We start from the raw sequence: 40,732 nt of genomic DNA, 5'->3' as shown, positions 1-40,732 counted from the left end.
TGTAGTCTCCTTGGTTTGTATTTGGATCCGGTCGCTGGCGAGCATCTGGGACCCTCATACATCATACCAAGGAGTCTTTTTGTTTCTCAAACCTCGTATTTCTTCATTATAGGAATGCTGCCCTTTAGTTGAGAAAACGGCAGCTCATCATTTCTTGAAGTTGTCTAGATGTGGCGTCTTTTGTAAATTTACATACCATTGTGTAATTCATTTCCAAGTGACCACTCTTTAGTACATTTAAGTTATAGGCTATATTTCAATAAAGCAAAGCCCCGCATAATTTCCCAAGCGCTTGGGAAATTATGCGGGGCTTACTTTTGCTTCAATTAGCTAATACTACAAGGGAAATCGACCACACGGGCAAAGAATAAGTACAACGCGGCTAATTATAATTCTTATTTGCTCAGCGTTCAATAGGGCGGAGCGGCACAAATTGATGTGGCTGCTGAGCAAGCGGACATGAGTCGGAATACTTTCATCCTCGAAGCTATCAGAGAGAAATTAGAACACGATATTCCTTAGGAGTCAATAAACAAACTTATCTAAAAGGCACGGAAAGGCCCGCTTGATCTTTGTCAGCGGACCTTTTTGCATGGTTTTTCCGGTGCTGCATCTTCAAATTATTGCAATGCAACTTCACCAAGATGCTATGCTATGCCAAGGAGATTCTTAAGCCAACTCCCAAAACTGAATGCCTCAAACATACCTCCACCTCCTTTTTTATGTACTAGAAATCATTTTTAAGAAAGAGAAGTTTTTAGCAACTAACTCTTTATATAAGATATCAAAGAGATTTATTCTTGCAAACAACTGTAATATTTTTTTTGTAAAAGTTTTTTATGGTTACAATAATAATTGTTAAAAAAATATAATATTTTTTTAACATATGTTTCATAAATTGCGTGGGGAATAGAGCTTCGTCAAATTTCAGCAAATGTATGGGTATTGGGCCAATTGCTCCGAGCTGGGACAGATCAAAAATGGACGTGCGCTAGTCCATAGTGCACCTTCCAGACGCCTCCTTTCGCCGCCGCATACCCAACCATCGGAGGAACATCAGGATACGATGTCCCTCTTGCATGTAGTTTCGCGCTTTCCTCACCGCATCATGTCCTCGCCTTTGCGGGCGAAATCCATAGCTTTGTTCGGAGAACGTGGGGTCAAATACAGGTGTTAGTACTTGCGTAATCGCCTGCTGAATGAGACGGTCTGTCACGGTAGGTATCCCTAAAGACCTCGTTCCACCGTTCGGTTTCGGGATTTCGACCCGACGTACTGGACTCGGTTTGTAGGTTCCGTTTCGTATGCTTTCTCGAATAGTTGGCCAGTTTTGTACGATGTGTCTGCGTAAGTCTTTTACCGACATGCCATCTACGCCATGACTTCCCTTATTCGCTTCGACCCTTGCTAGCGCCGAGAGCATATTGTCTCGTGACAGCACTTCCTCGATCATCCTTCGATACACTCCCTTACGTGAACGTCTCTTCTCTTTGTGCCGATGATGAACTCTGCCCTTCTGAGTGCCCTCGCGTATTCACCGCTACTTTCCTCAGATAAGTCCCTTCAAAAAAAATTTGGGATTGTCTGCTTTCCATGCCCATCCTCGAACGCCAAGTCGTTTACGTTCCTATTTCATGTTCAGCCCTTCCGCAAGCTGTTGCAACAGCTTGCGTACTATGGCTTCTGATGACTTCTGTACATTCAACAAGCCCTTTCGGATTTGCTTACGACTTTCGGTCGCCTATTGTACAGATCTCCCCAGGTAAGAACGCTATCTTCCTCTCCATCTATCTGCTCCATTTACTCTCGTACGCCTTTGGCAGTACGGGTTTTGGTTTGTTGTGCAACCTCACCCAACGTACGTTAGCCTTATATGAAGTTCGTGTTCCTCAGACCGGAGATTTGCCGCCGGCTTCCTTCAGATTCCACCTCGCGGTGGACACCCTTGCCTTAAGCTATGGCTACTACTGCCTTCGCCATTCGGGACTTGAACCCTAGAGATAGCGCCCATGCTGGGCGCACACAAAAACAGCAACCGGCAATTAACCGGCTGCTGTCGAGTTCTTTAAACTTTATATACCTTCTTCGTCCCCCAGTCGGACTTAATCATCTCAACTGCTTCCCTAAACCTCAACGAATGAACGATCTCTCGCTCACGAAGAAACTTTAGTCCATCCTGTAAATCCACATCATCTGTCATATCAATTAGCCATTGGTACGTCGCTCTTGCCTTCTCTTCTGCTGCAATATCCTCATACAAATCTGCTATTGGATCGCCCTTGGCTCCAATGTATGCGGCCGTCCACGGTACACCTGAGGCATTTACATACATCATTCCGTTATCATGGTTCACAAAGTTTTCGCCAAGCCCTGCCTCCTGGAGTTGTCTAGGCGTAGCATCTTTTGTCAATTTATAGACCATAGTAGCAATCATTTCCAAATGAGCAAATTCTTCCGTACACTATAGTTGTAGGTAATGGATCCGCTTTGATTGCAAAACTGCGAGCTCTGCAGCTTATGTTATATCAACGTTCACCGTTATTTTAATAACTCATGCATTCCCGGAGATTACGGGATTTTACAGAAGTTCTTGTCCTAATAGGGCTTTGCATAGAAATTCTTGTCTTGAACCAATGACAAGAATTTCTATACAAAAGAACAAAATCTTCTAAACGATATATTATAATTCATCAAATGTAGTCATCTTTGCAATAAATTATCCAAGATTTAACCTCCTTTTTAACACAATCCCCTGCTCTTCTAACGGTTATCCTAATGTTCAATTTTTTCAAAATAGCCATTTAGCTAACTGTTATTACAGTCGACCACTGTTTGGAGGTTTTCCCCCCACAATTACCCAACATAAAATAAAAAAGCTTGATTTCTCAAGCTTTGATTTTTGCTCAAAGTTATGTCCTTACTTTTGTGTCCAAGATAATTGTGCAACTAGAAGAGAATTACCATAATGGTCTTAAGAGAACGAGCCAATTGCGAACATGGAACAAGATCTGATCTGTTAAACAGTAAAAGGTTCTAGAGTTTTCATATTTACGTAATTCGCATACAGTTTAGCGCTGTTCTGTAACTCAGCATCGCTTTTTCTGTCGGTGGAATAGAGAGTAAATGGCTCTAAAAAAATAGTTTCAATTAAATTGCTTGTTGCATGAAAAGGACTGAGCAGCTCATTAATTGTATACATTTCATCTTCACTTTGACTATAATCCCTTTCGGATCCCCCGATTGATATCGCAAGTGCGAGTTCCTTCCCCCTCAATTTGCTGCCTTTTGAAGTAAAGGCCCAGCCGTACGTCAGAACATCATCCATCCACTTTTTTAGTAGCGGCGGTGAGCTATACCAGTAAAATGGAAATTGAAAAATTATACGATCATGCTGCTCTACCAGTTGTTGCTCTCTCATAACATTGATTTGAAAATCGGGATAATTGGCATACAAATCATTTATTGTTATAAGATCAGGATACTGAGTTAGTTCATTTAACCAAATTTTATTAACTCGTGAGTTGTCTAAATTTGGATGAGCGACAATAACGAGTGATTTTCTCATAAGAAGTTAGTCTACTTCCTTTCCTTTCTATATAATTACATGTATTTTTTGCTAAACCTTTAACTAATTTTTTAAATGAATATTACTGATAAAAAAATATGCTGTTGAGGGGCGAGCAGCAACGGAATCTGTTACTGCTCATCTATTACTTTAAGCTTCTGTATATTCGAACGTTTTCACAACCTCATACATGCCTGAATCGAATGTTGCTATTGTCAAAGCTTCTTTGAAGAATGGCAATGGCCTTGGATCGTCACGCATCGCTTGGTAATGATCGAAATCTTTCCATTGTGCGTACATCGTTACTTTAGTTCCATCAGTGCTTTTGTGTAAAGCACAAGAAATAAATCCAGGAGCGTATTTAACAGAACTATCTGTTGCCTCAGTCAGCAATTCGACGACACGCTGTTGGTTTTCTGGTTCTACTTTAAATACATTAATAAATGTCAGAATCGATTCATTTGCATTAATTTTTGTCACGGTTTTCACTCCTCAATTGAAAAAGATAATATAGGTTGATCCCAAATAACTCAAAACATTCATGGAAAAGCTTATAACTACCCCTGAAGTCAAAAAAGACCGGTGTGCACGAATACGCACAACGGCCACTTCATTAAACCAGTATTGCTTTCCATGATGCTTCGATTATTTGTTGAATTTGCAATTCGTTTAAAGGGTATTTATTTACAAAATAACCTTTCAAAATCGAAGAAATGATACCGTGAAGCAACTGGTGGCAAAGATGTGAATCCATCTCTTTGATTATCCCATTCCTTTGGCCATCAATGATCAAATCCAGAACAATTCTACTGGAATTATATTCATCATCCAGATTACGCAGCTCAGGAGATATATATGGCGAAAAAGAATAACTGTCGATAAATAAAAACTTTTTCGGAAAATGCATGCCGAATTGCAACCGATTCATCTGAAGGCACTTAAATCGTTCGTAAAGGCTTGCATTTGCGTCGTAACCTTGTATAAGGTACTCCCCCATTTTTGAGCGCGAATCTCTGTATACCTCATTCACTAAATCCTCTTTGTTTGAGAAGTAGTTATAGATCGTGCCTGATCCGACATTCGCACGCTTGAATAATTTGGAAAATGTAACAGACTGCAGGCCCTCTTCGTGAATTAAGTCAAGTGTGGCCGTCATAATGTCTTGTTTTTTACTCATATATCCCCCCACCTCTTAACTTTATTGTAAACTCAACTCCTCGATTTCGTACAGTGTCGATTCACGATTACGGATCATTCGATGCTAGGAAAATACTGAGCTCTATTAAGATTTGCAGCAGCATTTGCAGTGTCTCATCCAAAACATCTCACACTTGCTTGAGCCAAAGAAAATAGCCAGTTACCGCTGCTGCCATGGAATATTTAAAAGCGACGAGACTGGAAGCGTCATTCATCAACGCCTCCCCTTCAAGTATGTTTTTAAGGCTGTTTGGTAAATTAATACGTCTGGATAATGAGGCAACTGCTAATGTATCATAATGGCACAGGTACAACCGGAACGAACCGATGTACGACGTTGGAAACGCCAATTAAAATTAACAACAGCAAGATTAAGATGGCAATGTCCAAAGCGGCTTCCCAACTTTCGATTTTTTATGTTGTATAAATTCATTTTATTATGAGTCAGGTTCTACTTCTTGATGATAAAAACTCAAAATTCTATTCTCATCTCGCCTCGACCTTTCTTTGTAAGCCATAAGCCATAAAAATATCCCCTCCAAGACTCACTCGAACCCCCATAGTAACATGACAGTTTGAATGAGTTTATTCTTGAAGGGGATCATACATAGCAAGTGCTAATTAGCTAATTGATATTACATCGGCAAGTCAAATCCAGTTATTGTCTTTGTCTCTAGGCAATCTTTTATGCCGTGTACGCCATATTCACGACCGATACCGGAATGCTTGAATCCGCCGAATGGAGCTTTCATTTCGAAGCCTGCGCCGTTAATAAGCACCACGCCTGCTTGGATGAGGGAAGCTAATTCGTTAGCTCTCTCCAGGTTTCCCGAGCTAATATAAGCACCGAGACCGTAGTCTGTGTTATTTGCCATTTCAATTGCTTCTTCTTCGGTTTTGAACGTCAGAATCGACAGTACTGGTCCAAAAATCTCTTCTTTCGCGATCGTCATATCAGGGGTAACGTTAGCGAAGATCGTCGGTTTAACGAAATTCCCCTGCTCTAGACCTGCTGGATGGCCTTCACCGCCAGTTACCAGCTCAGCACCTTCTTGAATGCCGGTTTTAATGAAGTACTGGACTTGGTTGTATTGCTTCTCTGTCACGATTGGTCCAAGCACAGTGTCGGCTTCGGATGGCAAACCGACTTTCATCGATTCGGCGGTTTCGCGAGCGAGCTGCTTCACTTCTTCCAGACGATGCTCCGGAACGAACAATCTTGTACCTGCTACGCAAGCTTGACCGTTATTCGAGTAACTCGATCTAACTGCAGCTGGAATTGCTTTGGAAAAATCTGCGTCATCCAGAATAATGTTAGGTGATTTACCGCCCAGTTCTAACGTTACGCGTTTCATTGAATCTACAGTTGCTCTGCGAATTTCTTTACCTACGCGAGTCGAGCCGGTGAAGTTGATCATTGCGACGTCTGGATTGCGAGTCAATTCTCCCCCTACTGTCGAACCAAGCCCATTAACGACATTAATTACACCTGCCGGAATATCGGCTGCATCGAAGCATTCCGTTAGCAGTTGCGTTTGCAAACCACTAAGTTCACTTGGTTTGATTACAACTGTACAGCCAGCAGCGATCGCGGCACCAAGCTTGGCCGTTATTTGTGAATAACTAGCATTCCATGGCGTGATGATACCCATAACGCCTACAGGCTCGGAGACGACTTTGGCTTTCCCGATATAGTGAACAAATTCGTATTGCTCAAGTGCTTCCTTGCTTATCATTAAATTCATTGCTGCCAATTGAACACGTCCGGTAGCTGCCATTCGAGGCGCGCCATATTCAAGGATATTAGCTTCTGCAAGCTCGTCGATATTGGCCAAAATGGCATCGTTTAGACGTTGAAGCATATCAGCTCTTTCTTGTACCGACGTCTTCGAGAAAGCTGGAAACGCCGCTTTCGCTGCAGCAATAGCCAGTTTGGTGTCTTCTTCATTACCAAGCACTACACTTCCGATGATTTCCCGTGTTGTAGGGTTAATCAGCTCTTGACGCTGTGTACCTTGAGGAGTTACAAACTTACCGTTAATATAAATTTGATTAATGTTTCTCATGTTGTTAGACCGCCTTTGATAAGATTATTTTTATGAGACAGATGGCATCGATTGACGCATACTGTTTCGAGAAAAAAATATGAATCCGACAGCGACAACGAATAAGCCAACAGCCACGGCCATGAACATGTCTCGTGTGGAACCCGAGTGGATGAGCAATTCGACTCCTCTAACGAACAGCGGGCTTAGGAACTGGCATGTGTAGACACATGCTAGCAACAAGGAGATCCCTGTTGTCAAAATCATTTTCGGCACAATTTCCGACGTTTTAATGAAGGAAAGCGGGAATAGCGCACCTTCGGACAAGCCAATCATGAATACCGCCAAGGCGACTGTCCATACCGCATGCGCCGAAGAGATAATCAGGAAACCACCAGCCATCAATCCCAGTTCAATCGGAACGAGTCTTTTCTTCAATACTTTTGTTAACCGCGTTACAGATAATCCACCAATAAATACTCCGACTAATGAGAATGCTATCAAGTAGCCGGCAGATGAGACACTACCGATACCGTTATTAGCAATAAATAACGAAAGGTTCGTCGGAAGCAGTGCAAACATCATCGTATGCAATCCGCCTGCTATCGCTACAGCGTAGAAAAATCTCGGTACCTTTATGGAAGACTTAACGGATTGCTCCACCTGAAGTGGCGGGAATTTAGGAAGGAATGCAATGACCAGTATTAATAGGATGACCGCATAGAAATAAGTCATGAAGACGTCTCTCCATCCAAGAGTCGCAATGAATCCGCCTATAGTCAGGAAAATAGCCCCACCTATCCCATTGATGGACGTTTGAATGCCGTTCATGCGAGAACGCGCTTCCCCTTGAAAATTCTCCGCGATCAAAGAATTGAATGTCGGCGATATCAGACCTATACTAAGGCCCAAGAGCGCCCTGCACGCCAATATAAATGAGAATGAATGCATGAATGCTGGTCCGACGCCGCCGATTAAATACAAGATAAGACCCATAATCAAGATTGATTTTCGATTAAACTTTCTGTTAAGCGTACCTGACAAAAATAATGTCGGTAAAATGAATAAGGAAGATAACGTAACGACCCACTGTATTAATAGCGCGTCTATATTAGGAAATGCCACGGCAAGTGGTTTTAAAGCCGGTGCGGCCATCATCGTTCCGAAGGTAGTCGTTACAACCATTGATAATAATGCGATTCTAGCACTTGCTTTCAATGTAACACCTACTTTCTGATATGCACGACTGGTCGGAGAGCGGCATGGATAGCGCCTCCGAGAGCCGATACAATCCATTTTTTAGACGTAATTCAATCTAGAAATCTGTCGAGCGACTAAGTTTTCCCCAACGCTTCGTTTCTTCTAATTTACCGTTGTCCATCGCGTTTGCGAGCTCAACTGCATCGCTTCCGAGCAGCAAGCGAAGCGGCGGTGTTTGTTTCATTGGCGATGGTGAGGATTGCCTGTGCAGCCTGAAATCGGCACAATAAAGTGCCGGTTTGAAAACAATGGATGTTGGATTTTAGTTTGAGCTAAATCAAAAAACCTCCATCGACAACTACATGCGTTCCTGTCATGTAAGAAGCATCGTCGGAAAGCAACATAGCTATTACTTTAGCCACTTCCCCTGGCTTACTCATTCTTCCAAGGGGGATAGACCTCGCGATGTGTACAGCTTCCTCACCGCCAGCATCAGCCATTGGTGTTTCAGTAACACCTGGGGCTAGTACATTTATGCGTATATTTTGATCTGCATAATCATGAGCAGCTGTTTTTGAAAGCCCGATTACTCCGTGCTTGCTCGCTGTATAGGCGGCACGCTGAGGAAGCGCCTTAGACGAGAAGACCGAAGCCACGTTGACAATCGCACCTCCACCGGCGCGCAAAATAGCCTGAATTTCGTATTTCATACTAAAGAATACAGAATTTAAATTTATATTCATCACATTGTTCCAGGCCTCAAGAGTGATGTCAGCCAACTTATGGTTTTCCCCAGACACTCACGCGTTATTTATCGCATAATGCAATGCGCCAAAATGCTGGACAGCTTGCTGCACCATATTTTCACAAGAATCCGGTTGGGCCACATCCCCTGTAACCACTAATGCATTGCCACCGATCGACCGGACTTGCGCCGCTACTTCTTCGAGCGGAGCGACTCTTCGGCCAACCAGAACAACGTTTAAACCGCGGGTAGCCATTTCGATTGCTGCAGCGGCACCATTGCCGGTACCAGCACCTGTAATCAATACAGTTTTAGATTCATTTGGACTGTTCTCACACTCCAATTCAATAATCAGTCGATATGCTTAGTTGTTCCCACTGTTTGGTTTCATCAAGTTTAGCTTGGTCTACCATATTTGCGATTTTCACGGCGTCACTGCCCATCAGCAGTCGGAGAGGTGGGTTTTCGGCGTTAGCAATTGTAATGATTGCTCGTGCACCTTTTACTGGATCTCCCGGTTGCTTGCCGCTTGATTCTCTCGTTCTTTGAAGCATCAGACCTACCGTGGATTTATAGTTTTCTCCTGGTTCAACGTGCTGCATGGAAGCGCCGGCCCAATCCGTACGGAATCCGCCAGGCTCAACGATGGATACTTTTATTCCAAGCGGAGCGACTTCTTTGGACAATACTTCGGAAAATCCTTCTACAGCCCATTTAGCAGTCTGATAAGCCCCAAGGCCTGGTGCACCCGTCCGACCGCCGACGGACGAGATCTGGATAATATGTCCGGAACCTTGTGTGATCATATAAGGAAGAACGGCTTTGCTTACGTGAATGACGCCCCACAAGTTTGTTTCGATTTGTGCCCTAAAATCTTCTTCGGTGGTTTCTTCGATAGCAGCGATATTTCCGTATCCTGCATTATTAACGACTACATCCAATCTTCCGAAAACGTCGAATGCAGTAGAGATTGCTTTTTTCACTTCTTCAGTCTTGGTTACATCCAATGATACGGGATGAACTTGTGAGCCGTAACGCTCAACAAGGTCCTGTAACTGATCTGCTTTGCGTGCCGTTGCAATTAATTTATCCCCGGAAGCCAGTACTTCTTCGGCCAATGAACGCCCCAAACCCCGAGAGCTACCTGTAATAAGCCATACCTTAGTCATTATTTATCACTTCTCCTTCTACAGGAGTACCTTAAAGATCTGTTTTGTATCGGAATCCCGATTCCAATGTGATAATTGGTGCTTTATTTTTGGAATAACTCCATTGAAGTATTCATTAATATTCAAAAGGAGTATTCACATTGTTCATTACTTGGTTAAAGGAGTGGGAGTAGGAGAGTCCCATTCATGCTTTCGTAACGGTCCGCCTGAGACGATCTCCATTAGCAAGTACCGCTTCCGCAAGACTTCGGCCAAACCCTCGGGAACTACCTGTAATCAGCTAGGCTTTATACATATTAAATGTCTCCTTCACGATGCAGGTTTGTGTTCGTTTGGAATGTTTATTCCATAGCTAGTATAGCTCTTTGCTCTAGATTGGTCAAGGAATTTCGGAATGAATATTCCGAGAATCCAACCTATAAATAACAAAACCCACCCTGATAGGCACCATGAAATGAAAAAATACTTCTATATCATTAATTCCATTAAAAAAAAGGAATATTAATTCCAAATAATTAGAATCTATTTCTATAAAAACACCTTGTCTTTTATCCTTCGACAACACATCACTATATAAAATGTTACTGCCCTTCATCACCTAATAGAAAAATGATTAAGGGCAGTAAACTGGTTCAATTGATCAGTAAATAATTAGATATTGATTGCTTTATGCTCAACATAAGCACCAAGACCGACAACGCCAAATTCACGACCGACGCCGCTCGCTTTGTACCCGCCAAACGGTCCTTCGTAGGATGCCGCTGCACCGTTCACAACGAAGACGCCCGTACGGATTTGACGTGCGATTTCGAGACCGTGCTCTTGTTTACCAGACCAAACCCCTCCACCTAAACCGAAAGGCGAGTCGTTTGCAATGCGTACGGCATCAGCTTCGTCTTCATATGGAATAACAACGAGTACCGGTCCAAATATCTCTTCCTGAGCAATACGCATGCTGTTGTCGACATCAGCGAAAATCGTAGGTTTTACATAAAAGCCGCTTTCTAATCCTTCAGGTACATCCGTTCCGCCAGTAACGAGACGTGCGCCTTCTTGGATACCCAATTCGATATAGGATTTTACGCGTTTTTGTTGGTCTTCTCTTACCATAGGACCGATGAAAGTTGCCGGATCTGCAGGGTTACCTACCACGAGACTTTCAGTCATGGTTTTAATTAACGAAATCGCTTCTTCATAACGTTTTTTGGAAACAAGGACGCGAGTATGTGCAATACAGCTTTCCCCATTGTTTACGAAGGACGTATATTTCAAGCCTTGTACCGCAGCTTCTAGATCCGCATCATCCAAAATGATTGTTGCGGATTTGCCTCCGAGCTCCAAGCTTACGCGCTTAAGTTGTTCCCCTGCAATCGAAGCGATGCGGCGACCTGCACCTGTCGAACCAGTAAATGCGATTTTGTCAACACCAGGATGCGAAACGAGATATTCGCTTGTTTCGCGTCCAGCTGGCACGATGCTAACGACGCCATCAGGGAATCCTACTTCAGCGAAAATTTCCCCCATTAGCAAAGCGTTAAGAGACGTTTCAGGCGATGCTTTCAGGATAACCGGATTACCTGCAAGCAAGGCAGGAATCATTTTTGCAAGAGCGGATTGGTGCGGTGCGTTCCAAGGAATAATTGCAGCGACAACGCCAACTGCTTCTCGGCGAATAATAGGTCCTTTGCCATTGTTCAATGTTTCTTCCCAGCCATACGATTTTGCTGCACGAAGGTAAGCATTCGTTTGCTCCGCTAAAGAATGTTGCAAACCGTTCGTGAACCAATAAGGTGTGCCATTTTCAGAAGTAATTAGGGCAGCAATCTCATCTGCACGCGCGGCATGCAATTCATTGAAGCGAGCGACATAATCTTGGCGTTCGCTTGGCGTCATTTTAGGCCAAGGACCGTTATCGAATGCGTTTCGAGCTGCGGCAACAGCCAAATCGATATCTGCCGGTGAAGCTTGTGCTGCTTTGCCAACTAAGGATTGGTCGTGTGGGGAACGAATTTCAATTACTTCTTGGTTAACTGGAGCTTTCCATTGTCCACCGATAAAGAGCTTGTCATATATTTTCATTTTCGTTTCTCCTCTTTGATTGTATTTAATTTATAATTGGATCTATGCGACATTGATATTCATTCATCGACTTGGTTTTTGAACAATGCACCTCTTTCTTAACGCGTTGGAACAACCGTTCCATGTGACTTATAATACTCCTCGAGATAGATAGAAGTCAACAGCATTTCGGAATCTTTATTCCATACAAATTTTGCAAAACAACAGAATTATATTATATTGAAAGCTAATTTCATCACTTTTTGATCATATTTCATGTTTTCAATAAACAATTTGGAATGAATATTCCTATTCATTGACATTTGCTACAGTAACACATCACGAAGTTACAAGGCGAATTATACTCATCCATTAATGATATGCCGATCCCCGAATCTGACCGAAAATCAGAACTCGGTTTATGAGGATTCAACGTAACCCAGCAATAATTTCGTAGTTACGAATTCGATCTTCTTAACTATACATTTGCGTCGTGAAGATGATTTCGTCGGCTGATGTATCCTGCAACAATTTACTCATGCGGCTATTTATCATGTCTCTGTCCCCGGTAACGAGTGTGCCGTTGATGAGGGCGACATTGAGGCGGCACGCAAGATCGTGACGTCGGCCGATCGAGATAACCGATCGAGGTATACGTGTAGTCAGTGAACTTCCTCGAGAGATCGTCTACGCTTTGAAGCCGATCTCATTGACATAAGTCATGCCATCCTCGGTAGTGGTAAACAAATGACCTTCGAAAAGGTCAGGAACATGAATAGTGTTCCCCACTTCTCTGAGCTTGTCGGCGAAAGTATTAATCCCCTTTGTCAGTCCCAATGAGTGGTGCAGTAACAGAATCTCTGCCATTTCTTTTCTCCCTCAAGAACCAAAATGATGGAAATTGTTCTTCTTACTCATCATAGATTTCGCTTCCTTACTGTCGTTATCTTGCACATCACCGTAACCCTTTAGTTCAAAAACAGCAGCTAAACGTAATACGTTAGCTGCTGGTATAAAAACCCTATACATGCTCATAAAAAAATTTTCATCCCCAATCCGTCCCAATTACTGAAAAAGGTACTTAACTCCAAAAATAAAGAAAAACCCTTGATGCACAAGGGTTTCGAGTGATTTTATTATGGTGGACCCAAGGGGGATCGAACCCCTGACCTCATCCTTAGTACAATTGATTGGCCTCTCATAGTTGATTTACCAACAACAAAAAAAGGATTATTTCCAAGTGTTAGTCATACTTGTCTGAGCCTCTTTAACAATGTATTTATTGAACTGTATACCGTTGGGGAGCATTTTACTATTTAACGAACTCTGTCCATTTGGTTGTATTAGACCTTAAATACTTTTTTCGTGCCCCAATCAGACTTAATCATCTCAACCGCTTCCCTGAACCTCAATGAATGCACGATTTCTCGCTCACGAAGAAATTTTAAGCTATCCTGCAAATCCACGTCATCCGTCATGTCGATAAGCCACTGGTAGGTCGCTCTTGCTTTCTCTTCTGCAGCAATATCCTCGTACAAATCCGCTATTGGGTCGCCCTTGGTACCAATGTAAGCTGCCGTCCACGGTACACCTGAGGCATTTACATACATCATTCCGTTATCATGGTTCACAAAGTTTTCGCCAAGCCCTGCCTCCTGGAGTTGTCTAGGCGTAGCATCTTTTGTCAATTTATAGACCATAGTAGCAATCATTTCCAAATGAGCAAATTCTTCCGTGCCTATATCCGTGAGCAGGCCAATAACCTGATCCGGAATGGAGTACCGCTGATTCAAGTAACGCAATGCAGCAGAGAGCTCGCCATCCGCCCCCCCGTACTGCTCAATTAAGTATCTGGCCATCCTCGGGTCACACTTGCCTACCCTTACCGGGTATTGCAGCTTCTTCTCATATAACCACATGCGAATGATACATCCCCTTTCCCTATGGGAATTCGACAGTGCTTAGACCCGGCTACACCTGCCAGGGCCATGGACTCTCCGACCATTGCCACGGATATTTTGAGTAGCTGTTGCCATATTGAAGCGTAGGACCATACAGGCTCTCAAACGACTGCCGACATTGATGCTGCTGCATGGCAAGCTGATTAAACTGCTGGATCGCCTGCGCGTCGTAAGGATGGGTATCCAAATATAAAGTTAACTCTACAAGCGCAAATCCGATGGCCTGGAGCTCCTCCAGCTTGCTGTAATATTGTTCGTCTAGAACAATGCTCACAGGATATCAACCTCCTTAAAAGAATTGCGACACAAGTGGCCTTACAAATAATACCTGGATTGATACGAGCTGTACAAAGCCGGCCAAAGCGTTCCGCGTCTTAGCGCCTCATGAATGGAGTATTGAGGCAGACCCTGCGGCTGAAAGGTAATGAACTGATTGGGTGGTACGACATAGGTTTTCAGCTTCATTGGCGGACATGGATCACATGGTCCAATAAAAGGCTCAAATACATGAATTTGATTAAGCGGGTTCAGATTGTTCGCTGTCTTGTACTCCTTATTTTCCTTGCCGATTGCTGCGTTCTCAACAGCTGCCGTATTGGCGGCGGGAGCGTTATTTGCATTACTGGCGGCGTTAACAACGTTCTCCGCTTGTACCGCCGCATTGGCATTATTCTCGGCACGGGCGTTCCTCTCGGTGATCATCCAGCTTTCCCTCCCTGTCATTTGGGCATCTCCTATTCAATTTATGCCGGGCAGGGCTTATCTCATATTACAAAATGACAAAAAAATCCGGCAGCGGAAAAATCCACTGCCGGACAACTTATTACAATTTAATATTAAACTTGAACAGTCCTGCCTTGCGAATAGCCATGTAGATAATGACTACGAGTGGTCCGAGGAATACCCCAATTACGCCGACCAGCTTAAAGCCGACATAGAGACTGATCAAGGCAGACAAGGATCCGATGCCAACCGCATCGCCCAGTATTTTGGGTTCTACAATACGGCGGAATACCGTCATGAACAAGAATAGGACGTAGAGCCCTATTCCGGCGTACAAGTCACCGGTAACAATCAGGTATGTTCCCCATGGTACAAGCACAGTCCCTGTTCCCAGAATCGGCAATATATCCACGATTACGATTAGCAGAGCAATCGCAAGCGGATACTTGATATCCAGAATGATCAGACCGATCAGCGAAATGATATAGGTCAGGGCACTCAGAATAATTTGCGAACGCAGGAAGCCAAAGATCGATTTTTTCAAATTATCCAGCACTTCATTCACTTGCGGCCGGGACTTCTCTTCGAACAAGGTCAGGAACGTCGACTTCATCGTATTCAGGCTAAATCCGAACATATAGACAGCCACCAGGAAGACGATAAAGAAGATGAACATTCCGGGGATCCCGGAGGCAAAAGAAATGACGGACGAGGATAACGAACCAACCATGCCGGTGAGCGATTTGCTCATGTCAGTCAGCCAGTTCTCAATCTGTCCGACGGTGTCCGGAGAGAAGTTAGCGTACAGAGACCGGGCATTCTCGACGAGGTCAGTCACGTAACTGCTGGCATCGCCAACATAATTCGGAACCTTCTGCGCGAAAGCGATAAGCTCCGCAACAACTTTTACCCCAAGCAGAGCCATCAGACCAATCAGCACAATCGAAAACAAACTGCTTGAGATTGTAGAAGCGACCAGACGATTCGTCTTAAGCCGCTTGCTAAGAAACTGGGTAAGCGGTTCTAGGAAAATCGCTACAACCAGCGCAAGAAGAAACGGCGCCCCTACCGTAAAGAGCAGATACAGCAGAAATAGTGCTAGTCCTACCATGACTATTGTTTTGATTGACACCTTAATGACTTCCTCCTTTCCCTCTAAAATGTTTATGAGCACCTATGTATGCGGGGCCATGACTTTCGTATGAATAAGCGTCCACTATCAGCATACGCAAAGGCACGAAAGTAATGTCCCATTTTCCACCGGAAAGCCTAAAGAATTGCCTTCTTCTGATGGAAGTCTACATCATTGTAATACATGTCTTTCACCAGCAGATTTGGACCGCAGCAGGAAGCAGCCGGGCAATGGCAGTTCACGCTGCCAGCCAGCTCATGATTCAGCCAGCGGTCGAACAATTGATCCAGCTGTTCATCCTTCATATTGCCAAATGCCGGCACATCGGAGAAGTCGGTTACGAATACCTCGCCGGTAAACAAATTCACGTTCAGCCGGTTACGTCCGTCAGGGTCGTTGCGGACTGTCACATTAGGCTCCGATGCCAATCTGGACAAGAGCTTCCGCTCCTCCGCATTATCGCTGCAATGATAGAACGGCAGCGTGCCAAACAGCATCCATACATTCTTGTCTCTCACATCCAGCAGTCTGCTGATCGCCCGCTGCATATCTTCCTTCGACAGGACCGGTAGATCTTTCGCGAACGAGCTTGGATACATCGGATGCACTTCGTGGCGCTGACAGCCCATCTCGATAATCAGCCGGTGAATCTCTTCAATCTGATGATGGGTCCGGTAGTTAATCATGGACTCGGCGGAGACAAGCACGCCCGCATCGCTAAGCCGCTTCGCATTGTCGATCATCCGGTCATACAGCTTGGCTGCCGCATCCCGTGATACGGCATGACCGGCTTTCGCAAACCCGATCTGGTGGAAATCATCCGCATTCGTGTAGTTAAACGATATATGCATAACATCCAGATACGGAGCCAGCTTCTCATACCTGCTGTAAGGCAGCGTAACGTTGGAGTTAATCTGCGAGCGGATGCCGCGGCTTCTTGCATATTGGAGAAGCGGAACCATGTATTCCTTCACCGTACGGTCTGAGAAGGACGGCTCGCCGCCCGTAATACTGATCGTCTTCAGATTCTTTACTTCATCCAGACGTTTAATCATAAGCTCCAGAGGCAGCTTCGCCGGCTCCGACATCACAAGCGTATCGCCCACGGCGCAATGCTCGCAGCGCATGTTACAAAGGTTCGATACGGTCATCTCGACACTTGTCAACGTATGACGCCCATATTGCTGCAAGGAACGGATCGGGTCCCAAGGATCATTCAGAGGGGATAATGGCGGAAGGGTATTTGTCTTCAAAGCGTAATCTATCGTATTCATTGATATCAGCACCTGACTTACATGGTTAGAATGGGTATAGCTTATACCATTGTAATGTTCGAAGGGGAATGAAGCAAATGAAATAGGTATAAAAAACGAAAAAGGAGGCAAAAGCGGCCTCCTTTTCTCCTATTATATACCCGAAGCCAGCCCAACATTCGACTGTTGGCCGTTTACGTTGACAATCATGGTAGTCAGCTGCTTCGACAAATCAATTTCGTAAGGAGCGGCGAGCTCTTCCCCCGCTTCGTTATACAACAGCCGAACGATCGGACGATGCGGATACGAATGGTTGAAATCAACCACAACCCCGGTCTCACCCGTATGGATCTGTACCGTTATCCCGATCGGATAAATCGCTACTTTATCGCGGAATAGCTGCACCATATGCTGCTCATACAAGGTGCCGGTACCGGCATACAGCAGCTCTATGGCTTGATGCGGAAGCATGGGCGAACGGTACACGCGGTTTGTCGTCATCGCATCGTAGGAATCAACCAGTCCGATCCACTTGGCGAAATCATGAATCTCGTTGCCCGTAATGCCTCGCGGATAACCGCTGCCGTCTATTCGTTCATGATGCTGGAAAGCGCAATGGGCCACAACAAGCGGCATATTCGGCTCATCCTTCAAGAGTTCAAAGCCGATCTTGGCGTGATTCCTCATCATCTGGAATTCATGGTCGGTTAAAGCCCCCGGCTTCTTCAGCACATCCATCGGAATTTGCGTCTTCCCTATATCATGAAGCAATGCTCCCATGCCCAGCTTCATTAATTCATCTCTTGTATAACCATAAGCAGAACCGAGCAGTGTCGTGTAGACACACACGTTCAGCGAATGCTGGTAGAGATAGTCATCGACAATCCCCATATTCATCAGCATAATCATAGCGTCCTTATGATTGGACAGATCATCGATTATCATGTTCATTACCTGTTTAAAAGGCTGCGCAATGTAAGGATACGGAGCACCCTTCTTCAGCTTCGGCAGATCCATCATCGCGCGGAAGTTCGATTTGATCTCCTTCAAGGCAAGACTGATCGTATTCTCGCTAATGATCTCCGGCAAGACGATATCATCGGTCCTCGGATCCTTAATAAACACGTAATGAATACCATATTGCTCCAAACGGAAAATATGGCGGCTTGTTAATTCGATGTTTTCTCCTAAGAGGACTAAACCGTCGCCCGAGAAAATTTTTTTGGCAAGTTTCATGCCAGGCTGGCATTGCGATATAGGTACCAAGCGCATGTTCTCGATTCCTTCCCCTTATTACGGTGTCTATAACTAACATATAAGCCCGGTATAAAGAAAAAGACTTATACATTCTTATTTTCGGACAAAACTAGCCGTATTGTTAATGTAAGGGATAAATTAACGCTTGGCAACCATTTTATACTAAAAATTCGACAATATTCTCCATCTTTCTTGGTGACAAGCATGAATTCCGCGTCCATCTCTTAGTTCCGTCGCAAGCAAATCCCGGATAAATTCAGGCAAATAGTAGGAGACCTCCGTCGCTTGCCCCAGCGATAAATACCCGATATGGAACGTAAACATATCGATGCAGCCAACGACATATTCCCTGTCATCGGAGAGCGGCTGCCCGTTCACAAGAATCGACACGATTCGATGAAATTCCGGGCGTGCCGGATCATATTCGACTTCCATGCCGTCAATGGCAAGCGTGCCAAGCACTTCTCCCCGGAAGCCGTAGCCTTTGATCGGCATGCCGGTAAAGGACGGAAGCAGCGCCTCTTCCAGCGCTGCCCGGATGTTCGCGCCGCTGAGCAGCATGCGGCACGGGTTAACCGGCGACGGACAGAGGGCATGAAGCTGCCCCTCTGTCACGTCGCCCTGCTGCAGGCCGCCAAGCAGCTGCCCCGTATTCACGATGCCGATCTCGGCATCGGTATGGCGGCGCAGGCCGGCGGCCAGCAGGTTCCCGAGCGGCGATTCCCGCTCGGGGAGGGCGGGCAGCGGCGCTTCCAGCCGGGCGATTACCCGGCTGAGGCGCTGCTGGCCCGCCTCGCGGTAGCCGCCGATAATCGCGGCGGCTGCGGGATGCTCCGCATAAGCGGCCATCGGCACGCATGCTGCGCGGATAACGGGTCGCTTCGCGCTCTCGTCCATCTCGATCTCGACGCGACCGATCTGCTCGCCGTATTTCCCGGCGGCGCAAATCGATGTGCCGCCGATAACCAGCGGCTCCTCCAGCAAATGATGCGTATGCCCGCCCATGATCAGATCGATGCCGGGAACCTTTTCCGCCATTTGCTTATCGATGTTTATCCCGAGATGCGACATGACGGCAATAACGTCAACCTGTTCCCTAAGCTTCTCTACTTCCACGCCGATGGCCTCAAGGGGATCGGTCAGATCCCAGCCCAGCAGCTCGTAGAAATCCGTAAACCGGGCAGTAGCGGCAATCAGTCCGATCTTAATGCCGCCCTTCTCCACGACGATGCTTGGCAGCAGCCACTCCGGCTGTCTCCCGGTCTCCATCTCGCGCATGTTCGCGCATAGCAAGGCAAACTTTGCTTCGCCGTACACCTGTTCAAGGGTTTCCTTCGAATAAGTAAGTCCTTCATTATTGCCAAGCGTAACCGCATCGTAGCCGGCGGCATTAAGCAGCTCGACATTTACCATGCCGTCGCTGCCTTCCGTCTCCAACCGGATACGGTCCATATGATCGCCGATATCCAGGCAGAGCAGATGATCGCTGCCGACGGCAGCACGCTGCTCTTCAATATAAGTCGCAATTCTCGCTGCATTCTCGAGACGGCTGTGAATATCATTGCTGTGCAAAATAAGGATGGGTCTGTTTGAGAATGTCATGCCTGCCTCCTCGGGGTTATCCGCCAATTTGGGACATACGGCGATCGGTCGGTGTATGCGACAACGCCTCATTGGCCAGCTTGGCCGCCATTTCATGATTTTCCGGCTTCAGATCCATCGCCCGGTAGAAAATATCCCGCATCGCTTCCGGATCGCCAAGCGCCGCTTTCACATTCAGCTCATCCACCCAATAGAGGCATGGCTTCATCGAACCGTCTGCCGTCAAGCGAAGCCGGTTGCAGCTCTTGCAGAAATGATCGCTGACCGGATGAATCAGTCCAAAAGAGCCTTGGCCGCCATCCATCTGCCAATCATCCGAAGGGCCGTTGCCTTTCACATTCGTCCGCCTTGTAATCGTATATCCTTCATTCTTAGCCGTATCCAGCACATGCGACAGCGGCAAATAATGCTTTCGCCAGTTATCGTCCGCATGGCCGATAGGCATATATTCAATAAACCTGACATGCATGGGCTGTTCGTAAGCAAGCTTCAGGAACGCGGCGATTTCATCCTCGTTAATTCCTTTCAGCAGCACGCAGTTTAGCTTAATCGGAGCAAGCCCGGCCCGGCCGGCTGCTTCTATTCCCTCAATAACGCGTTTCAGCTCGCCTCTGCGGGCGATAAATTTGAACCTCGCGGGATCCAGAGTATCCAGGCTGATATTCACGCGGTTCAACCCCGCATCTTTTAAAGCCTCGGCATATTTGCCGAGCAGCATGCCGTTAGTCGTCAACGCAATATCTTCAATGCCCGGAATCGCCTTCAGTCTGCGGATCAGACCGTCCAGCCCTGGACGTACCAGCGGCTCGCCGCCCGTAATCCGAAGCTTGGTAATGCCAAGCCCCGCGGCTGACTGAACGACTTCGACGATATCATCGTAACTAAGCAGATGACTCGCATCAGCGAACTCCATGCCTTCCTCGGGCATGCAATATAAACAACGCAAATTGCATCTATCTGTAACCGAAATACGCAAATAATCGTGTTCTCTCCCGAACCGGTCTAACAATGGGGGCATGCCTCTCACTCCTTTTCTCTACTACTAGAATAACATTTTTCGCATGATTATGGTATGCTAATACGGAGTTCATCCTTAATTATGAGAGGTTATATGACATGACATTTCCTTGGAAAATACAGCTATTTGCGGGGCTTTCGGACCGATTCGGCAGCCCGGTTATCCATATAGAGACCGAAACATCTTCCATGACGGTTGCCGATCTCAAGCAGCTGCTGGCTGACCGTTTTCCGGAGCAGGCTGATCTTGTGCGAATATCCTTTGTTGCCTGCAACCAAACTTATGCTTCCGACGATACCGTTATTCAAGCATCGGACGAGCTTGCGGTCCTCCCCCCGGTATCCGGCGGCGAACCCGAAGACAGCGACAGCGAAGCTGCAACACCGGAACATGCCTCTGCGGACGGCCGCTACGTAATTACGAAGCACCCCATCACCTCGGATGAAGTGCTTGCCAAGGTCATCGTTCCGGAGCATGGCGCGACAATCGCGTTTGTTGGAACCACGCGCGAATGGACGATGGGACAACGGACGGTCCGCCTCGAATACGAAGCTTACGCACCCATGGCCGTCCGCACGATGGAGCAGATTGGCGCGGAGCTTAACGAGCGCTGGCCGGGGACTCATACCGCCATTTCCCACCGGATCGGCGTTGTTGCTATTGCGGAGACCAGTGTCGTGATCGCCGTCTCCTCTCCGCATAGAGATGCTTGCTATGAAGCAAGCCGGTACGCCATTGAAAGACTGAAGCAGATTGTTCCGATCTGGAAAAAGGAAATATGGGAAGACGGCTCCGAATGGAAAGGGCATCAGCTCGGCAGTCCTTGGAACCCCATTGATTCTTTATCCAATTAATGGATGTCACCCCGTGGAGTGGTTCTGAAAGTATAGGACAATAGTCATGATTTCACGACCCTCTTATTGCCATAACAATCATTCATTGTTACTATTATTGTATACATACCGTTTACAATTAACTATTGAGGTGCAACGATGAGGCTGCATATTTCAGATTTAAAAGAAGGAGATATCCTGCTCAAGGACACCTTTAACGGATACGGCCTGCACGTTCTGTCCCAGGGTACCATTCTTCAGCAGAAGGATATCGCGAAGCTGTTTCAGCATCAAGTTGACTATGTTGACATTGAGGACCGGAGAACTACAGAACAACCCGTTCATCGTACATTGGAAACGACCGTAAATCCCAAATGGCTTCCGAACGTGCGGCCTGATTATGAGAATGCCGTAAAGGGCTTCCAGGATTTGTTCCAGAAAGCTACTGGCGGCGGAGTCCTTAAGCAGGATGAAGTCGCAGCTGCCTTCCAGCCTCTTCTTAAAAATTTCCAAATGGAGCGCGATGTCGTCTCCATGCTGCTGCTGCTTAATACAGCGGATGATTACACGTATCAGCATTCCGTACAAGTTGGCATGTTGTCTTACTATTTGGCTTCCTGGTTGGGTTATACAGAATTGGAAGCGCTTGAAATTTCAAAAGCCGGATATCTTCACGATATCGGCAAGAGCAGAATTCCATCCAGCATCTTAAACAAGCCGGCTAAATTAACCGATCAAGAGTTCGAGGAAGTTAAGAAGCATACGATTTACGGCCATGAAATTATTCTACAATCCTTCGAGGACATGCCCGACATTGTGGCGGTTAGCGCTCTTCAGCATCATGAGCGGAATGACGGCAGCGGTTATCCGCATGGTCTGCGAGGCGATGAGATTCATCCCGTGGCCAAGCTTATTGCCGTCGTTGATATTTACAGCGCTATGATCTCCGAGCGCGTATACAAGAAGAAACGCGATTTGTTCTTTGTGTTGAAGGAACTGTACAAGATGAGCTTTAATGAACTGGATGCGCAGACTACCCATACTTTTATCAAGCATATGATTCCTAACTTTATCGGTAAAAAAGCCGTCCTGGAATCGGGCGAGGTTGGAAACATCGTGATGACTCATCCAACCGAATTCTTCCGCCCGCTCATTCAAGTCGGAGAACGGTTTATCGACCTGACCATTGACCGGGAGTACGAAATCAAGGAAATCATCTTCTAACTTACATGTCGGCATTGCCAAAAGCCCGTCCTTCAAGGAATCCTTCAAGGACGGGCTTTTTATTTATGCACAAAGACCAAATGCTCCATATCAATGCCATTATAGCGCTTCACGAATACGCATAAATCTCGGGAACATGCAGCTTTGTCCCCGCATGCTCTATCATCGCTTTAGCCCTCTCCAAAGCGTAGCCTCGGCCTGTGAAAGCATGCTTCAGCATATAACAGACCTCCAGCACCCGGCGGCCCTTATAATCGCTCCAGTGAGCGCCGATCTGTCCGACCAGCTCTCCGGTACTCTTCTCAATCGCCGCAAAGTAACCGATGCCGTCGTTTCGGTAATCGTCCAGCTGCCGGTCAATCCATTCACGGACCTGCTGATCCGTGAACGTATGCTCCCAGGCATACATCACCTTGGGATCCTGCAGCATGACAGCTAATTGGGCAAGATCGTCAGAGACAAGGCGGCGGAAACGCAATAGCTCCGAATCAAGCGGCATGCTCTGTTTGTCAATCATCTTGGCCCTCCCCGCTCGAAAATAAAATACGTGCCCGAGAATCTCGGACACGTATCACAAATCTTATTAACCGATCGAGCCTTCCATCTCAAACTTGATGAGACGGTTCATCTCAACCGCATATTCCATTGGGAGCTCTTTCGTGAACGGCTCAATGAAGCCCATTACGATCATTTGCGTTGCTTCCGCTTCGGACAATCCGCGGCTCATCAGATAGAACAGCTGATCCTCGGATACCTTCGATACGGTTGCTTCATGCTCAAGCGTAATGTTGTCGTTCATGATCTCGTTGTAAGGAATCGTATCGGATGTCGATTCGTTATCGAGAATGAGCGTATCGCATTTAATGTTTGATTTCGCGCCTTCGGAGTTGCGTCCGAAAGATGCGAGACCACGATAAGTTACTTTACCGCCATGCTTACTGATCGACTTCGATACGATGGTCGAAGTTGTGTCAGGAGCCAGGTGAAGCATCTTAGCGCCTGCGTCCTGGTGCTGGCCTTTGCCTGCAACGGCGATGGAAAGCACCATGCCTTTTGCGCCGCGGCCTTTCAGAATAACCGCAGGGTATTTCATGGTCAGCTTGGAGCCGATGTTGCCGTCAACCCATTCCATCGTCGCGTTTTCTTCCGCAACCGCGCGTTTTGTAACGAGGTTGTAGATGTTTGGCGCCCAGTTCTGGATGGTTGTATAACGGCAGCGAGCATTCTTCTTAACGAGAATCTCTACAACCGCGCTATGCAGCGAGTTCGTGCTGTAGATAGGCGCTGTACAGCCCTCTACGTAGTGTACGAAGCTGTCTTCGTCGGCGATAATCAACGTACGCTCGAATTGGCCCATGTTCTCGGAATTGATACGGAAGTACGCTTGCAGCGGAACTTCGCATTTCACGCCTTTTGGAACATAGATAAAGCTTCCGCCGGACCATACCGCGCTGTTCAGGGCAGCAAATTTGTTGTCCGTACGGGGAATGATTGTGCTGAAATATTCTTTAACAAGATCCGGATATTCGCGAAGCGCCGTATCCATGTCCGTAAAGATAACGCCTTGCTTCTCCAGATCTTCCTGCATGCTGTGGTAGACGACCTCGGACTCGTATTGAGCCGATACGCCCGCGAGGAACTTTTGCTCCGCTTCGGGAATACCCAGCTTATCGAAGGTTTCTTTGATCTCTTGCGGTACTTCTTCCCATGTCTTGCCTTGTTTCTCGGATGGCTTAACATAATATTGAATATCGCTGAAATCAAGATCAGCCATATCGCCGCCCCAGTTAGGCATAGGCATTTTGTTGAATTGCTCCAGCGATTTCAGACGGAATTCGAGCATCCATTGCGGCTCGCCCTTCATCTCGGAGATGGTGCGCACTACTTCCTCCGTCAATCCTTTACCGGATTGGAAGACCGCTTTATGCTCATCACGGAAACCATACTTATAATCTTCCATTTCAGGCATCGTTCCTGCCATGGTATTCACACTCCTCAATTATTCGTTTGTATTAAACGTGCTGCTGCTCGATTCCTTTGCGCAAGGCGTTCCACGCCAGCGTCGCGCATTTGATCCGCGCAGGGAACTTGTTAACCCCCGACAAGGCTTCAATATCTTCATTCTCTTCGAAGTCGACATCTTCGCCCTTCATCAAACCGGAGAATCGTTCAGCAAGCCCAAGTGCCTCTTCGTACGTTTTGCCTTTAACAGCTTCCGTCATCATTGACGCGGAGCTGAGACTGATGGAACAGCCTTCCCCGCTGAACTTTGCATCGATTACTTTGCCGTCCTCAACTTGCAGCTGAAGGGAAATGCGGTCGCCGCAAGTCGGATTGTTCAAGTTGATGGTGACAGCATCGGTATTCAATGTTCCGCGGTTGCGTGGATTTTTATAATGATCCATGATGACTCGACGATATAAATCATCCAATTGCATGACCGAAGAACTCCTTTGTCCGGATGAGACCTTCCACCAAGCGGTCAATCTCTTCCTCGTTATTGTATAGATAAAAGCTTGCTCTCGCCGTTGCCGAAACATTCAGCCAGCGCATCAGCGGCTGGCAGCAATGATGGCCCGCGCGAATCGCAATGCCATAAGAATCAAGGACTGTCGATACGTCATGAGGATGAATGTCGCCAAGATTAAAGGTAACCAGACCAACGCGGTTCGCTTTTGGCCCATAGATCGTAATATCATCGATCGTGGACAATTTATCATACGCGTAGGCTGCCATTCTTCTCTCATGCTTATCAATCTCATCGATGCCAATCTGCTCGAGGAAATCAATTGCAGCGCCAAGTCCCACGGCGCCCGCAATAATCGGCGTACCGCCCTCAAAGCGATACGGTGCCTCTTTCCACGTTGATTCATACAAATCAACAAAGTCAATCATCTCGCCGCCATACTCGATCGGCTCCATGTTCGACAAGAGCTCCTTTTTGCCGTACAAAGCGCCAATACCCGTAGGTCCGCACATCTTATGACCGGATAATGCGTAGAAATCGCAGTCCAGATCTTGCACGTCTACCTTCATGTGCGGCGTGCTTTGCGCACCGTCTACGACCATTACCGCACCGTTGCGATGGGCGATAGCCGTAATTTCCTTAATCGGATTTACAACACCAAGCACGTTGGATACGTAGGTCATCGCGACAACCTTCGTATTTGGCGTAATGGTCTGCTCCGCATCCGCCAGCGAAATCGTGCCGTCCGGTTGAAGAGGAATAAACTTCAGCGTCGCTCCGGTCGCTTTGGCTGCCTGCTGCCAAGGAATAAAGTTGGCATGATGCTCCATCTGATTAATGACGATCTCATCGCCTTCCTTGCAGACGCTGCGGGCATAACTCGATGCGACCAGGTTAAGCGCCGTTGTTGTCCCTCGCGTAAACACGATTTCTTCCGCCGACTTCGCATTCAGAAACTTGGCTACCTTCTCCCGTGCGCCTTCGTAAGCATCCGTCGCCCTCGAACCGAGGGTATGAACGCCGCGGTGCACATTGGCGTGATCCAGTTCGTAATAACGACTAACCGCATCAATGACGGAACGCGGCTTCTGTGAAGACGCCGCGCTGTCGAGGTAAACGAGCGGATGCCCGTTTACCTGCTGATGCAGTATCGGGAATTGCTCCCTTACCGCTTCTATATTCATCCTTCAAGCTTCCTTTCGAGCAAACGCTGAAGCTGCTCGCGTACCGCATCAATCGGAATCTCCGATACGACAGGCGCCAAGAATCCATAAATAATCAAACGTTCAGCGTCTTGCTTGCTGATTCCGCGGGACATCAGGTAGTATACCTGCTCCGGGTTAACCTGGCCTACGCTCGCTGCGTGGCCCGCTTTTACATCATCTTCGTCAATCAGAAGAATCGGATTGGCGTCACCGCGTGCTTTCGGGCTGAGCATCAGAACTTTTTCCGTTTGCACGCCGTTTGCTTTTGTAGCGCCTTTCTCGATTTTCGTGATGCCGTTAATGATAGCCGTAGCGCTGTCTCTCATAACCGCGCGAGTTACCATGTTGCTCTCCGAGCTGCGACCGAAATGCGTCGCTTGCGTCGTAAGGCTCATTTTTTGCTCGTTGCCGCCGATGCTGATAACTTTGGCATCCGAGTTGGAGCCGTTGCCTTTCAGCAGGGATACGGTATCGGATACGGTAAAGCCGTCGTTCAGGTCGCCTACAACCCATTCCATTTGGCCGTCATTCTCGATAACCGCGCGGCGAAGCGTCATATCTACGCCTTGGTCAGCCATATGATGAATGGAACCAAAACGAACATGCGCGCCCGGCTTCACGAATACTTCAACAACCGAATGATGAACGAACGGAGCATCAATCGAACCCGGTTCGGATACGACATAATCCACGTAAGTCAACGAGCTGTTGCTTTCCGCAACGATCAGAATGTGCGGAGCGAATGCAGCGTCCGCTTTGTTATTGAACAGCACCGCTTGGAGCGGAAGCTCAACCTCAACATTCTTCGGCACGTATACGAATACGCCGCCGTTCCACAGTGCCGCGTGCATCGCTGTCAGCTTGTTATCGCCCGCAGATACCGCTTGGAACAAATATGGTTTAACGAGATCAGCATGGTCTTTGCATGCCGTCTCCAGATCTGTGAAGATGACGCCTTTGGCCGCAAGCTCTGCGGACACTTGCTTCAGCACCGCGCTCGAGTTGTGCTGAACGATAATATTCTCCGTACCTTCAGCAACCAGCTCGCGTACTACTTCCGGCAGTTCGGCAATCGAACCAACCGCTTTGCCTTGCTCATAAGCGCCGACAGCTGTCAGATTCCAGCGGTCAATACGCATTTTCTCCGGCTTCGGCCACTCCAGTGTACCAGCCAGCTCAGCCGCTTCACCGCGAAGATCGACGAGCCATTGCGGTTCGCCTTTGCTGCGTGCAAGCGCTTCGGCCGATTGACGGTCCGTCGGAGTCGTTAATTGTGTACTCATCCCGTTATGCTCCCTTCTCCGCCGATTAAGCTTGGCCTACTGTTTCGTCGATAATACCAAGTTCTTCTTTAACCCAATCATAACCTTCGTTCTCCAGACGCTCAGCCAGCTCAGGACCGCCGGATTTCACGATGCGGCCTTGCATCATAACGTGCACGAAGTCAGGCGTGATGTAGTTCAGCAAACGTTGGTAGTGAGTGATGATCAGAAATCCGCGGTCTTCGGAACGCATAGCGTTAACGCCGTTGGATACGATTTTCAATGCGTCGATGTCAAGACCGGAGTCAATCTCGTCAAGAACGACGATTTTTGGCTCAAGCATAGCCATTTGAAGAATTTCGTTACGTTTTTTCTCGCCGCCGGAGAAGCCTTCATTCAGGTAACGGTGAGCGAACTCAGGGTTCATCTCAAGCTCCTTCATTTTCTTTTCCATTTGACGGATGAATTTGATCAGGGAAATCTCGCTGCCTTCTTCACGACGGGCATTGATCGCGCTGCGCAGGAAGTCGGAATTCGTCACGCCTGGAATCTCGCTTGGATATTGCATCGCAAGGAACAGACCGGCGCGTGCTCTTTCGTCCACGCTCATTTCCAGAAGGTCTTCGCCGTCGATTGAAGCCGTGCCTTCGGTAACTTCGTATTTCGGATGTCCCATAAGCGCGGAAGCAAGCGTACTTTTGCCCGTACCGTTTGGACCCATGATCGCATGGATTTCTCCGCCCTTGATTTCAAGGTTAATGCCTTTCAAAATCTCTTTTCCTTCGATCTCTGCTTTCAGGCCATCGATGACAAAATGTGTTGCCATAATATACTTATCCCTCCAAGGTTGGTAATCGGATTTAGGTTCATCCCCATAAACAAATCCCAAATGGGAATATTATAGAGTGATTCTCATTGATTCTCAATAATTATTTTATTATAAGTTTTGTTATTAATCAATGCGGGAGCGTCCAGAAGCCCGATTTATGTGCTCTCTGAAATATCTCTACCTATTAATGCTTGTTTGATTATGGAAACCTGCTGATCGAACTCCTCGTCCGACAACACGGGAGTCATAGCCGGCTGAGGCATCCCTTCATCCAGTTGTACCCAAGATTTGCATCCGTTATAAGCAGGCTGCATCGGCAGCTCTACCGGCTCCTCGAGACGGTACACTCTAAGCAGCAGCAGGTGCAGCGGCTTCGTACGCTTCCATTTGAGCCGCTCCTCGGCAAAGGTATCCGTCCAAATGTGATGCTCCCGAATCCGGTCAAGTGTTTCCTGGTCGGTAATCTCAATGTCCTCTACCGCTTCCGCGTAAGAGTGAAGCTTGATCGACGGCATGTCAGGCGTCCAGCCTTGCATCGTACCCTGAATCTGCCCCTGGTAAGCCTCCTTAAGCAAATGCTCCTTCTGATGCTCATAAGCCGGCATAAGGTAGAAGCCCTTGCTCACCAGCTGAAAATCCCGCGTTTCCTCAATAATCCCGCCTTTGCGCATCACAAGCATAAGGTGCCCTTCCTGCAGCGCTTTTACCGTTACGGCCCATTCCTTTAATGCAACCGGCTCCGGCTCTTTATTCGCCATTTCACAACCTCCTACAAAGAAATATGAAGCATAAACTAAACGTCGCTTGTCCTTCGTCACGTAACATTATATCATTTGAAGGTATTCCAAGGCGAAATAATATCCGCTATACTATGTTGAGGAGTTTACTAGGCATTTTGGCCTTCTTAATAAATATGAAAATCGGAGGTGGACGAACCGTGTCTGCTTATCATGCATTAACAGAACAAGAAGCGATTGAAATCGCTAGCGGTATCGAAGATTTTTTCCCTGCGGGCGCTAGCCTGAATTGCCGTGAAATCGGCGACGGGAACTTGAATCTTGTCTTCCATATTACGGACCCGGCAAGCGGCAAAAGCCTCATTATGAAGCAAGCTCTTCCTTATGCGAAGGTTGTCGGCGAATCCTGGCCGTTATCCCTTGACCGTGCCCGTATCGAAAGCGAATCCTTGATTCTCCAGAACAAGCTTGCTCCCGGCCTTGTGCCGGTGGTGTACAAGTATGACGCTGAGCTTGCCCTGACCATTATGGAGGATCTGAGCGATCACGTAATTATGCGCCAAGGCTTGATCAATGGAACCCGTTATCCGAAATTTGCTGAAGATATCTCAACCTTTATGGCGAATACGCTGTTCTTCACCTCGGATCTCGGCATGAACCAGCAGGACAAAAAGCTGCTAGTCAAAGAGTTCATCAACCCCGATTTGTGCAAAATAACGGAAGACCTGATTTTCGACGACCCTTATACGGTCTCCGCTAATAACAATATAGAAGCGGCGATTGAAGACGCTGCAGCCGCACTCACCGAAGATAAAGCCCTTCATCTTGAAGTCGCTCTTCTGCGCGAGAAGTTTCTGACAAGCGCCCAGGCCCTGCTGCATGGCGACCTTCATACGGGCAGCGTATTCGCAACGCCGGAATCAACCAAAGTGATCGACCCGGAATTTGCTTATTACGGCCCGATCGGCTTTGACATCGGCGCAGTCATTGCGAACCTGCTGCTGAATTACGCGGGACAAGGCCACTGGATCGATGACGAGAAAGAACTTGCCGATTTCCGCAGCTACCTGCTCGAGACAGTCCGCGACACTTGGACCAAGTTCGAACAGAAATTCCGCGCCTTGTGGAATGAGCATGGCGTAGATCGCATCGCGAACGAAACGCCGGGCTACCAAGACCTATATTTGAACCGCCTGCTACAGGATGCAATCGGTTATGCCGGCTGCAAAATGGTACGCCGTATCGTAGGTCTTGCCCATGTTGCCGATATCGCTACCATTCCGGATGCCGCAGCACGCGAGCGCGCGCAGCGCCTTGCCCTTGCGATCGGTACTTCCCTTATTCGCTTAAACCGCCAAGCGGTTTCCATTGAACAGGCTATTGATGTTGTTCTGACTGCCGAAGCAAAACAATAATTAGCAATATTGAATCAAGAGAGGATTTACAAGATGACTACTACAAACTACGCAGGCCTGCAGTCCGTCATATGGCATGATGATAAGCTGGATCTGCTCGACCAACGGCTGCTGCCGGAAGAAATCGTTTATTTGCCGCTTGTCACTTCGGAGGACGTATGGGAAGCTATCCGCCACCTGAAAGTAAGAGGAGCACCGGCTATCGGTATTTCCGCAGCTTATGGGGTTGTGCTAGGAAGCCGCCATGCTGAAACGGCTGAGGAATGGCTTGCCGATGTACGCAAGGCCGCGGATTATCTCGCTACCTCCCGCCCTACTGCGGTCAATCTGTTCTGGGCGCTTGACCGGATGAAAGCGCGCGCTGAAGCTCTTGCTTCCGAAGGCCGTGCGCTTGAAGCATTGAAGCAGGCGCTGCTTGATGAAGCTATCGCGATTCAGAGCGAGGACGAAAAAACGAACCGCCTGATCGGCGAGCATGCGTTGTCCCTGTTCCAGGATGATATAGGCGTGCTTACGCACTGTAACGCTGGCGGACTCGCAACGGCGAAATACGGTACCGCGCTTGCGCCGTTCTATCTGGCCAAGGAGCGTGGCATGAACATTCGCGTATTTGCCGACGAGACTCGTCCGGTACTGCAGGGCGCTAGACTGACAGCCTTCGAGCTTCAACAGGCAGGCGTCGACGTTACTCTCATTTGCGATAACATGGCCGGCCACGTCATGTCCAAAGGCTGGGTAAACGCCGTTATCGTTGGTACGGACCGCGTTGCGGCTAATGGCGACGTGGCGAACAAAATCGGTACGTACAGCGTTGCGGTGCTGGCCAAAGCGCATGGCATTCCGTTCTATGTAGCCTGCCCGCTCTCGACGATCGATCTGAACACCCCTACAGGCGCCGAGATTCCAATCGAAGAGCGCAATGCGGAAGAGATTACGGAAGGCTTCGGCAAGCGTACGGCTCCGCAAGGCGTCAAGGTATATAACCCTGCGTTCGATATTACGCCAAACGAATACGTGACGGCGATTATTACGGAGAAGGGCATTATTCAAGCGCCGTTTGACGTAAACCTGAAGAAGCTGTTCGAACAATAAGGACGAAGACAAGAGGCAGTCTCCGCTTGCTCAGCGAGGGCTGCCTCTTTGTGTGCACTCGTGTGCTATATCATTAAGCGGAGCGCATCTGCGCCATTCATCCCAACAGCGATGCCAAGCGTTTCCGCGGTAGTGGTGACGGATTCAAGAGGCGCCGCCAGCAGCTCTTCCAAGGTTTTCACTCCAACTGCTCTACCCGCGATGATTTCTCTATCCTTCAGCCGGTCGTTAAGCAGCCCCACATCCAAAGCACCGCACATGATATATCCTCTATCCGTGGATATCGCGAGCAGTGTTGTTTTCGGGAGTTTTACTTCAACACCAAGAGCTGTAACCCCGTCCCCAAGCGGCACGGGAACCATTCTCATCATTTTGGACACCTCCTTCACTTCAGGCCATGACAGGTCAGTTCGAACCGCAACAACATTATATGCAGAAGGTGCTAAGCAGTGTTGGTTACCTGCTCATTTTTAGGACTATGTGGACACCCTTTTTGATGATATATTTATAAAGGTATTATTAATTATTAGTCCGGAGGAACTATGAAACCAACACAATCGACCCGCACAAACTCATACGTATTCCAGGTTGAATTGCTCGTTGAAGGGGACAACAACGGTGCGGCATTGGAGAAGCTGATCAGATCGCTTAACCAAGGCGCATATGCTGATTACCGCATTCTGAACGGGATTCAACTAGGACAGCTTATCGATCAGCGAAAAACGGAATTGCCGGGCAGGCAACCCGTTTCTGTGCCGCCGCCTGCCGCAAAACCTGCACCCCCCGTTTCAAACAACGGACTCGATTCCATCCGGGCTTTTATGAAAAGCAATAAATTGATCCGCCTCATCGTGAACAAAGGGCTTGGCATCAAGCTCAGCATCCCTTGCCGCATTCTCAATATAGATGAGGAAGGGAATTTGATTACCGTCTATCATGTGGACGAGAAGCAAGTTTACACGTTTAGGCTGAACGAAATCGAAGACTTCAAGGATTAACGGCAAAGACAGTAATACCCCCCGTACTTGTTAAGTACGGGGGGTATTACTTATCTATTATTGAATGTAGGCCGCCCCAAGCATTTGCTCGATATCCGTGCTAGGCACCGGTGGACTCCAGAAATAGCCCTGCATTTCGTCGCAATTATGTTTGCGCAGGAATTCCATCTGCTCCTCGTTCTCCACGCCTTCCGCAATAACCTGGATGTTCAGGTTATGCGCCATTGCGATAATGGCTGCAACAATCTCCGCATCGCTTGGGTCCTGCTGGATATCCCTTACGAACGAGCGGTCAATCTTGAGGCGGTCGATCGGAAAGTTCTTTAAGTAATGGAAAGAGCTGTAGCCCGTTCCGAAATCGTCCACGCTGATGCCTACTCCCATTTCGGTAAGCTCAAGCAAACAGCGGGATACATGGCCGGTATCCATCGTCATGGATTCCGTTATTTCAAGATCCAGGTACTCCGGCTTAAGGCCCGTCTTCTCCAGCACCGAAGCGACTTTGCTTGCCAGATCCTGCTGAACAAACTGCCTAATGGAAAGATTCACGGATACCGGCATCGGCGGAAGTCCCGCATCCTGCCAGGCTTTATTCTGCCGGCATGCTTCCTCCAGCACCCAATCGCCGATCTGAACAATCATGCCGCTTTCTTCCGCGATTGGAATAAATTCTCCGGGCGGAATCATCCCCTTCACCGGATGCCTCCAACGGACAAGCGCCTCAACGCCTACCATCATGCCGGATACCATATCGTATTGCGGCTGGTAATGAAGAATAAACTCCTTGCGCTGAATCGCCCGGTACATCTCATGCTGGAGCGTCAGACGCTCGAAGGACGAATTGCTCCAGCTCTCGGAATAAAGCATGCAGTCGTTCTTGCCGCTTTCCTTCACCTTCACTAGCGCAATGTCCGCCTTCTTCAGAAGCGAATAGCCGTCATCCTCTTTCACAAGGCTTGTAACCGCCCCGAGGCTTCCTGTTATATGCAGCGGGAAGCCCTTGAGCTCAAACGGCTCATCAATGGCATAAAGAACCTGGCGTGCCAATTCAAGAAGCTGCGCTTCTGACTCAATGTCCTGGAACAGCAGGGCGAATTCGTCGCCTTCCATGCGGGCTATAATCCCCTGCTCCCCAAGTGCGCTTGCCAGCCGCTCTGCAACCTGCAAGAGCAGCATGTCGCCAAATTCACGTCCAAACGATGCGTTAACCAATTTGAACCGGTCCAGATCCAAGTAGCAAAGGCCGATCAAACGGTCATGCTCTCTTGCAAAAGCCAGGCTTTCATTCATGCGAATATGGAATAATGTCCGGTTCGGAAGCCCGGTCATATCGTCATAATAAGCCATGTAACGGATACGCTCGATATTCCGTTTCCGGTCGCTCAAATCCTGACTGACTATAACGGTCCCGATTACTTCATCTTCCTTCATCATCGGGGAGCTGATAAATTGAAGCTCGAGCGGGAATCCCGAACGGTGTGTAATATTAATATTGCGCTGCTCCGATTTTCCTTGAAGCGCATGGTCCAGCATCTCCTGCAGACTATTGCGGCTTCCCGGCTCCACCAATGGCGCAAGCTCAGTGCCAAGCAGATCTGTGCGCAAGTAGCCAAGCGTATTGCTGGATGCGATGTTCATCTCCATAATGACGCCATCCCGGTCCAAAATCGCAAGCGGTACAGCCTCGGACTGGAGCAATGTCTCCACGATCGGCGTATGGAAGTTACGGAACCCGATTATCTGGCGGTCCCTGGCAAAGAAGATTATCGTTACGGCAATCGCCAATGCGGCAATAATTAACGAGATCCATTCCAACACGGGGTCGGCATTCCTATACAAGGCTGCTGCAAAGAACAGCACTGCGACAATTGATATCGTTAGAACGGCCGTGCGCAGCATGGCAAATGACCGCGAAAATCGAAGCCGTCTATTAGGCGAACCGTCCATCCGTTTCGTCACGCACCAACTTCCTTCCTCTTGTCAGGTCAAGCAAGGTTGTATTCATTATAAACGAAATGGTCTGTGTGGTATAGAAATATTTACTAAAACAATAAATAATTCTTGTAGAAATTAGGCGAGTTATGTCGAAAAACAAGGTAATTCGCCACATTGGCTATGATTCTTGTAGCATTACAGCCCTATATTGACGACAATTATGCAATACTTAAGAAACAAAAAGGCCGCTTGCATTAATTCACAAGCGACCTTTCCCAATATATTCCTAATTTGTTTTTTTGGCTTTCAATGCGGCTGCTGCCACGCATCCCCATCCTGCAAGGAAGGCCACTCCGCCCAAAGGAGTTATGGCACCGAGAATTTTTATGTCAGTCAGCGCAAGAACATACAAGCTTCCGCTGAACAGTACGATGCCGGCAATAAGCAGGCGTGCGGCAGCTCTTATAAGCTTGGTGTCGCCAATCCGGCCAGCCAGCAAGGCCACCAGCATTAAGGCCAAAGCGTGATACATATGATAGCGGACGCCGGTTTCATAGACTTCCAGCATGTCCTCGGACAAAGTCTCTTTAAGCCCATGGGCGCCAAAGGCACCAAGAGCAACGGCGAGCGCAGCGCCAATCGCGCCGTATGCAAAATATTTATAAGACATCTTATTTTCATCCCTTTCATGTTTGTGTATAATCTTACAAGTAAATCCACTTATTGCAAAGGAGTCGATCTTTCTTGGAAGAACCGCGCAATACGACGCAGCATAACGACTCGTCCGCAAATCCCGAGCAGCCTTACGATAACCCTTATGCATCAAGGCCTTCTAATCCGTTTTCCCCGCTAAACGAGAACGGACCAATGAAGCAATCGGGTCTTGGCATTGCTTCGTTTATTCTGGCTCTCGTCACCGTGCTCCTTGTGGTTGGGGCAATCATCAGCGTAACCGTGTTTGTCAGCGAAGTATCCGGTGATGCTCAAGGCTTCCTGAACGAAATTGAAAGCATGGAAGAGGAAGGCACGTTTCCTTCCGAATTCGTGTCCGTCATGATCGCCGGACTCGCTATGATCGCTTCCATCGGCATTGCCATTATTGGCCTGATTCTTGGCATTGTGGGTGCCGTGCAGAAAAACCGCCGCAAAGTGTTTGCCATTATCGGCATTGTGCTAAACGGCCTGATCGTGCTTGGAACAGTCGGCTTAGTCATTATAGGTCTTCTCTCCGCCGCTGCGCAATCGACAATTTAGCAACAAATACGAAGAAGAGGCTGCCCGCGAGGGACAGCCTCTTCTTCTGCATCGTGCCTTATGCGAGCTGGTTTGCTACGGTTTTATTAACCTCTGCGATCTTCTTCTCATAGCTTTCAATCTTCACCTGACGATCCGTCATCTGCTTGACGACGCTGTTTAGCGTCGTGAGCGAACGAAGTGCGGTTTTCCCGTCGTACGTGCGCAGCGCGTACAGCAGATCGCTCCATTCTTCCGATTTCTGCTTGTTCAGCTGGCTGATTGCCGATTTCTCCACGGATATGCGCTTCTCTTCCTCCGTTATCGCATCAAGCTGGCTGCGCAGCCGCTTCATCTTGTCGTTTGCCGATGTCTTGGCCGTGCTAAGCGCGGTTTGCGCTGCCCGGATCTCCTCTTTGGCGCTCTTCACCGAGATCTCGAGCAGATCGACCTTCAGTTGAACGGCTGCCGTAAGCTCCTTGATGCCGAATTTTCGTGCCGCCTTCAGCTCCGCCTTAGCGGCTTCATACTGATTAAATAAGGGCTGATAATAATTCTTTAATTGCGCTACCTTCTTGTCCAGCGTCTCTAGCTTGGCCTTGTCTATAAGCCGGATCTTCTGCCTCAGCTCCGACTCCCTGTCATCGTTTGCTTTGCCTGCCGTCTTAATCCGCGCATCCCGTTCAACTACCGCGTTCTGCTGCTGAACAAAGCCTTGATACGATGCCTGCAGCTTGGATGCGTCGGCGGATGCCATGCCCGCTTTCGTCTTGTCGAATTGCTTTTGCGACGTTGCCGACAACGCGTTAACCGCCGCCTCCGTCACGGCTGCCGGGAGCACAGCAGACAAAAGGAAAGCGAGCAGCAGAGTCATGGCCGGAATTCGAAATTTCATGCAAATAACTCCTCCTTGAATAAAATATTCATAGCGGCAGTTAAAAAAACGCAAAAAAAGCACCCTCCAAACCAAGCTAAAAGGCTGGGTCGAAGGGTGCTTCCCGTTCGAAAGAATTCGCGTTGCCGCATATGTTCTTCCAATATACGGCTTGTTTCGCGAAGGTGTCAATCTATTATTTTAATTTCTAATGCGCTCCGCCGTGGGGCCGGCAAAGCCGTTTCACCTTACAGATATGGATGTCCGGCTGTAGCCTTCCTTCGTTTTAAACACTTCGAGCGTAGCAGGGAATGCCTGCTTCAGCTCCTGCACGTGAGAGATTACGCCAATCATGCGGCCCGAACGCTGCAAATCTACCAGCGCCTCAATCGCCTTGTTAAGAGAATCCTCGTCCAGCGAGCCGAAGCCTTCATCGATAAACATCATCTCAATCGAGATGCCGCCCTGGTAAGACTGGATAACATCGGTCATGCCAAGCGCAAGGCAAAGAGACGCGTTAAACTTCTCGCCGCCCGACATCGTCTTCACATCGCGATTCTGCCCGGTATAGGCGTCGTATACATCCAGACCAAGACCGCTTTGTTTGCCGCGCGTTTCAAGCCGGTCGCTCCGCTGCAGAACAAATTGTCCGCCCGACAAATGACGGAGCCGTTCATTGGCCGCATGCAGGATCTGCTCCAGATACTCAATAAGAATATAACGTTCGAATGAAATTTTAAGAGCATTGTCGCCTTTAAGCATCTGGTACAAATCCAATACCTGCTCGAGCTTCGCCTCCAGCTCCTTCACCCGGGTAGCCGACTCGTCTATGGAGGACTTCAGCTTGCCTGCGTCTTCGGCGAAACGGGATGCGATCTGAAGAGCATTGGCAGCTGCTTCGATTCGATGCTTCAGTTCCGTAATCGCGGCTTGCATCGCCTCGATATCAGCCTGCTGCTTGCCCGAAAGCTCCTGGGCCAGCTCGTCAATACGCTTCTGAACGGCAGCAAGAGCCGTCTTATGCGACTCGATCTGATCCTTAAGAGCACGTCTCTCCTGATCGGGCAAATGCGCCTCCTTGAAATCTGCCGCAGAGGCGAACTCCGCAAGCTCCAGCTCTTCCTCAAAGCGCTTCACCGCCAGAAGCGCGTTGTCGCGCGCTTCCGCCAATTGCTGCTCGGTCTGCTCCGCATGGGCCTGCTCTTCAGCAAACTTGGCGCGCATCCGAAGCAATTGATCCTGCGCTTCCTTCCAGGCGGCGGCAAGCGACTCGGCTAAGCTTTGCTGCTGCTTCAAGCGCTGCTCCATCTGCCTTGGTGAACGAAGCTCCTCCGGAATACGTTCAAGCTCCTTCTCCAGCGCCGATTGCTTGGCGCCCTTCTCCACCGCAACTTGGTGCTGCTCGGCTTGCAGCTTATCCTTCGCCTGCTGAAGCTGCTCCAGCTTCTGCTCAATCTCTTCAGCCCGCTGCTTCAGCTGCTTCCCTTGCTCGACCTGCTGCTGCAGCCGCTCCGCTTCTTCGTTTAATTGCTTCCAGCGTTTCCGCAGGTTCGCTTGCTGCTCGGCTAGCCCGGAAGCAACAGCTCCGTACTCCGCAAGCTCGGCCGCGCTGCCTTCCCAGCTCGAACGCGCCGCTGCTGCCTGCAGCTTGGCTTCATTCAGCTCGCGTTCGAAACGCGACAGCTGCTCCTTCGCTTGCTGGAGCTGTTCCCTTGACGGCACCGCTTCGGCCGCAACTGCTTTTTCCGGATGCTCCTGACTGCCGCAGACCGGGCATGGCTGGCCTTCATGAAGATGGGCAGCCAAGAGACTCGCTTGTCCTTCAATCCAGCTGCTCTCCAGCCGGTCATGCTCCTCCCGGATTTGAGCCAGCGACATCGCGCGCTCCTCGATGACGGAGGAATGGGCGGCCAGTTCTTTCTCCAGTTCAATTAACTTGGAAATGTATTTGCCTGTCTGTACGACCTGATTTCGCTCTTCGATTATGCCCGGCAATGACTCCGCGGCACCTTCAATAGCTTTTAGCTGCGCCATGAGCCCAAGCTTCGCTTCCTTTGCTTCGGCCATCAGCGCCTCCGCAGCCGTCAGCTTGGCTGCGCCGTTCTTCTCCGCAGCCGCAAGCTGCTCGACCGCTACGCGCTGCGCCTCCAGCGTCTGCACCGCCGGCGCCAGCTCCGCGAGCCGGTGCAGCTCGCGCTCCGCCGCCTGCCGCTCCGCGCCGCGCTCTTCCTCGCGGCGATGCCGCTCCTCGGCTGCGGCAAGCGCCTGCTTCGCGGCCTCCGCCGCCTGGCGCCGCATATCGCGGGCCTGCTGCTTCGCCGCGGCATCCCGCTCCGCACGGCCGGCCTGCTCCGCATACGGCGCAAGCAGCGCCGCCCGCTCCGCGAGCAAGAGCCGGCGCCCCTTCTCCGCATGCTCGCCGCTCTGCGCAGCGAGCCGCTCCCGCTTCGCCTGCTCGCCGGCCAGCTCGGCGAACCTCGCCTGCAGAGCCAGCTCGTCACGCAGCGCCAGCTCCTGCCCGTCAAGCTGCCGCTGCAGCTCCCGCTTGCCCGCTTCCCCTTCCGCCGCCAACTGGCGGTAGTAGGCAATCTCCTGCGCTAATGCTTCCGACAGCTGCGCGGGATTGTATAGCTCCTGTGCCAGCGTCTGGGCAAACAGGCTCTCTTCTCTACGGGGCAGATTGCCTGCCGCCTGCTTCATGAAGTGATCCACGCCGATCTTTGCTTCCTTCAGCGAATCGCCAAGCTCCCGGTTCTGCTGCTGGAAGCGCGTCTCCAAGCGCTGGTACAGCTCAGTTCGGAAGATCCGTCGCAGAATCTCTTCTTTATTATCCGTATCGGAAGTCAGCAGCTTGCGGAATTCGCCTTGCGGCAGCATCACGATCTGATTGAACTGCTCCTTGGTAAGGCCAAGAATCGTCTCCAGCTTCGCGTTCACGTCCCCGACCATGAACCGGTCCACGGCCGGAACGGCTTCGCCGTCAGTCAGCTCGTACAGCTCGGCCTTGCCGCCCGTCTCGCTCTTATTCGTCCCCTTCCGGTGAGGAAGCTGACGGAATACCCGGTACATCCGGCGTCCCACGGCAAAATCCAGCACAACCGACGTATGCTTCTCGTCATCCGCGAAATGGCTGCGCAGCATTCTTGGCTCCGAGCGGTCTTCGCCGCTTGCCGTCCCGTACAAGGCAAAGCATATGGCATCAAAAATCGTTGTTTTTCCCGCGCCGGTGCTGCCGGAAATAACAAACAGACGATGCTCGCCAAGCTCATTGAAGTCAACGATTTCGGCGTCGCGATAAGGACCAAACGCCGTCATTGTAATTTTGAGAGGTCTCATCCTGCTTCACCTTCCTCTCTTAACAGTCCGCCAAAGGCATCCGCAAAGAGCCGTTTCTTCGGTTCATCCAGCGGAACGCCTTTCACTTCCTGATAGAAGGATTCGAAGAGGCTGACCGGATCGGCCTCGCTTCTGCGTACGTTCTCCTCTGGAGTGCCTGCGTCCTCGCCTATGCCGCGCAAAGCCGTAACCCTGCGCTCCACATGGAGCGCGTTCGGATAAACCGCCCGGACCTTTTCCATCGGGAACAGGACTGGATTATCATTCAGCAGCGTTACAAACACGTAATCCTCGCATACCGGATGCGTCTCAATCTCTTCTATCGGCCCGGCAATCCGGCGCATATCCCGCAAAGGCTTAAGCTCGC

35 protein-coding genes and 3 pseudogenes (1 of these 38 running past the window's edge) are annotated in these 40,732 nt (G+C 48.7%); 6 read left to right on the top strand and 32 right to left on the bottom strand.

Translation table 11 applies throughout. The features are described 5' to 3' along the window. Positions 1 to 1,063: 1,063 nt before the first annotated feature. The 19 genes and pseudogenes from M3194_RS28290 to moaA all read right to left on the bottom strand — a co-directional run. A pseudogene (locus M3194_RS28290) lies at positions 1,064 to 1,453 on the bottom strand (reverse transcriptase domain-containing protein); the annotation flags it as partial. A 612-nt stretch (positions 1,454 to 2,065) separates the two neighbouring features. Beyond that, positions 2,066 to 2,458 (bottom strand): annotated as a pseudogene (locus M3194_RS28285) (manganese catalase family protein); the annotation flags it as partial. A 558-nt stretch (positions 2,459 to 3,016) separates the two neighbouring features. Beyond that, positions 3,017 to 3,565 (bottom strand): NAD(P)H-dependent oxidoreductase, encoded by a 549-nt coding sequence (locus tag M3194_RS28280; protein WP_251657482.1) that lies wholly within the window; start codon positions 3,563 to 3,565, stop codon positions 3,017 to 3,019. Positions 3,566 to 3,715: 150 nt separating this feature from the next. Further along, on the bottom strand, positions 3,716 to 4,045 hold the full coding sequence (locus M3194_RS28275; RefSeq protein WP_251657479.1) for an antibiotic biosynthesis monooxygenase family protein: 330 nt from the start codon (positions 4,043 to 4,045) through the stop codon (positions 3,716 to 3,718). Positions 4,046 to 4,178: 133 nt separating this feature from the next. Beyond that, positions 4,179 to 4,742, bottom strand: a complete 564-nt coding sequence (locus M3194_RS28270) for a TetR/AcrR family transcriptional regulator (RefSeq protein ID WP_251657477.1) — start codon at positions 4,740 to 4,742, stop codon at positions 4,179 to 4,181. Positions 4,743 to 5,397: 655 nt separating this feature from the next. Further along, a complete protein-coding gene (locus M3194_RS28260; RefSeq protein ID WP_251657476.1) occupies positions 5,398 to 6,828 on the bottom strand; it encodes an aldehyde dehydrogenase family protein in 1,431 nt (476 codons plus the stop codon). 30 nt (positions 6,829 to 6,858) lie between these two features. Further along, a complete protein-coding gene (locus M3194_RS28255; protein ID WP_251657487.1) occupies positions 6,859 to 7,962 on the bottom strand; it encodes an MFS transporter in 1,104 nt (367 codons plus the stop codon). A 377-nt stretch (positions 7,963 to 8,339) separates the two neighbouring features. Continuing rightward, positions 8,340 to 9,056 (bottom strand): annotated as a pseudogene (locus M3194_RS28250) (SDR family NAD(P)-dependent oxidoreductase). Between the two features lie 40 nt (positions 9,057 to 9,096). Next, positions 9,097 to 9,921 (bottom strand): oxidoreductase, encoded by an 825-nt coding sequence (locus M3194_RS28245; protein ID WP_251657474.1) that lies wholly within the window; start codon positions 9,919 to 9,921, stop codon positions 9,097 to 9,099. Between the two features lie 651 nt (positions 9,922 to 10,572). Next, positions 10,573 to 12,000 carry an aldehyde dehydrogenase gene (locus tag M3194_RS28240; protein WP_251657473.1) on the bottom strand — a complete coding sequence of 476 codons (1,428 nt, stop codon included), beginning with the start codon at positions 11,998 to 12,000 and terminating at the stop codon, positions 10,573 to 10,575. Between the two features lie 666 nt (positions 12,001 to 12,666). After that, complete coding sequence (locus M3194_RS28235; RefSeq protein WP_251657471.1) at positions 12,667 to 12,846, bottom strand: hypothetical protein; 180 nt, start codon at positions 12,844 to 12,846, stop codon at positions 12,667 to 12,669. A 476-nt stretch (positions 12,847 to 13,322) separates the two neighbouring features. Next, positions 13,323 to 13,898 carry a manganese catalase family protein gene (locus M3194_RS28230; protein WP_251657469.1) on the bottom strand — a complete coding sequence of 192 codons (576 nt, stop codon included), beginning with the start codon at positions 13,896 to 13,898 and terminating at the stop codon, positions 13,323 to 13,325. A 52-nt stretch (positions 13,899 to 13,950) separates the two neighbouring features. Beyond that, on the bottom strand, positions 13,951 to 14,214 hold the full coding sequence (locus M3194_RS28225; RefSeq protein ID WP_251657467.1) for a spore coat protein CotJB: 264 nt from the start codon (positions 14,212 to 14,214) through the stop codon (positions 13,951 to 13,953). Positions 14,215 to 14,255: 41 nt separating this feature from the next. Further along, entirely contained in the window at positions 14,256 to 14,405 is a 150-nt protein-coding gene (locus M3194_RS28220; RefSeq protein ID WP_251657485.1) for a spore coat associated protein CotJA, read from the bottom strand. A 358-nt stretch (positions 14,406 to 14,763) separates the two neighbouring features. After that, complete coding sequence (gene ytvI / locus M3194_RS28215) at positions 14,764 to 15,795, bottom strand: sporulation integral membrane protein YtvI (protein ID WP_251657466.1); 1,032 nt, start codon at positions 15,793 to 15,795, stop codon at positions 14,764 to 14,766. Positions 15,796 to 15,932: 137 nt separating this feature from the next. Beyond that, complete coding sequence (gene yfkAB / locus M3194_RS28210) at positions 15,933 to 17,069, bottom strand: radical SAM/CxCxxxxC motif protein YfkAB (protein WP_251657465.1); 1,137 nt, start codon at positions 17,067 to 17,069, stop codon at positions 15,933 to 15,935. Positions 17,070 to 17,201: 132 nt separating this feature from the next. Further along, entirely contained in the window at positions 17,202 to 18,320 is a 1,119-nt protein-coding gene (locus M3194_RS28205; RefSeq protein WP_251657464.1) for an HD-GYP domain-containing protein, read from the bottom strand. A 147-nt stretch (positions 18,321 to 18,467) separates the two neighbouring features. After that, a complete protein-coding gene (locus M3194_RS28200) occupies positions 18,468 to 19,907 on the bottom strand; it encodes a bifunctional metallophosphatase/5'-nucleotidase (RefSeq protein WP_251657463.1) in 1,440 nt (479 codons plus the stop codon). A 16-nt stretch (positions 19,908 to 19,923) separates the two neighbouring features. Next, positions 19,924 to 20,925, bottom strand: a complete 1,002-nt coding sequence (gene moaA, locus M3194_RS28195) for a GTP 3',8-cyclase MoaA (RefSeq protein ID WP_251657462.1) — start codon at positions 20,923 to 20,925, stop codon at positions 19,924 to 19,926. A 98-nt stretch (positions 20,926 to 21,023) separates the two neighbouring features. Here moaA and M3194_RS31375 point away from each other — a divergent pair, with 98 nt between their 5' ends. Both M3194_RS31375 and M3194_RS28180 read left to right on the top strand, forming a co-directional pair. Continuing rightward, complete coding sequence (locus M3194_RS31375; protein ID WP_285889612.1) at positions 21,024 to 21,779, top strand: molybdenum cofactor biosynthesis protein; 756 nt, start codon at positions 21,024 to 21,026, stop codon at positions 21,777 to 21,779. A gap of 138 nt (positions 21,780 to 21,917) precedes the next feature. Beyond that, positions 21,918 to 22,982 carry an HD-GYP domain-containing protein gene (locus tag M3194_RS28180; RefSeq protein WP_251657461.1) on the top strand — a complete coding sequence of 355 codons (1,065 nt, stop codon included), beginning with the start codon at positions 21,918 to 21,920 and terminating at the stop codon, positions 22,980 to 22,982. Between the two features lie 109 nt (positions 22,983 to 23,091). On the opposite strand, the gene M3194_RS28175 is transcribed toward M3194_RS28180, so the two are convergent. From M3194_RS28175 to M3194_RS28145, 7 genes are all read right to left on the bottom strand, one after another. Continuing rightward, the gene (locus M3194_RS28175; RefSeq protein WP_251657459.1) at positions 23,092 to 23,499 is read right to left on the bottom strand and encodes a GNAT family N-acetyltransferase; all 408 of its coding nucleotides are present in this window, start codon (positions 23,497 to 23,499) and stop codon (positions 23,092 to 23,094) included. A gap of 66 nt (positions 23,500 to 23,565) precedes the next feature. Further along, a complete protein-coding gene (gene sufB / locus M3194_RS28170) occupies positions 23,566 to 24,963 on the bottom strand; it encodes a Fe-S cluster assembly protein SufB (protein ID WP_251657458.1) in 1,398 nt (465 codons plus the stop codon). 31 nt (positions 24,964 to 24,994) lie between these two features. Further along, positions 24,995 to 25,420, bottom strand: coding sequence for a Fe-S cluster assembly sulfur transfer protein SufU (sufU, locus tag M3194_RS28165; RefSeq protein ID WP_251657457.1), 426 nt, complete (start codon positions 25,418 to 25,420; stop codon positions 24,995 to 24,997). Further along, complete coding sequence (locus tag M3194_RS28160) at positions 25,407 to 26,633, bottom strand: cysteine desulfurase (RefSeq protein WP_251657456.1); 1,227 nt, start codon at positions 26,631 to 26,633, stop codon at positions 25,407 to 25,409. Before M3194_RS28160 ends, sufU begins: the two co-directional genes overlap by 14 nt. Then, complete coding sequence (gene sufD, locus M3194_RS28155) at positions 26,630 to 27,937, bottom strand: Fe-S cluster assembly protein SufD (protein WP_251657455.1); 1,308 nt, start codon at positions 27,935 to 27,937, stop codon at positions 26,630 to 26,632. Before sufD ends, M3194_RS28160 begins: the two co-directional genes overlap by 4 nt. A 25-nt stretch (positions 27,938 to 27,962) precedes the next feature. Beyond that, a complete protein-coding gene (sufC, locus tag M3194_RS28150) occupies positions 27,963 to 28,742 on the bottom strand; it encodes a Fe-S cluster assembly ATPase SufC (protein WP_251657454.1) in 780 nt (259 codons plus the stop codon). 158 nt (positions 28,743 to 28,900) lie between these two features. Then, on the bottom strand, positions 28,901 to 29,503 hold the full coding sequence (locus M3194_RS28145; protein WP_251657453.1) for a DUF1802 family protein: 603 nt from the start codon (positions 29,501 to 29,503) through the stop codon (positions 28,901 to 28,903). A 179-nt stretch (positions 29,504 to 29,682) separates the two neighbouring features. Here M3194_RS28145 and mtnK point away from each other — a divergent pair, with 179 nt between their 5' ends. Together mtnK and mtnA are read left to right on the top strand one after the other, a co-directional pair. Continuing rightward, positions 29,683 to 30,897: an S-methyl-5-thioribose kinase gene (gene mtnK, locus M3194_RS28140; protein ID WP_251657452.1), complete on the top strand. Its 1,215-nt coding sequence runs from the start codon at positions 29,683 to 29,685 to the stop codon at positions 30,895 to 30,897. A gap of 33 nt (positions 30,898 to 30,930) precedes the next feature. Next, the gene (gene mtnA / locus M3194_RS28135; protein WP_251657451.1) at positions 30,931 to 31,989 is read left to right on the top strand and encodes an S-methyl-5-thioribose-1-phosphate isomerase; all 1,059 of its coding nucleotides are present in this window, start codon (positions 30,931 to 30,933) and stop codon (positions 31,987 to 31,989) included. Positions 31,990 to 32,054: 65 nt separating this feature from the next. Here mtnA and M3194_RS28130 read toward each other — a convergent pair whose 3' ends face one another. Next, positions 32,055 to 32,360 (bottom strand): YunC family protein, encoded by a 306-nt coding sequence (locus M3194_RS28130; RefSeq protein WP_091185706.1) that lies wholly within the window; start codon positions 32,358 to 32,360, stop codon positions 32,055 to 32,057. Positions 32,361 to 32,531: 171 nt separating this feature from the next. On the opposite strand from M3194_RS28130, the gene M3194_RS28125 reads away from it, so the two are divergent. Beyond that, positions 32,532 to 32,987 carry a hypothetical protein gene (locus tag M3194_RS28125; protein ID WP_251657450.1) on the top strand — a complete coding sequence of 152 codons (456 nt, stop codon included), beginning with the start codon at positions 32,532 to 32,534 and terminating at the stop codon, positions 32,985 to 32,987. Positions 32,988 to 33,044: 57 nt separating this feature from the next. Here M3194_RS28125 and M3194_RS28120 read toward each other — a convergent pair whose 3' ends face one another. Together M3194_RS28120 and M3194_RS28115 are read right to left on the bottom strand one after the other, a co-directional pair. Beyond that, complete coding sequence (locus tag M3194_RS28120) at positions 33,045 to 34,946, bottom strand: putative bifunctional diguanylate cyclase/phosphodiesterase (protein WP_251657448.1); 1,902 nt, start codon at positions 34,944 to 34,946, stop codon at positions 33,045 to 33,047. Positions 34,947 to 35,208: 262 nt separating this feature from the next. Further along, positions 35,209 to 35,592 carry a DUF423 domain-containing protein gene (locus tag M3194_RS28115; protein ID WP_251657447.1) on the bottom strand — a complete coding sequence of 128 codons (384 nt, stop codon included), beginning with the start codon at positions 35,590 to 35,592 and terminating at the stop codon, positions 35,209 to 35,211. A 74-nt stretch (positions 35,593 to 35,666) separates the two neighbouring features. Between M3194_RS28115 and M3194_RS28110 the strand changes: the two genes are divergently transcribed. Continuing rightward, a complete protein-coding gene (locus M3194_RS28110; protein WP_251657446.1) occupies positions 35,667 to 36,176 on the top strand; it encodes a hypothetical protein in 510 nt (169 codons plus the stop codon). Positions 36,177 to 36,234: 58 nt separating this feature from the next. On the opposite strand, the gene M3194_RS28105 is transcribed toward M3194_RS28110, so the two are convergent. The 3 genes from M3194_RS28105 to M3194_RS28095 form a co-directional block, all read right to left on the bottom strand. Continuing rightward, positions 36,235 to 37,050 (bottom strand): hypothetical protein, encoded by an 816-nt coding sequence (locus M3194_RS28105; RefSeq protein WP_251657445.1) that lies wholly within the window; start codon positions 37,048 to 37,050, stop codon positions 36,235 to 36,237. Positions 37,051 to 37,272: 222 nt separating this feature from the next. Further along, a complete protein-coding gene (locus M3194_RS28100) occupies positions 37,273 to 40,365 on the bottom strand; it encodes an AAA family ATPase (protein ID WP_251657444.1) in 3,093 nt (1,030 codons plus the stop codon). Beyond that, positions 40,362 to 40,732, bottom strand: partial view of an exonuclease SbcCD subunit D gene (locus M3194_RS28095; RefSeq protein ID WP_251657443.1) — the 3' portion only. The gene runs 799 nt beyond the window's last position; 371 of the gene's 1,170 nt are visible here — the last part of the coding sequence; the start codon falls outside the window, past its right edge; its stop codon occupies positions 40,362 to 40,364. The genes M3194_RS28100 and M3194_RS28095 overlap by 4 nt, the downstream gene beginning before the upstream one ends.

Origin of the sequence: Paenibacillus glycanilyticus, from assembly GCF_023715145.1 — a bacterium.
Lineage (GTDB): Bacteria > Bacillota > Bacilli > Paenibacillales > Paenibacillaceae > Pristimantibacillus > Pristimantibacillus glycanilyticus_A.
Note: the sequence above shows the minus strand (reverse complement) of the source record. Positions and strands in the feature narration are given on the sequence as shown.

Coding starts and splice junctions, on each gene's coding strand:
- M3194_RS28175 (WP_251657459.1), bottom strand. CDS start 23,499: ATGATTGACAAACAGAGCATGCCGCTTGATTCGGAGCTATTGCGTTTC.
- yfkAB (WP_251657465.1), bottom strand. CDS start 17,069: ATGAATACGATAGATTACGCTTTGAAGACAAATACCCTTCCGCCATTA.
- M3194_RS28235 (WP_251657471.1), bottom strand. CDS start 12,846: ATGGCAGAGATTCTGTTACTGCACCACTCATTGGGACTGACAAAGGGG.
- M3194_RS28200 (WP_251657463.1), bottom strand. CDS start 19,907: ATGACATTCTCAAACAGACCCATCCTTATTTTGCACAGCAATGATATT.
- M3194_RS28130 (WP_091185706.1), bottom strand. CDS start 32,360: ATGATGAGAATGGTTCCCGTGCCGCTTGGGGACGGGGTTACAGCTCTT.
- M3194_RS28145 (WP_251657453.1), bottom strand. CDS start 29,503: ATGGCGAATAAAGAGCCGGAGCCGGTTGCATTAAAGGAATGGGCCGTA.
- M3194_RS28245 (WP_251657474.1), bottom strand. CDS start 9,921: ATGACTAAGGTATGGCTTATTACAGGTAGCTCTCGGGGTTTGGGGCGT.
- M3194_RS28260 (WP_251657476.1), bottom strand. CDS start 6,828: ATGAGAAACATTAATCAAATTTATATTAACGGTAAGTTTGTAACTCCT.
- M3194_RS28230 (WP_251657469.1), bottom strand. CDS start 13,898: ATGTGGTTATATGAGAAGAAGCTGCAATACCCGGTAAGGGTAGGCAAG.
- M3194_RS28220 (WP_251657485.1), bottom strand. CDS start 14,405: ATGAAGCTGAAAACCTATGTCGTACCACCCAATCAGTTCATTACCTTT.
- mtnA (WP_251657451.1), top strand. CDS start 30,931: ATGACTACTACAAACTACGCAGGCCTGCAGTCCGTCATATGGCATGAT.
- M3194_RS28240 (WP_251657473.1), bottom strand. CDS start 12,000: ATGAAAATATATGACAAGCTCTTTATCGGTGGACAATGGAAAGCTCCA.
- M3194_RS28280 (WP_251657482.1), bottom strand. CDS start 3,565: ATGAGAAAATCACTCGTTATTGTCGCTCATCCAAATTTAGACAACTCA.
- M3194_RS28105 (WP_251657445.1), bottom strand. CDS start 37,050: ATGAAATTTCGAATTCCGGCCATGACTCTGCTGCTCGCTTTCCTTTTG.
- sufU (WP_251657457.1), bottom strand. CDS start 25,420: ATGCAATTGGATGATTTATATCGTCGAGTCATCATGGATCATTATAAA.
- M3194_RS28125 (WP_251657450.1), top strand. CDS start 32,532: ATGAAACCAACACAATCGACCCGCACAAACTCATACGTATTCCAGGTT.
- M3194_RS28115 (WP_251657447.1), bottom strand. CDS start 35,592: ATGTCTTATAAATATTTTGCATACGGCGCGATTGGCGCTGCGCTCGCC.
- M3194_RS31375 (WP_285889612.1), top strand. CDS start 21,024: ATGACATTTCCTTGGAAAATACAGCTATTTGCGGGGCTTTCGGACCGA.
- sufC (WP_251657454.1), bottom strand. CDS start 28,742: ATGGCAACACATTTTGTCATCGATGGCCTGAAAGCAGAGATCGAAGGA.
- M3194_RS28205 (WP_251657464.1), bottom strand. CDS start 18,320: ATGCGCTTGGTACCTATATCGCAATGCCAGCCTGGCATGAAACTTGCC.
- M3194_RS28180 (WP_251657461.1), top strand. CDS start 21,918: ATGAGGCTGCATATTTCAGATTTAAAAGAAGGAGATATCCTGCTCAAG.
- M3194_RS28160 (WP_251657456.1), bottom strand. CDS start 26,633: ATGAATATAGAAGCGGTAAGGGAGCAATTCCCGATACTGCATCAGCAG.
- sufD (WP_251657455.1), bottom strand. CDS start 27,937: ATGAGTACACAATTAACGACTCCGACGGACCGTCAATCGGCCGAAGCG.
- M3194_RS28255 (WP_251657487.1), bottom strand. CDS start 7,962: ATGGCCGCACCGGCTTTAAAACCACTTGCCGTGGCATTTCCTAATATA.
- sufB (WP_251657458.1), bottom strand. CDS start 24,963: ATGGCAGGAACGATGCCTGAAATGGAAGATTATAAGTATGGTTTCCGT.
- moaA (WP_251657462.1), bottom strand. CDS start 20,925: ATGCCCCCATTGTTAGACCGGTTCGGGAGAGAACACGATTATTTGCGT.
- M3194_RS28270 (WP_251657477.1), bottom strand. CDS start 4,742: ATGAGTAAAAAACAAGACATTATGACGGCCACACTTGACTTAATTCAC.
- M3194_RS28100 (WP_251657444.1), bottom strand. CDS start 40,365: ATGAGACCTCTCAAAATTACAATGACGGCGTTTGGTCCTTATCGCGAC.